Annotated in this window: 46 protein-coding genes, 1 rRNA gene and 1 riboswitch (1 of these 48 running past the window's edge); of the genes, 11 read left to right on the top strand and 36 right to left on the bottom strand. The window is 72.2% G+C overall.

Annotated features, from left to right (window positions below; translation table 11 throughout):
• The 18 genes from ABZ490_RS25405 to ABZ490_RS25320 all read right to left on the bottom strand — a co-directional run.
• Positions 1-2,577, bottom strand: the 5' portion of a protein-coding gene (locus ABZ490_RS25405; protein ID WP_358994070.1) for a putative baseplate assembly protein. 1,191 nt of this gene lie to the left of the window's left edge; only the first 2,577 of its 3,768 coding nucleotides appear in the window; it begins with the start codon at positions 2,575-2,577; its stop codon lies beyond the left edge, outside the window.
• Between the two features lie 74 nt (positions 2,578-2,651).
• Positions 2,652-5,696 carry a putative baseplate assembly protein gene (locus ABZ490_RS25400; RefSeq protein ID WP_358994067.1) on the bottom strand — a complete coding sequence of 1,015 codons (3,045 nt, stop codon included), beginning with the start codon at positions 5,694-5,696 and terminating at the stop codon, positions 2,652-2,654.
• Positions 5,693-6,064 carry a GPW/gp25 family protein gene (locus tag ABZ490_RS25395; protein WP_358994064.1) on the bottom strand — a complete coding sequence of 124 codons (372 nt, stop codon included), beginning with the start codon at positions 6,062-6,064 and terminating at the stop codon, positions 5,693-5,695. The genes ABZ490_RS25400 and ABZ490_RS25395 overlap by 4 nt, the downstream gene beginning before the upstream one ends.
• 4 nt (positions 6,065-6,068) lie before the next feature.
• A complete protein-coding gene (locus ABZ490_RS25390) occupies positions 6,069-6,398 on the bottom strand; it encodes a hypothetical protein (RefSeq protein ID WP_358994062.1) in 330 nt (109 codons plus the stop codon).
• A gap of 2 nt (positions 6,399-6,400) precedes the next feature.
• The gene (locus ABZ490_RS25385) at positions 6,401-6,916 is read right to left on the bottom strand and encodes a phage baseplate assembly protein V (protein WP_358994059.1); all 516 of its coding nucleotides are present in this window, start codon (positions 6,914-6,916) and stop codon (positions 6,401-6,403) included.
• A gap of 9 nt (positions 6,917-6,925) precedes the next feature.
• Positions 6,926-8,053, bottom strand: coding sequence for a hypothetical protein (locus tag ABZ490_RS25380; RefSeq protein ID WP_358994056.1), 1,128 nt, complete (start codon positions 8,051-8,053; stop codon positions 6,926-6,928).
• A gap of 41 nt (positions 8,054-8,094) precedes the next feature.
• Positions 8,095-8,427 (bottom strand): LysM domain-containing protein, encoded by a 333-nt coding sequence (locus ABZ490_RS25375; RefSeq protein ID WP_358994053.1) that lies wholly within the window; start codon positions 8,425-8,427, stop codon positions 8,095-8,097.
• A gap of 93 nt (positions 8,428-8,520) precedes the next feature.
• Positions 8,521-9,162, bottom strand: a complete 642-nt coding sequence (locus tag ABZ490_RS25370; RefSeq protein WP_358994050.1) for a hypothetical protein — start codon at positions 9,160-9,162, stop codon at positions 8,521-8,523.
• Complete coding sequence (locus ABZ490_RS25365; RefSeq protein ID WP_358994047.1) at positions 9,159-9,779, bottom strand: hypothetical protein; 621 nt, start codon at positions 9,777-9,779, stop codon at positions 9,159-9,161. Before ABZ490_RS25365 ends, ABZ490_RS25370 begins: the two co-directional genes overlap by 4 nt.
• A gap of 1 nt (position 9,780) precedes the next feature.
• Positions 9,781-16,038: a DUF4157 domain-containing protein gene (locus ABZ490_RS25360; RefSeq protein ID WP_358994044.1), complete on the bottom strand. Its 6,258-nt coding sequence runs from the start codon at positions 16,036-16,038 to the stop codon at positions 9,781-9,783.
• Positions 16,035-16,283, bottom strand: a complete 249-nt coding sequence (locus ABZ490_RS25355; RefSeq protein ID WP_358994041.1) for a hypothetical protein — start codon at positions 16,281-16,283, stop codon at positions 16,035-16,037. Before ABZ490_RS25355 ends, ABZ490_RS25360 begins: the two co-directional genes overlap by 4 nt.
• Positions 16,274-18,235 (bottom strand): ATP-binding protein, encoded by a 1,962-nt coding sequence (locus tag ABZ490_RS25350; protein WP_358994038.1) that lies wholly within the window; start codon positions 18,233-18,235, stop codon positions 16,274-16,276. The genes ABZ490_RS25355 and ABZ490_RS25350 overlap by 10 nt, the downstream gene beginning before the upstream one ends.
• Complete coding sequence (locus tag ABZ490_RS25345) at positions 18,235-19,422, bottom strand: DUF4255 domain-containing protein (protein ID WP_358994036.1); 1,188 nt, start codon at positions 19,420-19,422, stop codon at positions 18,235-18,237. The genes ABZ490_RS25350 and ABZ490_RS25345 overlap by 1 nt, the downstream gene beginning before the upstream one ends.
• Positions 19,419-20,141 carry a hypothetical protein gene (locus tag ABZ490_RS25340; RefSeq protein ID WP_358994033.1) on the bottom strand — a complete coding sequence of 241 codons (723 nt, stop codon included), beginning with the start codon at positions 20,139-20,141 and terminating at the stop codon, positions 19,419-19,421. The genes ABZ490_RS25345 and ABZ490_RS25340 overlap by 4 nt, the downstream gene beginning before the upstream one ends.
• Positions 20,134-20,862 (bottom strand): hypothetical protein, encoded by a 729-nt coding sequence (locus ABZ490_RS25335; protein WP_358994030.1) that lies wholly within the window; start codon positions 20,860-20,862, stop codon positions 20,134-20,136. Before ABZ490_RS25335 ends, ABZ490_RS25340 begins: the two co-directional genes overlap by 8 nt.
• Positions 20,863-20,872: 10 nt before the next feature.
• Positions 20,873-21,394 carry a phage tail protein gene (locus tag ABZ490_RS25330; RefSeq protein ID WP_055632216.1) on the bottom strand — a complete coding sequence of 174 codons (522 nt, stop codon included), beginning with the start codon at positions 21,392-21,394 and terminating at the stop codon, positions 20,873-20,875.
• A 10-nt stretch (positions 21,395-21,404) separates the two neighbouring features.
• Positions 21,405-23,207, bottom strand: coding sequence for a phage tail sheath subtilisin-like domain-containing protein (locus ABZ490_RS25325; protein WP_358994026.1), 1,803 nt, complete (start codon positions 23,205-23,207; stop codon positions 21,405-21,407).
• A gap of 318 nt (positions 23,208-23,525) precedes the next feature.
• Positions 23,526-26,288, bottom strand: coding sequence for a LuxR C-terminal-related transcriptional regulator (locus tag ABZ490_RS25320; protein ID WP_358994023.1), 2,763 nt, complete (start codon positions 26,286-26,288; stop codon positions 23,526-23,528).
• A gap of 227 nt (positions 26,289-26,515) precedes the next feature.
• Here ABZ490_RS25320 and ABZ490_RS25315 point away from each other — a divergent pair, with 227 nt between their 5' ends.
• Positions 26,516-27,328: a PhzF family phenazine biosynthesis protein gene (locus tag ABZ490_RS25315; RefSeq protein ID WP_358994021.1), complete on the top strand. Its 813-nt coding sequence runs from the start codon at positions 26,516-26,518 to the stop codon at positions 27,326-27,328.
• 12 nt (positions 27,329-27,340) lie between these two features.
• Here the strand turns inward: ABZ490_RS25315 and ABZ490_RS25310 are convergent, their stop codons facing one another.
• Both ABZ490_RS25310 and ABZ490_RS25305 read right to left on the bottom strand, forming a co-directional pair.
• Positions 27,341-28,120 (bottom strand): CPBP family intramembrane glutamic endopeptidase, encoded by a 780-nt coding sequence (locus ABZ490_RS25310; RefSeq protein ID WP_358994365.1) that lies wholly within the window; start codon positions 28,118-28,120, stop codon positions 27,341-27,343.
• A 178-nt stretch (positions 28,121-28,298) separates the two neighbouring features.
• A complete protein-coding gene (locus ABZ490_RS25305) occupies positions 28,299-29,816 on the bottom strand; it encodes a glutamate--cysteine ligase (RefSeq protein WP_358994018.1) in 1,518 nt (505 codons plus the stop codon).
• Between the two features lie 581 nt (positions 29,817-30,397).
• Here ABZ490_RS25305 and ABZ490_RS25300 point away from each other — a divergent pair.
• The 3 genes from ABZ490_RS25300 to ABZ490_RS25290 all read left to right on the top strand — a co-directional run bounded on the left by ABZ490_RS25300 (position 30,398) and on the right by ABZ490_RS25290 (position 32,793).
• Complete coding sequence (locus ABZ490_RS25300; protein ID WP_358994015.1) at positions 30,398-30,991, top strand: hypothetical protein; 594 nt, start codon at positions 30,398-30,400, stop codon at positions 30,989-30,991.
• 368 nt (positions 30,992-31,359) lie between these two features.
• Complete coding sequence (locus ABZ490_RS25295; RefSeq protein WP_358994012.1) at positions 31,360-31,548, top strand: DUF5999 family protein; 189 nt, start codon at positions 31,360-31,362, stop codon at positions 31,546-31,548.
• Positions 31,549-31,749: 201 nt separating this feature from the next.
• Complete coding sequence (locus ABZ490_RS25290) at positions 31,750-32,793, top strand: LacI family DNA-binding transcriptional regulator (RefSeq protein WP_358994009.1); 1,044 nt, start codon at positions 31,750-31,752, stop codon at positions 32,791-32,793.
• Here the strand turns inward: ABZ490_RS25290 and ABZ490_RS25285 are convergent.
• Genes ABZ490_RS25285 through ABZ490_RS25270 form a run of 4 tightly spaced genes read right to left on the bottom strand, consistent with a single transcriptional unit; the run spans position 32,786 to position 37,019 of the window.
• The gene (locus ABZ490_RS25285; RefSeq protein ID WP_358994007.1) at positions 32,786-33,841 is read right to left on the bottom strand and encodes an endo-1,4-beta-xylanase; all 1,056 of its coding nucleotides are present in this window, start codon (positions 33,839-33,841) and stop codon (positions 32,786-32,788) included. The two genes, ABZ490_RS25290 and ABZ490_RS25285, sit on opposite strands and share 8 nt — an antisense overlap.
• A 58-nt stretch (positions 33,842-33,899) precedes the next feature.
• Complete coding sequence (locus ABZ490_RS25280) at positions 33,900-34,730, bottom strand: carbohydrate ABC transporter permease (protein WP_358994005.1); 831 nt, start codon at positions 34,728-34,730, stop codon at positions 33,900-33,902.
• Entirely contained in the window at positions 34,727-35,722 is a 996-nt protein-coding gene (locus ABZ490_RS25275) for a sugar ABC transporter permease (RefSeq protein ID WP_358994002.1), read from the bottom strand. Before ABZ490_RS25275 ends, ABZ490_RS25280 begins: the two co-directional genes overlap by 4 nt.
• A 4-nt stretch (positions 35,723-35,726) precedes the next feature.
• Entirely contained in the window at positions 35,727-37,019 is a 1,293-nt protein-coding gene (locus tag ABZ490_RS25270; protein WP_358994000.1) for an extracellular solute-binding protein, read from the bottom strand.
• A gap of 338 nt (positions 37,020-37,357) precedes the next feature.
• On the opposite strand from ABZ490_RS25270, the gene ABZ490_RS25265 reads away from it, so the two are divergent.
• From ABZ490_RS25265 to ABZ490_RS25240, 6 genes are all read left to right on the top strand, one after another.
• Complete coding sequence (locus tag ABZ490_RS25265; protein WP_358993997.1) at positions 37,358-39,310, top strand: amino acid transporter; 1,953 nt, start codon at positions 37,358-37,360, stop codon at positions 39,308-39,310.
• Between the two features lie 35 nt (positions 39,311-39,345).
• A complete protein-coding gene (locus ABZ490_RS25260; RefSeq protein WP_358993994.1) occupies positions 39,346-39,741 on the top strand; it encodes a helix-turn-helix transcriptional regulator in 396 nt (131 codons plus the stop codon).
• Between the two features lie 160 nt (positions 39,742-39,901).
• Entirely contained in the window at positions 39,902-40,732 is an 831-nt protein-coding gene (gene modA, locus ABZ490_RS25255; protein WP_358993991.1) for a molybdate ABC transporter substrate-binding protein, read from the top strand.
• Positions 40,729-41,574, top strand: coding sequence for a molybdate ABC transporter permease subunit (gene modB, locus ABZ490_RS25250; protein ID WP_358993988.1), 846 nt, complete (start codon positions 40,729-40,731; stop codon positions 41,572-41,574). The genes modA and modB overlap by 4 nt, the downstream gene beginning before the upstream one ends.
• On the top strand, positions 41,571-42,656 hold the full coding sequence (locus tag ABZ490_RS25245) for an ABC transporter ATP-binding protein (protein ID WP_358993985.1): 1,086 nt from the start codon (positions 41,571-41,573) through the stop codon (positions 42,654-42,656). The genes modB and ABZ490_RS25245 overlap by 4 nt, the downstream gene beginning before the upstream one ends.
• A gap of 28 nt (positions 42,657-42,684) precedes the next feature.
• Positions 42,685-43,104 (top strand): TOBE domain-containing protein, encoded by a 420-nt coding sequence (locus ABZ490_RS25240; RefSeq protein WP_358993982.1) that lies wholly within the window; start codon positions 42,685-42,687, stop codon positions 43,102-43,104.
• Positions 43,105-43,163: 59 nt separating this feature from the next.
• On the opposite strand, the gene gcvP is transcribed toward ABZ490_RS25240, so the two are convergent.
• The gene (gene gcvP, locus ABZ490_RS25235; protein WP_358993979.1) at positions 43,164-46,049 is read right to left on the bottom strand and encodes an aminomethyl-transferring glycine dehydrogenase; all 2,886 of its coding nucleotides are present in this window, start codon (positions 46,047-46,049) and stop codon (positions 43,164-43,166) included.
• A gap of 184 nt (positions 46,050-46,233) precedes the next feature.
• A riboswitch (glycine riboswitch) is annotated at positions 46,234-46,329 on the bottom strand.
• Between the two features lie 112 nt (positions 46,330-46,441).
• Between gcvP and ABZ490_RS25230 the strand changes: the two genes are divergently transcribed.
• Positions 46,442-46,813 (top strand): PRC-barrel domain-containing protein, encoded by a 372-nt coding sequence (locus ABZ490_RS25230; RefSeq protein WP_358993976.1) that lies wholly within the window; start codon positions 46,442-46,444, stop codon positions 46,811-46,813.
• A 518-nt stretch (positions 46,814-47,331) separates the two neighbouring features.
• Here ABZ490_RS25230 and ABZ490_RS25225 read toward each other — a convergent pair.
• From ABZ490_RS25225 to rrf, 11 genes are all read right to left on the bottom strand, one after another.
• On the bottom strand, positions 47,332-48,780 hold the full coding sequence (locus ABZ490_RS25225; protein WP_358993973.1) for a DNA polymerase IV: 1,449 nt from the start codon (positions 48,778-48,780) through the stop codon (positions 47,332-47,334).
• 56 nt (positions 48,781-48,836) lie between these two features.
• Positions 48,837-49,523, bottom strand: a complete 687-nt coding sequence (locus ABZ490_RS25220; protein WP_358993971.1) for a MerR family transcriptional regulator — start codon at positions 49,521-49,523, stop codon at positions 48,837-48,839.
• A gap of 244 nt (positions 49,524-49,767) precedes the next feature.
• Entirely contained in the window at positions 49,768-50,241 is a 474-nt protein-coding gene (locus ABZ490_RS25215; protein ID WP_055634823.1) for a bifunctional nuclease family protein, read from the bottom strand.
• A gap of 84 nt (positions 50,242-50,325) precedes the next feature.
• Positions 50,326-51,063 carry a MerR family transcriptional regulator gene (locus ABZ490_RS25210; protein ID WP_358993967.1) on the bottom strand — a complete coding sequence of 246 codons (738 nt, stop codon included), beginning with the start codon at positions 51,061-51,063 and terminating at the stop codon, positions 50,326-50,328.
• Between the two features lie 42 nt (positions 51,064-51,105).
• Positions 51,106-51,990 carry an FHA domain-containing protein gene (locus tag ABZ490_RS25205; RefSeq protein ID WP_358994362.1) on the bottom strand — a complete coding sequence of 295 codons (885 nt, stop codon included), beginning with the start codon at positions 51,988-51,990 and terminating at the stop codon, positions 51,106-51,108.
• A gap of 82 nt (positions 51,991-52,072) precedes the next feature.
• A complete protein-coding gene (locus ABZ490_RS25200) occupies positions 52,073-52,906 on the bottom strand; it encodes a DUF881 domain-containing protein (protein ID WP_358993964.1) in 834 nt (277 codons plus the stop codon).
• A 5-nt stretch (positions 52,907-52,911) separates the two neighbouring features.
• Positions 52,912-53,244, bottom strand: a complete 333-nt coding sequence (locus ABZ490_RS25195; protein ID WP_003988855.1) for a small basic family protein — start codon at positions 53,242-53,244, stop codon at positions 52,912-52,914.
• Positions 53,241-54,146 (bottom strand): DUF881 domain-containing protein, encoded by a 906-nt coding sequence (locus ABZ490_RS25190; RefSeq protein ID WP_358993962.1) that lies wholly within the window; start codon positions 54,144-54,146, stop codon positions 53,241-53,243. The genes ABZ490_RS25195 and ABZ490_RS25190 overlap by 4 nt, the downstream gene beginning before the upstream one ends.
• A gap of 98 nt (positions 54,147-54,244) precedes the next feature.
• A complete protein-coding gene (locus tag ABZ490_RS25185) occupies positions 54,245-56,740 on the bottom strand; it encodes a mannose-1-phosphate guanyltransferase (protein WP_358993959.1) in 2,496 nt (831 codons plus the stop codon).
• A gap of 116 nt (positions 56,741-56,856) precedes the next feature.
• On the bottom strand, positions 56,857-57,465 hold the full coding sequence (locus ABZ490_RS25180) for a CDP-alcohol phosphatidyltransferase family protein (protein ID WP_358993956.1): 609 nt from the start codon (positions 57,463-57,465) through the stop codon (positions 56,857-56,859).
• 111 nt (positions 57,466-57,576) lie between these two features.
• A 5S ribosomal RNA gene (rrf, locus tag ABZ490_RS25175) occupies positions 57,577-57,671 on the bottom strand; the annotation flags it as partial.

Below are 57,671 nucleotides of genomic sequence, written 5' to 3'. Positions count from 1 at the left end.
CAAGGTGAACGTCTGCCCCGCCCGGCCCGCGTCGCCGCTGCCGATCGGCTCGTCCCGGGTGGCGCCGGCGTCGGCCCGTACGACGTTGCCGTGGATCGTCACCGTCGTACGGCGGTAGGTGTACGCCAGCGGCCCGGCGAGGGTGATCGTGGTGTGCACCGGCTCCCCCGGCTTGGCCGGGTCGACCGCGTGCGAGACACCGGCGACCATCGCGAGCTCGGCGGCCCGCACGCCGGGGGTGCCCGGGATGTCGGTGCGCTCGCCGGACACGATCACCCAGCGGCCCGGCTCCAGTTCGTCGTACAGCTCGGCCAGCTCGACGGTCGGGCCGGCCACGTCCTCCGGGATCGGCTCGGTGGCGACGGTGAGCGGCTCGCCGCCCGCGTACACCGTGGTCCTGCGGATCTGGGACAGCTGGGTGTCCTCGGGGCCGAGCCACGCGTCCGCCAGGGTCAGCTCGGTGACCTTGCCGGTGATGCCGAAGTCGGCCTGGGAGATGACCCGGGCGGTCTCGACCCGGGTGATCAGCTTCTGCAGCGACGGTACGGCGCCGGGCCGCTCGATCACGACCCAGCTCTCCGGTCCGATGCCCGGGTACACGGCGTCCAGCACGAGCACCTTCGTGGACACCGTGCTGGTGGTGGTCAGCGCGACCGTGGCCCGGTCCGGGTCGTCGGTCCGCTCGGCCCGGCCGAGTACGACGTTGACGCCGCCGTGGGTGGTGGTCTCCTCGTCGCCGGGTTCGAGGTCCTTGGCGACGGGTTCCGGGTCGGTCCCGAACGGCGGGGCGACCTCGACGGTGATCTTGCCGTGGGGTGTGCCGCTGTCCGGCTTCGGTCCGGTGAACGTGACCGTGCGTGCGACCTCGTTGCCCCAGCACTGCAGGGTCACGGTGGCCGGTGCGCCGGCCGGGGTCGTGGTGGTGACCCAGACGCCCAGCGGCCCCACCTGGAGGAGACCGCCGAACGGCAGCGACTGTGAGTCGCCGACCGGGCTGCCGGACTCGATCCACCGTGAAATGAGCGTCTTCGGCCTGCCGTCCTCGTACTCGACGGTGAAGGTCAGCGACTTCGACCCGGTCAGCGGCCACTCGAGGTACCCGACGATCCGCCCGTTCCTGTCGTACTGCGGCTGCTGCGGCGCGGTCGCGCCGAACGGGGTCGCCACCGTGCGCATCGCCTGGAGCCCGGCGAGCGGCAGCGGCCTGGTGAGGTTGACATGGCGCCAGGCCTCGTACAGAGAGGCGAGCCGCGGGTCGAGCGCGGTCAGCAGCCGGACACCGGCGTCGGAGCCGGAGCCGAACACGCTCGCCGGGTCCAGCCGCAGCGCGCGGGCGGACGACGGCTGCGGGGTCGGCGGCTTGCGCAGCGAGCCGAGCAGCGCGGCCAGTCCGAGCAGGGCCGGGTCCTCGGCCGGCGGCGCACCGTCCGGCCCGTCGCCGGGGCCGACGAAGCGGGCGAGGGCGAGCGCGTCGAACAGGTTCCCGTCGTCCGCCGGGGGCCGGTCCTGCTCGGGTTCCAGCCGGCCGGCCTGGGCGCGGATCCCGGTCAGGTCCTTGCTCAGCGTGTCGAGGAAAGCGTGCACCCCCGGGTAGGGGGTCGCCGCCGCCAGCGACTCCTCCAGCAGCTGGAGCGCGGTGTCGAGGGCCCGTGCGAACGCGGTCGGGGTCGTGATCGCGTCCGGGTCCCCGCCGTCCCCGCCGTCCCCGCCGTCCCCGTCGCGGCCCGGCGTGCCGTCCGGGACGGCTCCGATGACGACGGGCTCCGACGGCAGCCGGTCGCGCAGCGGCACGAGCACGGTGTCGACATAGCGTCTGACGATCCTGCTGTCGCGGTACCGGGCACTCCCCAGCAGCGCGGCGACCTTGTCCCGGAACCCGTCCTCCAGCGCGGCGAGCGTCGGCGGTCGCGCGCCCGGCATCAGCACCGAGGTGATCCCCTCGGCCTCGTCGACGCTGCTCGTCTGCACCACGTCGAGCGCCTGGCGCCCCGGTTCGGTGCCGAACACGAACAGCAGCCGGTCACCGGTCTGCAGCCGCGCCCCCGCGCCGGCCAGGTGCACCTCGCGCCGGTCGATCGTACGGTCCGCCCGGAGTCGCACCGGGTAGGGCCGCCGCTGCCGCACCTTCAGGTCGTTCCACGCCGCCCGTGCCTCGAGGTCCTCGACGGTCTCGAACGACTGCGGTTCCTGGCCCGTGCCCGGCACGCTCTGCGCCCGCGATCCGGCCGGGATCGTGACCGCCCGGTCCCGGTCCACCTGGTAGGCGAGATACACACCCGCGCCGACGCCCGGCCGCGGTGTGTGCCCCAGCAGCCGGCCGAAGAGCAGCAGCGAGTCCGCCCGGGTCGCGGTGCGCAGGTACCCCTCGTTCGCCACCCGCTCGGTGTGGAACCCGAGCAGATCGCCCAGTACGGCCCACGCGTCCAGCCATGACAGCGCCGGGTCGTCCGGGGTGCGCACCAGCAGGTCGCGCAGCTCCGGGTGGGCCGGGCCGGACAGCCGCGCCAGCATCGACGACCAGAACGCGTGGTGGTCACCGGTCCGGTACGCGATCTGCGGCAGCCCCGGCGGGTTCACGCGGCGGAACGGAGTCTCCCGTTCGGTTCCGGTGCAGCAGCCCCCGCCGCCCGCACCGCACCGGCAGTCCGCGGTCATCGGCCTCCCCCGATCTCGATGTGCAGCCGGCCGTGCTCCGGCCGGTCGCGGTCGTCGTCGAGCTGGGCGACCTCCAGCGGCCCGATCCGCAGCAGCCCGTCGTCCAGTTCGCCGGCGTCCGGCGCGAACAGCCTCCGCAACCGGGTCACCAGCACGCTCGTCACGCCCGGTACGGCGGCCGCCGCGGCGACCACCCGGCTGATCCGCACGGGATCGCCGAACGTCACCGCGTCCGGCGCGAACAGCGCCAGCACCGTCCGCCGCACCGCGTCGCGCACATGGCCGCGCTGGTGGCCGGCGGCGGCACAGACCCGTAGCTCCAGGTCCACGGGCACCGCCGTCGCGGGCTGCACGACCACGTCGTGCCCGATGCGCCGTACGCCGTCCAGCGTGTGGGCGACCCGGGCCAGCAGCTTGGCGCCCGGCGCCCCGGTGCCGAGGGCGTCGACCGCGACGTGCACCTCCTGGCCGGTGCCGGTCCAGCGCAGGTCGGCCGCCGCCCGCTGGACCCCCGGCACCGCCGAGGCCAGCTCGGCGTAGTCGTCGGCGGTCACCGCCCGGAGCTTGACCCGGTGCGGCTGGAGCGGTGCCAGCCGCCGTACCTCGTCGAGGGCCTCCGGCTCGGTCCCGCCGCGCGCGGGCAGCGGGTTGCGCACCAGTGTGACGGCGTCGTCGTGGCCGTCGCAGAGCACCAGGTGCCCGATCGCCTCGGCGCCCACGTTGCCCGCGGTGCCGTTGCCCACCCGGTGGCGGACCGCGATCCGCCCGCCCGCCGGTGGCGGCTCGCCGTGCACGCCGTCGCCGAACCGCAGGGTGAGCCGGCCGTCCTGCTCGGCCTCGCCGACGAACGCCTTCGTGTCCGGGGTCGCGGTCAGCAGGTCGCGGCGCGGTGTCCACTCCCCCGCCGGGGTGCCGGCCGGGGTGCGGGTCGTGACGGTGACCGCGGGCAGTGCGGCGCGGGGGTCCTGGGCGAGCGCGGCCGAGGCGGGTCCGGCCAGCCTCGGGTCGTCGGCCCGCAGGCCGTCGGCGTACGACGGTCCCCAGGTCTGCGCGAGCTCCTCCACCAGCCAGTCGCCCAGCACCTCGCCGTCGCGGGCCCGGCGGGACAGCCGCGCCAGCCGCCCGGTCTTCGCCCCGAGCAGTGCGTCGTACCGCAGCAGCAGGTCGCGCAGCGCCCGTGCCGCGTCGTGGGGGAGGCCGAGCCGGTCCAGCACGGCCTGCCCGAACAGGAGCCGCAGCTCGGCGAGCTCCTCCTCGGTCAGCGGCCGGGCCGCCCGCCACAGCGCGGTGACGCGTGCCCTGGCCCGCGCCGCGATGCCGTCGAGCAGGTCCGCCTGCCCGGAGGACACCAGCGCCGGGTCCGGGTACACCGTGCGCTGCGTGACCGGCCCGTCGGCCGGCTCCGGGCGGAACGGCTCCCCCGTGCCCGGGTAGGTGAGCTGTGCCAGCAGCGTGTCCAGGCTCGCCGCCTGGTCGGCCGCGGGCGCCGCGGCGTCCAGCCCGGCCCGGTCCAGCGCGGCCTGCCCGACCAGGGCGCGCAGCGTCGCGATCTGCTCCTCGGTGAGCTGCTCCCCGCGCCGCGCCACGGTCATCAGCCCCACGACGGCCTCTCCGGCGGGCCCCTGCTCGGGACGGTCCGGGCAGCAGCCGGGCGCGCACACCAGCGGGGGCACGGGCGCGGAGGGGACGTCGTACTCCTCCGGCGGGCCCCCGCAGAACGTGAGGTCGCGCCCGTGGTCGACCAGGACGACGTTGCCCCGCGCGACGGTCACGTCGACGAGGCGCTCGCACGCGGGGCCGCCCGTCGTGGTCAGACAGGCCCCGAAGGCCAGCGCGTCCTCGTCCGCCCAGGTGACCTCCAGGACCGCCCGGTCGTAGAGCGCGTCGCACGCCGGTGTCACCGACGTGAGCCGCACCACCTGCCGGTGCGTCGGGTCGGCGTCGGCCGCCGCGCCGGTGCGCGGGCCGAGCACCTCCTCGATCACCAGCAGGTCACCGGGCACGAGGTACAGCCCCTCGTCGACGAGCGTCGCCGAGGTCGCGCCCTGCGGCAGACAGCACTCCTCGTCGCCCCAGGTGTGGAACCGGATCCGGTTGTGCGTGGGCCGCAGCTCGGTCTCCCCGGCCGCGAGGGGCTCGAAGACATCGGTGCGCACGGCCGGCGGCAGCGCGGCCAGCGCCGCCTCGGTCAGGACCGGCCCCACCTCCGGCCGCTCCACCGGGTCCACCTGGCTGACGTCGATCGCCGCGAACCGGAACGTGCCCGGCCGCAGCGTCACCTCGTCGTCCACGCTCAGCGTCACCGCGGCGCGCGCGTTGCACCCGTCGTGCATCGGGTAGTCGATCAGCCGGACGTGCCGGCGCACCGAGGTCCGCCGCCGCGCGGTGTGCAGGTACGCCTCGGTCGCCACCGCGTCCAGCTGGTACTCCAGCTGGTCACCGACGTACGCGAGCAGCTCGACCACGGTCGTCCCGAGGTCCGGCACATGGCGCTCCACCCAGGAGGGCGCGACCAGCGTCATACGGTCCAGCAGCTGGCGGCGCAGCGTCGCGTAGTCCCGCGCCGCGTAGTCGATCACCGGTGCCGGCCGGGCGTCGTGCGCGCCGTCGCAGCCGCACACGCAGTCGGACCGGGCCGGGCACTGCGGGTGGAACACGAACTCGGCGCGGGAGTAGCGCGGGTCGAACCCGGCCCGCGGCTCGGTCCCCGGCCGCCCGTGGGCGTCCGGCTCCACCACGGACAGCGTGTACGGCGAGGTGTCACCGGTGCGGTCGACCACGACGACGGCCCGGTCGTCGAGGTCCGCGTCGTCGGCGCGCTCGATGGTCACCTCGGTGACGTGCACTCCGGTGATCCGGCGGCCGCCGTCGATCCGGATGTTGCCCGGGGTGAGCCGCCTCGGCGCCTTGCCGAGGAAGGTCACCACCAGGGTCAGCCCGTCGTCGTGGGCCTCCACGGCATCGACGCCGTTGAGCCGCGCGGCCCTGACGTCCCGGCGCCGGTGCCCGGTCCCGCACGCCGCCGTCGCCCCGGTGTTCATGGCGCCCTCCCCTCGAAGGTCTCGGTACGGCGGTCGCCGGTCGCCCTGACGACGTACGCCACCCGGACCCGCAGGACGTTGTCGTCGCTCTCGACCACCACCGCGTCGATCTGGATCGCGTCCCCCAGCCAGCGCTCCAGCTGTGCGTGGACGGCCAGTTGGAGGGTGGCCGCCAGCTCCGGGCTGTTCGGTTCGAAGACCAGGTCCAGCAGGCCGCAGCCGAAGTCCGGCCGCATCACGCGTTCGCCCGGGCTGGTGAACAGCACCAGCTCGATCAGGTCCGCGATGTGGCCGTCGTAGCCGACGTCGGCCGTCCGCCCCCGTCTGTCCACCCGGAACGGGAAGTCGATGTCGATCCGCTCGGTCACTTGCTCAGACCCCCTTGGTTCGTTGCTGTACGACCGTCACGAGCGGCGGCCCCTGCGGGACCTGCTCGGCGCTCAGGCACAGCCCGGTCGACGCCTGTGTCACCACTGGTGCCCCGGCCACCGTGACCCGCGCGGCCGGTGTCACCCAGCGGATCGTCACGCAGGGCTGGGGCTTGGGCCCGACGGTGAACGGGCAGCCCGCGATCAGCCAGGTGCCGGCCACGGTGGCGGCGGGCTGGCCGGACAGGTTCACCCGTGGGGCGGCGGGCAGGTACGACGCCCGCCCGCCGTGCGGGCAGTTCACGGTCGCGTTGACGTGCAGGATGTTCGTCATGGTCAAGTCACCGTGAGCCCACCGGTGTTGACGTCCACCACAGTGCCGACCAGCGAGATCGTCGCGCCCTTGCCGTTGCTGATCAGGATCCCGGTGTCGTTGACCGTGATGATCGCCCCGCCCGGCGAGCGCAGGGTGATGCCGGGGCCGCCGGGCAGGTCGGACATGAGGACGCTGTACTGGCCGCGGGTCTGCAGAAGGATGTTCGGCTGCCCCGGCGGGCCGGCCAGCGCGGCCGGCGGCACCTCGGCCACCGAGCCGTACCAGCAGCCCGTCCAGATCGGAAAGCCGGGGTCGCCCTGCTCGAACTCGATCCACACCCCGGTCCCGACCACCGGGACGGCGTACATCCCGGTCTGCGGACCGGCCACCGGGAAGCACGGCATCGCGAAGGTGCACGGGGTGTCGCCGAGCACGTCCGGCACCGTGGCCTGGATCCGGCCCTGCTGCAACGGGTCGACGTTGTTCACCACGGTGCCGCGGTACTTGCCGAGGTACTTCGTCGTCGCTTCTGGCATCTGTCGTCCTCACGGGAGCACGGCCGGGGTCAGGGACACCAGGCCCTCGCGGGCCAGGGTGAAGTTCTGGGTGTACGAGCCGCGCTGAAGGTTGTGCGTCACGGACTTCACGTAGTAGAGGCCGTCGTACGTCAGCCCCGCCCCGCGCACCCCGACCAGCTCGCGCGGCCGCAGCACGTGCCCGTACCGGGTGACGTCCAGCTGGCCGGAGCCGCTCACCGCGTCGGACGACTCGACCGCCTTGGCGAGCGCCTCGGCGACCGCCTGCGCCGGCTCCTTCTTGGCGGTGTCCGCGATCACCTTCTTCTTCAGGGCCGGCGCCGGCCGGGCCGCGAGCGGCGGCCGCAGCACGCTCACCTCGGGCACCGGCAGCAGCAGGGCCACCTTGGTGGCGGGGATCTGGATGCGGGCGACCGGCTGCTCCCGGGCCGAGCCGTCGAAGCCGAAGGTCATCTGGTCCACGTTGGAGAGATGGTCGGAGTTCACGGTCAGCGCGTGCTGCGGGACGCCGAGCCGCACCTCGGGTCCCCAGTAGCCCTTGCTGATCCCCGGCACCGGCCCGGGATCGAGGTAGAAGACGTACGCGTTCGCCTTGGCCAGCTCGTTGAGGTATTCGAGATCGGTGCCCGTCTGGACGTCCACCCGCTGCGTCGGCAGTGGTGTCTGCGGCAGCAGCTCGGGGACGATCAGCGGCACGATCCCGTACTGCGCGTACCGCGCGATGATCGTCGCCACCCGGATCGCCGGACCCATCGCCGGATACGTCAGACCCTGGCGAGGTTCGAGGTCCATCAACACCGTCAGGTCCTCGCCGGTCAGCGTCAGCGTCGACTGCCCCGGCACCCCGCTCACACCGACCTCGTGCCGCAGGACGACCCCGTCCATCAGCACCGTCGGCGTCCCCCGCACGATCGCCGTCAGCACCACCCGGGTCGGGGGGTCGAAGAAGCCGGACGGCAGCAGGGTCCGCCCGATGAGCCCGCTCTTCGACAGGTCGAACGCGAGCTGGAACCCGCTGCGCTGCCCCGCGCTGACCGTGATCTGCGCCGACAGCAGCGCCTCGGTCACCGCCTCGGGCGCCGGCACCGCGATCTGCCGCCCCATCATCAGCAACAACCGGACGGGCGCCTCAGCCATCGCTCGCTCCCCCTCCCTCTCCGTGCACCGCCGTCGTCCCGTCAGCCGGTCCGGTCCGGCAGCGTGATCCGCAGGACCCGGCCCGGGGTCCGGGTCAGGTCGGCCGGGTCCATGACGGGGTTCGCGTCCGCGATCCGCCACCACTGCTCGGCGTCGCCCAGGTACCGGTTCGCCAGGTTGTCGGCGCGGTCCCCCTCGGCCACCACGTGCTCGTCGATCTGCACCAGCCGCTCCGGCGGCGGCAGGATCCGCCGTGGTGTGTACGGGATCTCGCGCCCGTCCGCGGTCGTGTGCACCGACTGCCCGAGGCCGTGGTACCTGCTGGTCCGCGGATACGGGTCCGGCGCGGGAATGTCGTCGAGCACGCCTGCCATGCACTTCCCCCTGGTCGTTGGTCATTGGTCGTCTAGTCGTCGGTCGGTCGTCGGTCGTCGGTCGTCGGTCGTCGGTCGTCGGTCGTACGAGGCTCAGATGCCGGTCAGTCCGAGTTGGGCGAGCCGGCCCGCGGCGAGCTGCCCCGCCAGGCGTTCCTTCTGTGAGAGGTGCGCGAGATACAGCTCCGCGCCGCGGTGCCCGGCGGGCAGGTCACTGACCGTCAGCAGCCGCAGCCCGACCGCGAGCGTGGCCCGGATCGGCTGCAACTGCTGGTCGAACGCCTCCTCGGTGACCGAGAGCTCGGTCAGCCTGACCGGTACGACGCGTCGCGGGCCCCAGACGAACAGCGTCAGCGGCTGCTCGACGGGAGTGATCTCGAGCATGCCCAGACCGGCCAGCCGGGTGTTCGCCCGCACCTGCGCGGCCGGCGGTTGGATCAGCATCTCCAGGGCCGCCAGCTGCGGATGGATGCCGAGCGGCGACGGCACGGTGAGCTGGTCGGTGGCGTCCAGCTCGGCGGTGAACTTCCACGACTCGACCGCCGGCCCCTTGAGCCGCAACGCCTCGGTCCGATCCCCCTGCTGCTCCCCACCGCCCACCTGCGGCGCGATGCTCCGCTCCAGCGAGTCCGGGTTGAACTGCAACACGACGACCCGCTGCGGCGTCCCCCGCTCGGGGTCGACGATCACGATCCCGGCCTGCACCGGTTTGGGGAGATCCGCGTACCTTGTCATGCGTCCTCCTCTCCTTCGATCCGGACGTCGGGCGTGTCGAATCGCGCCTCGAGTGCCGCACTCGCGTCCTCGCGCAGCTCCGGGTCCTCGTCGAACTCGGCCATCGCTGCCAGCGGTTCGTGATACTGCGGCCAGAACGCATACGACGAAGCCGCCAGACCGGCCGCGCGGACCTCCCGGTCCTCGTCGAACATCGCGGCGGTGATCTGCTCGAAGTACCGGGCGTCGAACGCGAACGGCGATCCCAGTCCGGACGCCAGGACCGCCCGGGCGCGCTCCGCCCCCGTACGCGCGGACGTGATCGTGGCCAGCAACTCGTCGTCGGTGAGCGGCTGCACGAACCGCTCGACCAGATCGGCATATCTGGCCAACTGCTTCTGGTCGTCCCCGACCAGCACGACCGCGGTGGCATCGGCCCGCTCGTCGGTGAGGGCCTGGAAGAAGACGCTCGGCGACAACTGCCAGGACCGCTGCAGGAGAGCCGCCGTCGGCCGCTCCTCACCGAGGGAGACCATCCGCAACTCGTCGACGAGCCGTTGCACCTTGCGCTCGTCGCCGCGTGAGCGCAGCACCATCCGCCGGCTCAGCACATGGCGTTCCACGCCGTCTCCGCTCATGTCACGTACCACCGAAAAGCCTCCGTCGGATCCCGGCATCGCGCAGCATCCTGCGCACTTGGTTGAGGAACTGCTGCTGCGTTTCCGGCTTGTTGGACTCGAGGGTGACGATTCCCTCGACGAGCAGCAGAGCGCGCAGCGTGTTGACGATCCTGGTCCGCAACATCTCCGGCGACTCGCCGCCCGGGCGCCGCACATGCCACGGCTCACGTGGACGCACCCCCTCGCCGGCCGCCTTCCGCTCCCGGTACGCCATGACTCCTGACGCGCCTACCGATCCGGGCTGTGAGTAGGGCATCGTCTTCAGCGCTTCCGAGGCCGGGATGCCTCCGGGCCGGCCGGCGATGGCCGCCGCAGAGATCCGCATCGACGCCGGGCTCGTCACACCGGGATACGGTGCCCGCATCGCCTCCGCGCCCAGCGGTACGACTGCCCCGATCTGCGCCTGCGCCGGCAGTTTCCCGAGCGCATCGAAGTTGCCGGCGTGCGCATGCTGCAAGGCCTGGACGGTGGTGGCCGGGTCGGCGGCGGCTGCGGCGCTGAAGCCCGGGTAGTCCAGACTGACCGAGGTGTCCGGCCGCCAGACGCCGCCGGGGCCTTGAACCATCGGGCGCCAGCGACCGGCCGGGTCGCTCCCGGTCACCCGCATCGAGGCGATCACGACCGGTGTCCTCTCGCCGAGCGTGATCAACCGTGCACGCGCGATCTTGCGGTCGGAGATCAACTGGTTCACGCCGTGCGCCAGCGCGAGTGGCGACACCCCCGACGGCGCGGTGATGGATGTCATGCGCGACGGCACCGCCGGGTCGGTCTTCACGCTGCGGCGCCAGGCCTCTGGATCGACTTGCGTGGGATCCGTCTTCTCGGCCTTCACCTCGCCGGCCATCTCCTGGAACCGCGCCGTCTTCGTCTCGGCATCGACCTCCTCGCGCAGAATGCGGAGCAGTTCGTTCTCGCCGACCTCGTCCAGCGGCAGGAAGGGGTCGCCGGGACTGAGACCGGCGAGGACATTGCCGACGGGCCGACCGGTCAGGTAGAGGCGCTTCAGGCGGTACCAGGCGCGCAGCGGGATCAGCGCGGCTCGGAGGATGTGCTCCCGCACGCCGCGCCGTACCGGTTTCTGCAGCACCGGCCGCAGCCTGGCGATGATGCGGGCGAGCCGCTGCTCCTTGGACTCCTGGGGCTTGTTCTTCCTGTTCCGGCGGTTCTGCTTGCGGCGGTCGGCGACCTTCTTCCTCCAGGCCCTGAACTTCTCCTTGCCCTTGCTCACCAGGTTCTTCAGCTTGCGGGCGCCCGCCCGCAGCGCGCGGCCCAGCCTGCTGTTCGCGAGCTTGGCGCCCAGGCGTCTCATCGTCCGGTTGACCGCCTTCAGCGCGGGCCCGACCACGCGGCCGATCGCGCCCGCCGCACGCCGTACCCCGTCCGCGGCCCGGCGCAGCCCGCTCTTGGCCGCGGCGCCCACCCGGCTAGCGCCCGAACGCACCGCCCGTGCCCCCGCGGTGACGCCGCGCCTGACCGCCTGCGCGGTGGCGACGGCACCGCGTTTGACGGCTGTCACCCCGCGCCGTACGGCGTCACGGGCGGCGTTCACCCCGCGGCCCGCGGCCTGCTTGACGGAGCGGGCGCCGCGGCCCAGGCCTTTCATGATCTTCTCGGCGATGCCCTTGAGCTTCGTGCCGACGCCCTTCAGCGCCTTCCCGATCCGCGCCATCAGGAAGTTCGCGATGAACTCCAGGAGGGCCACCGCACCGGCCGCCAGAGCCCGCGCGAACAGGCACGCCGCCGCCACCCCACCGGCCTTCACGGCCTTCAGGAAGGTCAGGAACGCGCTGAAGACGGCGATGACCTTGCTGACGCTCTGATAGGCCGCCACCACGCCCTGGGCGATCGCGATGATGCCGCCCGCGGCCGGGACGATCAGGCCGATCAGCTTCTCGACGACGAGCGAGACGATCATCGCGGGCAGCGACTTCACGATCGCCCGCCAGGCCATCCTGCCGATCTGCGCGACCGACATACAGCCCTTCACCAGCACGTTCCACAGCATCTTGCCGATGCCGACGACGGACTCGACCTTCTCGTTGAACCACGCCTTGACCGCGGTCTTGACGGCGCCCCAGAGGAAGGTGCGGACCCCCTCCTTGGCCGCGCCGCCGAGCTTGCGGATCCAGCCGATCGGGTCCGGCGCGATGTCCTTGACCAGCGCCGCCAGCTCACCGAGCAGCTTGATCGCGGAATCGACGAACGCGATCGCCTTCATCACCGCGCCGCGGACCACCTCGACGGCCGCGAGCAGCACCTTCTCGTACAGCCGCAGGACCGCGACCAGCGCGCCGGCCAGTGCGTCGACGAGCGCGTGGACCGCCTTCTTCAGCCGGTCGGCGAGCTGCTGCACCTTGGCGACGGCGGCGTCGCGCATCGAGACGATCGCCCTGCGCATCCTCTCCGCGATGCCGGGGAAGACCGTGCCGATCACGCCCACCACGGCCAGCAGCACGTTCGCGAGGCCCTTGATGATCCCGGTGATCGCCTTCGCGGCCAGGTCGATCAGCCCGTCGACCGCCTTCTTGAAGCCTTCCTTGATCGCGTCGATCGCCTTGACGGCCAGGTCGAAGACACCCTTGATCACCGAGACGAGCGCGTCGAAGGCGGCCTTGACCTTGGACTTGACCCAGCCCCACCAGCCGGCGGACTCCTCCCGCTTGGCCTCGCGTTCCTTGCGGGCCTTCTCCTCGGCGGCCCGGCGCTCCTTGCCGATCCGGTCGTTGTCCTCGGTCCTGCGCCGGCCGATGTCGGCGTCGGCCTCGGTCTTCTTCGCGCCGGTGTCCTCGCGGGCCTTCGAGTGCGCGTCGGTCGCGGTCCTGGTGTTGTCCTCGACCGCCCGGTCCTGCTCGTCACGCCATGCGCCGCGCCGCCCCGCGGCGTCCTCGCGCGCCTCCTGGCGTACGGCGGCCTGCTGGTCGCTGTTCTCCGCGACCGCCCGCTGGACCTGGGCGCGGTGGTCGGCCTTCGCCTCGTCGGACCGGTTCCGCTTGTCCTGCCGGGCCTGGCCCATCCGGCCCTGACCGTCGGCGAAGCCCGCCTGGATCTGCGGACCGCGTTCCTGTACGGCGACCGCCGAGACCGTGTCCGGGTCCGTCCCGCCGGTGCCCGGACCACCCGCCGCGGCGGGTGCGACGGCTGCGGGTGCGCCACCGGCGGGCGTGCGGCCGGGCACCGCCGCGGTGAGCGTCTCGCCGGGCGCGTCCGGGTAGATCCGGTCCTCGCCGAGCCCGACCGCCGCGTCCTGCCGGCCGAGCGCGTGCGTCCGGTGGATCCGGTCCTCGGTCTGCCGGTGCTGCTCGTCGGCGAGCGCCGGGTCGGTCTCGCCCTCCAGCCGCACCCTGGGCGCGGCCCCGACCGTGGTGTACAGCCGGTCGTCACGGGTGGGGACGCCGTCGACCGCCCCCTGGAGCTGTTGGATCTCGGCGTCGCCGGCCTTCTCCTCACCGCCCCCGGCGACGACCGGGTCCTTGACCCGGGTCGCGGGGTTCGGGGTGTTCGCGGTCGGGGGCGGGGCGGCCTCGCGCTGCCGGGCGAGCGTCTGCGGGGTCACCTCCGTCATCGGCTCGACGGCGGTGGACACCGGCTCCTCGGTCGGCGGGACACCGGCCTGGGTCCGGGGGGCGCCGCTCGGGCGTTCGAGTGCCGGCGGGGCGTCGCGGAGGTCCTGGTGCTCCTTGCCGACGGTGGTGCCGACGGCCCGGTCGACGCCGCCGAGTGCCTGCGGCATCCGGGCCGCCGGCTGGGACGAGATCGTCGCGAGCGCGGCCGTCGGCTCCTGACCGGAGACGTCCGGCGGCTGTTCCTGCGGCTTCCTCTCGGCCGGGGCCGGTGCGCCGCCCCCGCCGCCGCAGCCGCCTCCGCCCCCGTCCTGGGCGTCGGCCTCCGTGGTGGCGGCCGGTGCCCCGGCGCATCCGCCGCCGCCGGTCTCCAGCGAGCCCTCGGGTCCGGCGCCGGGAGCGGCGCCGTCGGGCCCCGGCTGCCCGGGCGCCGCCGACGGAGCCGCCGTCGCTCCTGCGCCGGGCGCGTCCTCCGCCAGCTGCGGATCGCCCGGCATCGGTTCGGTCTCGCGGGGTTCACCGGGTACGCGCCCGCCCGGCCCGAGCGCCGTACCACCCGATACGGCCGAGGAGCCGGTGGAGCCAGGGCCGGCGCCGTCCGCTTCCCGGCCCGACGGGTCGGACCCGGTCGCCGGGGCTACGGAGTCCCCGGAGGGTGCGGGCCCGGCCGGGGCGGGTGCGGCGGTGGTCGCCGCGGGGGGCTCCGCGGGGTCGGCCGTGGTGACCGAGGTGCCTTCGGCCGACCCGGCGGGCGCACCGGCGGGCGAGGGGGCGTCGGTCTCCTCGTCCGCCCCGGGCGTGTCGGACGCGGCCCGCTCGCCCTCGGCCTCGACGGCCCTGTCCTGCGGGCCCTCCGCGTCCGCGCGCTCCAGCTCCGGCTCGGCGGCCCGCTCGGCCTGCTCGGCGCGGTCCAGATCGCGCGGCTCGGCCTCGACCGGCGGTGGCGCGGGCATGCTCGGCAGCTCGCGCGGCTTCGGCGGTGTGCTGCCCTGCGCGGCCTTCAGTTCGTCGTCGGCGGTCGGCACCGCGGACAGGTCCGGGTCGGTCTTCGGTACCGGGTCCGGTGCCGGCCGGTCCGCCCCGGCCTCCCGCTCGGCCCGGTCGGCGGCCTGCTGCGGCGGTTCGGGCTCGGCGGCCGCCTCCGGCGCCGGTACCTCGGACTCGGCACCGGCCTCGGTGTGGAGCGGCTTCTCCTGCTCCGGCGGTTCGTCCTGCCCGCCCTGCTCCTTCTTCGCCAGCCCGTGCCGGGCCAGCGGGCCCTGCGGGTCGTCGGCGACTTCCTCGGCACGGTCCTCGCGCACCGGGTCCGTGCCTCCGCCGCCGACCGGGGCGGCCGTCGCGACCTGGGCCCCGACGACCGGTACCCGGCCGATCGGCTCCGGCCCTGCCGAGCCCTCCCCGGCCCCGGGCGCGGCCACCTCCGGCGGCGCGGCCGCACCCCCCGCCGCCGGCTCCGCCCGAGCCGGCCGGTCCTCGGGGGCGGGCCGCTCCTCGCCCTCCGTCTCCGGCCGCTCCCCCTTCCCGGTGGCCTTGCGGTGCTCCTCGTCCTCGCGCTTCTGCCGGTCCTCCTGTGCGGAGTCCTCGCGGCGCTGGTCGTCGAGCGCCCCGCCCTTCTCACGTTCGGCGTCCTGCCGGTCCTGCTCCTCCTCGCCGGCCCGCTCCCCCTCCCGGCTCCGCTCCCGCGCCCCCTCCCACTCCCCTTCCCGCTCCTCCTCGCGCCCGTCCCGCTCCAGGTCCGCGCGTTCCCGCTCGTCGCCCGCCGTCCGCTCGGCCCGCTCCCGCCGTTCGGTCCGCTCCCGCTCGGCCGGCTCCACCACGGGCTCCGGTACGACGGCGGTGTCCACCGGCGGGCCCGCGGCCGTCTCGGCCGCGAGCACCAACTGCTCGACCCGCACGTATTCGGCCGAGGGCAACCGCTGCCGCAGCCGGTCCAGGACGTCGGACCGCAGCTCCGGGGCCAGCCGGACGAGCTGCTGCCGCACGCGCCCCGCCGCGTCCGCCGGGTCGCCGCGCAGCGTGCGCACCACACCGGCGACGATCCGGTCCACGAGAGCCGCGGGGTCCAGCTGCTCGGCGCGCAGCTGGGACACGTCGACGCTGATGAACCGCAGCCAGGACACAGGCTGCGCGCCCCGCCGCGCCACCTCTTGCTGGGCGCCGCCCCCGGCCGCGGGGCCTCGGTCATCGACGGCACGGTCCACCCGCTGCTCGGCCTCGCGCTCCACCCCGTCCAGCGGCCGGCTCAGCGTGCCGTCCTGCCGGCCGAGCCGCAGCCGGCCGGGGGCGTCCGGCCGCTGCACGGTGTGCAGGAGCTCGTGCGCGAGCAGCCGTAGCCCCTGGGCGGTCTCCGGACGGTACGCGCCCGAGGCGAAGAAGATGTCCCGGCCGACGGCGACGGCGTCCGCCCCGACCAGCGCGGCCAGCGCGGCGGCGTCCCGGTCGCTGTGGATCCGGACGCCGCTGAAGTCGTGGCCGAGCCACTCCTCCATCACGCGCCCGACGCCGGGCTCCAGCGGCTTCCCGGCCTGCGCGAGCACCGCGTCCGGCGCCGGCGGCGTGCGGCGCGCCCCCTGCTGCCGCAGCGGCGTGGACCGTTTCGGGCGCTTGCGGCGCGGCGGCTCCGGCTGCTGCTGCCGTACCGGCGTGACGGCGCTCATCGCACCAGCTCCCGGTGGACGGCCCGCGCCAGCTCGCGCCCGAGCCGGCGCGGGGACGTGGTGGCGGGCAGTGGACGCAGGCCGCTCAGCACGTCGTACGACACGGCCTCGGCGGTCGGCGGCCGCTCGGTCAGCAGCCGGGTGAGCTCCCGGGTGAAGGCGCGCGCGATCCGGTCGGCGTCGGCGCGGCGCACGCCGTCGACGCCGCGGATCACCAGCTCGTCCACGTGCAGGCTCACACCCATCCGGCCACCTCCGTGGAGGTCACCGAGCGCTCCAGCTTGGCGTATTCGGTGTGCGCGGCGGCGAGCAGATGCCGCATCCGCAGCTCGGTACCCTCGTCGGCGGCCAGGAAGGCGGCCGACAGCGCGATGTTCCGGATGCTGCCGCCGGCCACCGTCAGCTGCGCCAGCCGCTCGACCGCGACCCCGTCGACCGGGACCCGGGGCGGGATCACCCGCCGCCAGATCGCGGCCCGTTCGGTCATGTCGGGGAACGGGAAGTCCACCACGAACCGCAGCCGTCGCAGGAACGCGTGGTCCAGGGCCTTCTTCTGGTTCGTGGTCAGGACCGCCAGGCCGCGGTACGACTCCATCCGCATCAGCAGATAGCTGACCTCGAGGTTGGCGTACCGGTCGTGCGAGTCCTTCACCTCGCTGCGCTTGCCGAACAGCGCGTCCGCCTCGTCGAAGAGCAGCACCGCGCCGCCCCGCTCGGCCGCGTCGAAGACCCGGCGCAGGTTCTTCTCGGTCTCGCCGATGTACTTGCTGACCACCTGGGAGAGGTCGATGACGAACAGGTCCAGCCCGAGCGCGCCCGCCACCACCTCGGCGGCCAGTGTCTTGCCGGTGCCGCTGCCGCCCGCGAACAGCGCGGTGACGCCGAGTCCGCGCCGCAGCACGTCCTCGAACCCCCAGTCCTGGTAGACGGTGGCGCGCTGCCGGACGTGCGCGACGATCTCGCGCAGGATCCCGCGCTGCCGCTCCGGCACCACCAGGTCGTCCCAGCCGGCGCGCGGCTCCACGCGGCGGCCGAGCTCGTCGAGCGCGATCCGCGCGTGCGCCAGGCCGGCCCGCCAGGCCGCCTCCCGCACATCGCCGCCCGCCTTGCGGGCGACCGCGCCGGCGGACCGGATCACATGCCCGGGCAGGCTGAACTGCGCCACGAGTCCCGCCACGTCGACGTCACCGCCGCGGCCGTCCAGCTCGGCGCGCCACAGCTCGCGCTGCTCGGCCTGCTCCAGCGGCTCGACGACGAGCTGGGTGCGGTGCGTCGCGGCGGCGGCGAGCGGATCCTGGCCGGACAGCACCACCGGCACGCCGAGCATCGCCACGAACGCCTCCGCGGCCGCGGCCTGCGCCGTCCCGGCGACCTCGATCAGCAGCACGGCGGGCAGCAGCACGCCCTCGCGCTCCCAGAGCCGGGCCAGCACCGCGCGGTCCGCGGGCTCGGCCGGCAGATCGGCCGCCGACAGCGTGAACGTCGCGAAGCCGGCCGCCAGCGCCGCGCTGACCGTCACCTCGCGCCGGGTCTGCAGGTCGCCGCCGGACAGCGCCGCCACCCGGTCGGTGCTCACGGCCGCCGCCAGCGCGGCCGCCAGCCGCGCCTGGGACTTCGGCAGGCGGCCGGGTACGGCGGTGCGCGCGACCAGTCCCTGGAGGCGCGGCTCGACCTGGGAGACCCCCAGCAGGAAGTGCAGCACCCGCTCGTCGATGCGCAGCCGCGCGGTGGTCAGGACCCCCTCGTCGGCGACCTCGACGAGCCGGTAGCGGCGCAGCGGCGCGTCCGGGGTCAGCGCGCTCCAGTGCGGCTCGGTCAGCGCGGCCAGGGCCAGTGAGAAGGTCGGGAACTCGCGCCCGCCCGCCGCCGCGCAGCGGGCCGCCGCCTTCGGCCCCAGTTCCATCGCCGCGCACAGCACCAGCAGGTCCCGCTCGAACGGGGTCAGCCCGAAGCAGGCGACCACCGTCGCCAGCGCGCCTTCGTCGTACGACACCTCGTCGGGGCCGTCCTCCGGGGTCCCGTCGTCGCCGGTGTCCGCCGCGGCGTGCCGGGACCGGCGCCGCAGCCGTCCGGGAGCGCCGCCGTCGGCCGCGTGGCCGGCGGCGGTCCGGGCGTGCGCGTCGAGGCGCGCCAGGACGTCGGCCACGGCCTGGGCCATGACCGCCGCGTCGGCCTCGCGCCCGTCGTCGTCGTGCATCAGAACTCCACCGCCGGTGTGCGCAGGTCCTCGCCGACCGCCGTGTCGACGCCGTCGATCCGCACACGCAGCAGATGGCCGCCGGCGGGGACGCCCGTCGTGGCGACGGCGACCGTCCTGGGGTCCCGGGGACCGGGCAGCGGGTAGGCCGCGTCGAAGCGGTGGCTGCCGGGCCCGTCGAGCTCGTCGAGGAGCACCGACACCCGCTGCCGGTCGCCGACGGCGAGGTCCAGGGTGACGAGGAGCCGGCCGGCGGTGGCCTCGGCCGCGGTCACGGTGGCCTGCCGCGCGAGCGCGATCTCGTTCGAGTCGAGGATCCGGACCGTGTCGCCGAGCGCGATCCCGTGCCGTACCCGTACGGGGTGCACGCCCGCGGCCAGGTCGGCGGGCGGGGTGAACACCACCCGGCCGTCGTCGACGGCTGAGGGGTCGACCGGCTCGCCGCCGATGTCGACGGTGACGTTCTCGCCGTTCAGGTCGTGCCCGGTCAGGACCACTTCGTGGCCCGACGGCACCGGGCCGGGCCGTGGTGCGGCGGTCGAGCCGGCCGGGCGGCTGCGCAGTTCCTCCAGCACCGGGCGCCGGCCCGGCACGACCCGGACCCGGTGCTCCCGGACGGGGCGGCCCGCGGCCGGCGTCTGCCGGCTCTCTAGCAGCAGCAGGGACGCCTCGAACGCGATGGACGGGGTGTACGGCGTCTGGATCAGCATCGACCACAGCTTCGACAGGTCCTCGAGATCCATCTTCGAGGGCGTCAGCCGGACCGCCTGCGGCGATGCCGCGAGGTCGGCGCCGGCCAGGAAGGCCTGCCCGGCGGCCGACTCCAGGTCCTGCGCGGACAGCGCGGGTTGTTCGTGCAGGGTGCGGGCCACCGAGCCCAGCAGGGCCTGCGGCACGAGCTGGGTCTCGTTGCCGTAGCAGCTGATCAGGTAGTGCGCGTCGTAGGCCGCGGTGGGCGTCCGCAGCAGCCGCCCGGTCCCGTCCCGGGTGGGCGTGTCGGCGTTGCGCCGGGACGCGTTCGGGGTGATCCGGTAGCAGAACACCGTGATGGTCGGCTCCGTGACCGGCTCGCTGGGCGGTTTGCGCGCCTCTACCTGGACGGCGTAGGGCACGTCGGACTGCACCGAGCGGGCCAGCAGGCCGCGCAGCGCCTCCGTGGCCTGGGCGATCGCCAGGTAGTTGCTCATGTCGCCTCCCGCCGGTCGAGGAAGGCCGCGAGACCGACGGCCGGCTCGGGCCGTGCGGTCCGTCCGGGGCGTTCGCGCTTCGGTTCGGGTGCTGCCGTCGTCACCTCGAGCCGGCCGATGGTGATCTGGACCGACGGCTCGGCCGGTACGGCCTGCGCCTCGCGCCGCCGGACCTCACCGGCGGTCCGCGGCACGGGGGGAAGGGCCGCGGACCTCGTCCGGGCGGCGGGCGCGGGCCGGGCGGACGGGGCCCGTTCCGGGGTGTCCGCGAGGGGTCGTGACGACACCGGCCGTGCCACGATCTCCGCCACCGCGTCCGCCGGGGGCACCAGCCGCTCCACGACGCTCCACGGGACGGGCGGCGCGACGGCCCGCTCACCGCCGGGCGACTCCGGCGACACGGTGCGCACCGTCTCGATCGACCGCACGGTCCGCTCGATCCGGCCGAGCAGCGACGGGCGTGGCGCGGGAGCCTCACGCGGACCGGCCGGCGTGGTCGCCGGGAGTGCCGCCGAGGCTTCCGGCCCCGGCCGCGACGGGGCGGCCTCCGCGTCGCTCTCGGCCTCGGTCTCGGTCTCGGCCGGTGCCGCCGCGGGCAGCCGCTCGAACGGCATCGCCGGCCGCGGCCGGGCCAGCGCCACCACGGCGTCCGGCCGGTGCACCGCCCCCGTGCGGGCGAGCAGCCGGTCGAACAGGTCCGGTGTCCGTGTCTCAGCCATGTCCGGCCAGCTCCAGGTAGTAGCGGCGGCGCAGCGGTGAGAGCGCCAGTACGTCGGATTCGGTCCACCCGTAGCTGGAAGCCAGCGCGTGGACGTCCGCGAGCGTCGTACGGGCCCAGGAGTCGAGCTCGTCCCACAGGTAGGTGGCGATGTCGAGCTGTGCCCGCACCGGCCCGCCGCAGTCCGGGCAGGTCATCGCGAACGAGATGTCGGCCGCGGGATCGGCCGCCGCCACCGCCTCGGCGAGCAGCCGGACGACGCGCTCGGGCAGTCCGTCGGCGGGTACCGCCCGGTCACCCTGCCGTGCCTCGATCACCAGCCGGGCCGCCAGCCCGTGCCGTGGATCCGCTACGGCCCGGTCGCGCACCGCGAGCAGATCGGCGGGCGTCGGCAGCCGGAATCGCACGGTCCAGTCGCCGTCGGTGAGCGGCTCCGGGTCGGCCGCGGGCGCGGCGGCCGCCAGTCCGGTCGCGTCGACGTCGAACTCCAGGTCGGCGCCGCATGCCGGGCAGCCGATCCGGACCGAGAGGACGTCGCCGAACAGCGCGGCGCGCAGGCCGAGCAGGTCGGCGTCCCGGGTCCCGACCGGGACGCCGAGCAGGTCGTCGGCCGCCCGCCCGGGCCGGGCCAGTGCGTGCAGGAGGACCGCCCGCTGGGCCGAGGAGGCGGGCAGCGCGAGCCCGATCTCCCAGGCGGCGAGCAGCTCCGTCGGGGCAGCCACCTCGTGCCCCTTACGGAATCTGGTACGACGGCTCGGCCGGCTCGGCGACCTCCAGGTCCCGCTCCCAGCCCTCGCACTCCAGCTTCAGGTGCTGGATCGCGACGGCGTTCGCGTTCGCGTCCATCTCGCCGAGCACCTGGTACTCCGACGGGAACGCCCGGTACACCTTGTAGGCGAGCGCCACCTGCCCGGCCTCGTTGAGGACCTGGATCACGATGTCCTTGCGGAAGTCCTTCAGCGAGGACTCGCTGCCGAGGCCCTGGCCCACCATCCAGACCTTGTTCGCCCAGCGGTCGAACTCCGGGTCGTGCGTGACACCGCGCTCGATCGTGATCGCCTCGAACTCGGTCCGGCCGGCGGATTTCCTGGGTGAACTGGGATCACCGCCGTTACGGTGCTTGATCACCTCGGTGGTCCTTTTCAGCGGGCTGATCTTGCTGCATCCGGCGACGGTCTTTCCGTCCCAGAGCACCAGGAACTTGAAGTTCTTGTAAGGGTCGAACCGCTGCGCGTTGACAGTGAACTCTGCCATTTTGAATTCCTCACACCTCGATCCGGCCGGCCATCTGCTCGATCTTCACCACGACGAACTCGGCCGGTTTCAGCGGCGCGAAACCGACGATCACATTGACGATGCCGCGGTTGATGTCGTCCTGGGTCGTGGTGTCCTTGTCGCACTTCACGAAGTAGGCCTCGCGCGAGGCCGTGCCCTGGAACGCGCCCTGGGTGAACAGGGTGTGCAGGAAGGCGCCGACGTTGAGCCGGATCTGGCCCCAGAGCGGCTCGTCGTTGGGCTCGAAGACCACCCATTTCAGGCCGCGGTACAGACTCTCCTCGATCATGAACGCCAGCCGCCGGACGGGGACGTACTTCCATTCCGACGCGAGCGCGTCGGCGCCGAGGAGGGTGCGCGCGCCCCAGACGACCGGGCCGACGATCGGGAAGCTCCGCAGGCAGTTCACCCCGAGCGGGTTGAGCAGGCCGTTCTCGGCGTCGGACATCCCGACGCTCATCGAGCGCACCCCGGTCAGCCGCACATCGGTGCCGGCCGGTGCCTTCCACACGCCGCGTTCGGCGTCGGTCCTGGCCATCAGTCCCGCGACCGCTCCCGACGGCGGGAAGGCGCGCAGCCGTCCGGTCAGCGGGTCGGTCATCGTGATGTGCGGGAAGTACAGGGCCGCGTGGTCGCTGCGGACCGCGTCGTACGCCGGCAGTCCGGCGCGGGCCTGCTCGATCGCGGTCCACTCCGGAGGGCTGTCGACGATCAGCAGCATCCGCTTGTCCTCGCAGAGCTCCACGGCGGTGGCGATCACGCCGATCGCGTCACCCGCGTAGTCCGGCCCGGCCAGATCGGGCAGGCAGAGCAGGTTGATGTCGGGCTCCTGCCGCAGTGCCTGCATGCCGGTCCTGTCGGCCTCGCTGCCGCGGAACTCGGCGTCGGTCGGCGGCTCGCCGTCGCCGCCGTCCTTCAGGACGTACGCGGTCGCGTGGGCGGTGGTCAGGCCGAGTGCGTTCGCCACCTCGCCGGTGAGCGTCATCGTCGCGCCCGGAGTCCCGGCCAGCACCTGGAGCCGTTTGCCGGCCACGTCGACGTCCGCCCTGGTGAAGGCCTTGTCGGGCGACGCCGCCCGCAGTTTCCGCTCGAGCAGCAGGCCGAGCGCGGTCAGTGACGCGGGCGGGGTGTCGGTGGCGGTGTAGAGCGTGATCTCGACGGGCTGGACGCCCTGGACGGTCGCGGTGAGCTTCTTGCCCGCCAGGTCCGGCAGCCGGTCGACGGGTCCCGAGACCGTGCCGGAGAAGTCGGGCACCGCGTCACCGGTCGCCTTGGTGTCGATGTACGACGACTCGTTGACGACCGCCTCGACGAAGCGCGGCGCGTCGGCGCTCATCGACAGGTTGCGGTACCGCTCGAGCACCGCTCCGGAGGCGTCCAGCACGCGCAGGCCGAAGGTGTCGTCGGTGGTGCCCGGGTCGATCGCGACCCGCAGTCCGTTGCCCCAGTCGCTGGCGTCCCGCGAGGTCACGGTCAGCGCCTTCGGCTCGCCGCCGGCCGCGATGTCCTTCGACGCCGGCCGGGCCCCCTTCGCGACCCGGACGACGACCGCGACCGAGCCGCCCGCCAGGAAGAACTGCTGCACCGCGTAGCTGAGCAGGCTCTTCGTGTCCAGGCCGCCGTACTGCCGCTCGAAGTCGGCGAAGCTGGTGAGCGTCACCGCCTCGTCGATCGGTCCGCGCCGGGTCGCTCCCACGAACGCCGTCACCGAGGTGGTCACCGCGGTGATCGTGCGGATCCCGCTCGACAACTCCTCGATGTACACCCCGGGATACGAGACAGACGTCGCCATACCCTCCCCATTCCCCTAGAGACTGCCGGAAGCAATGAAAAAATCGCACGCGAATAAGCGAATGGAAGCAGCGATCAAAGTAACGATCAGAAAGAAATGATCAGAAAGCGACGATCAGAAAGAGTTTCCCCTGCCCCGTACCCCTCCCCCGAGAGATTTGGGCCGACCTATATCGACCGACACCATAAGTAACATGCACACAGCGTCAGGGTCAACCACTCATCGTAATTCCATGATGAGCGGAGGTCATTCGCACAACAAGCCGACAACCCGACTTTATAATCAATGGCGATCTTTCCCTTGCCGCGCGGAGGGCCGTCAGAGCAGACCGAGTTCCCGTGCCCGGCGCACCGCGTCGTGGCGGCGGTTGACCCCGAGCTTGCGGTAGGCGCTCTTGAGGTGGGTCTTGACCGTGTTCACCGACACATAGAGATCGGCCCCGATCTCCTCGGTGGACATCATCATCGCCAGCCGTCGCAGCACATCGCGCTCGCGTCCGCTGAGCTCCTCCACGACCACCGCGGGCGCCTCCTCGGCGGGCGGCGGGGGCGCGCCGGGGGTGAGCCAGCCGCCGGCCAGCTCCTGGAGGGGGCCGGTGCGCAGGAGGGGCCGGAGCCAGGAGCCGGTCTCCAGGAACGGCCGGCGCAGCCGGTCGCGGCGCGCCTCGCGCAGGGCCCGGGCGACGAGCCGGCGCGCGGCGGCGGGATCGCCGGTCCGCTCGGCGGCCCGGGCCCGCACCAGCGTGGCCCGGACGGTCACCGCGGGCCCGCAGTGCTCCTCGGGGCGCGTCCGGTCGAGCAGGTCGACGGCCTCGCCGGGCTCCCCCGCGGCCAGCCGGGCCCGCGCCTCCTCCACCGCGCAGGCGACCTGGTCCTCGGGCACCTCGCGCAGCAGGCGTACGGCGGCCTCGGGCCGGCCCTCCGCGAGATGGGCGGCGGAGGCGACCAGCGCCGACTGGCCCGCCGCCCAGGGCGAGACGACCTCGGCGGTGACGGCCGGCTCCACCGCGTCGAGCGCGCCCCGGGTGTCGCCGCGGGCCAGGTGCAGCCGGGCGGTGGCGAGGGCGCGGCCGGCCTCCCTCACCGGGTCGCGCAGGGCCGGGTGCGACTCGGCCGCCGCGTCGAGGAGGGCCTGCGCCTCGTTCAGCTCGTTGCGGTCGACGGCCACCGCGGCCAGGACGAGCAGCCCGATGCCGGAGCCGGCCGACCGGGGCAGTCCGAACCGTTCCGTCTCGGCCATCGCCGCTCGGGCCTTGCGTTCGGCGCGGCCGGCCCAGCCGTCCAGGCAGTCGATCAGGGCCAGCCGGCCGAGGGCGTCCTCGCGCAGCAGCGCCGTCGAGGCCCCGCCGGGGCAGTCGGCGGCAGGGGTGAGGGCGGCCCGCGCCTCCTCGAACCGCCCGGCCCACAGCCGGGTCGAGCCCAGGTGGGTCAGCAGCAGCGCGGTGAGTTCGGGGTGTTTGTCCAGCAGATGGGCGGGGACCCGGCCGCGGACCTTCTCGGCCTCCGCCGCGGCCGCCTCCGCCCGCGCGGGCGAGCCGGTCAGGCGGGCGGCGGAGGCCTCCAGCAGGGCGCAGCTGAGCCGGGCGGCGGCCTCGTCGGGGACGGCGGCACCTCCCGGAGCATCGGCGTCCGTGGCCGTATCCGTGGGCACGGAATCCGCATGCAGGGAATCCGTACGCACGGAGTCCGCATCCGCCGGGCTCGCCGCCCCCCTCTCCGCCAACCCCCGCTGCGCCTCCCGCAGATGAGCCAGGCCGTGTTCCAGATCGCAGCGGGACAGGTCCCGGGCGGCCCGGACGAGTTCCGTCGCCGGGCTGCCGGCCTCGGGGCCCATGTGGGAGAACAGCTCGACGAGATCGTCGGAGCGCAGACCGGTGAAGAGCTGGCCGATCGCGAGGTCGTCGACGAGGGCGCTCGCGGTGAACTCCCAGTCGCCCGCCGCGGCCCCGTGCCCGAGGGTCTCGGTGAGCAGCCCGGACCGCCCGAACCAGTGGGCGGCCCGCAGATGGAGCTCGGGCTCCAGGCCGGGCTCGCGCACCCGCAGATGGGCCCGCAGGATCTCCCCGAACAGCGGGTGCAGGCGGTACCAGGCGTGTCCGAGGTCCTCGACGAACGCGTTCTCCCGGTGCAGCCCGGCCAGGATCGGCTCGGAGTCGCCCCGCTCGGTCAGGGCGTTGGCGAGCTCGGGACAGAGCCGTTCGAGGACGCTGACCCGCAGCAGCAGGTCCTGGACCTCCGGGCTCTGCTGCTTGAGCACCTCCGCGAGCAGGAAGTCGGCGACGGTGCTGCGGTCGGCCTCGAACTCCTTCAGATACGTCTCCGGGTCCGGGCTCTCCTGCGCGGCGAGGGCGCACAGGCGCAGCCCGGCGGCCCAGCCCCGGGTCCGTTCCACGAGGGCGCCCGCCGCGGGCAGGGGCAGGCTCAGCCCGTGCAGCGCGAGCAGTTCGGCCGTCTCCTGCGGGGTGAAGGCCAGCTCCGCGCCCCGGATCTCGGTGAGCTGTCCGGCGGCGCGGTAGCGGTGCAGCGGCAGCAGGGGTTCCGTGCGGGTGACGAGGATCAGGCGCAGACCGCCGCCCGCGTGGTGCAGGACGAACTCCAGCTGCTGGGCGATGTCGGGGTCGCGGACCTGGTCGTACTCGTCGAGGACGAGGGTGACGGGCCGCTCGCGGGCGCTGAGGTCGGCGGCGAGCCGTGCCAGCAGGGTGTGGGTGACCCGGCTGGCGTCCGCGGGGCTGCCCACCCCGGAGGGCGGCGGCACCCCGGCGGCCCGCAGCGCCTGGAGCAGATAGGCCCAGAACATGCCGGGGCCCTGGTCGGCGGCCTCGGTGGTGAACCAGGCGACGCCCGGCTCCTGCTCGGCGGCCCAGTCGGCGACCAGCAGCGTCTTCCCGGCACCGGCGGAGCCGTTCACCATGGTGAGCGGGGTGGCCAGGGCCCGGTCGAGATGCCCCAGCAGCCGCTTGCGGCGCAGGAACGTCGCGGGCCGCGCGGGGATCGCGAACCGTGTCCGCAGGTAGGGATCCCCTTGCGGATCGGCCCCCGCGGCCTTGGGTTCCGCACCGTCTTCCTCGAAACCTGCCATGCGCTCACCGCCCGGTGTCGATCGTGGGTAGCGCTCGCCTCCTCCAGCATCGCAGGGACCGCGCTCCCGCGCAGCGGGAGGAAACCGCAGGTCAGCTGTGCGCCGCGGGGAGCCTGCCGGCGCCGGGCCCGACAGGGGCGGTCCCGGGCGGCCCGGAGGAGGAATCGGTCCAGCCGTCGTGGATTGGCCTTGGCCGACGGCTCCGCCGACCCCCTACCGTCACGGCCATGCGGATGCGAATCGTCGACGCCTTCACCGACCGTCCCTTCGCCGGGAACCCGGCCGGGGTCCTGCTCCTCGACGCCTTCCCGGGCGACGACCGGCTCCAGAACGTGGCCCTGGAGGTCAACCACGCCGAGACGGCCTTCGCCCACCCCCTCCCGCCGGGCGGCGAGGCGGACTGGGCGCTGCGCTGGTTCACCCCCGTCGCCGAGGTCGACCAGTGCGGCCACGCCACCCTGGCCACGGCCCACGTCCTGTTCGGGACGGGCGCCCACAGCGGCCCGGTGCGGTTCGCCACCCGCAGCGGCGTCCTCGTCGCGACCCCGGCCGAGGACGGGGCGATCACCCTGGACTTCCCGACCGCTCCGCTCACCCCGGCCGCCCTGCCGGACGGGGTGGCCGAGGCCCTGGGCGCCGAGCCGCTCACCGCCCTCGACACCGGCCCCCACCTGGGCGATCTGCTGGTCGAGCTGGCCGACGAGAAGACCGTGCACGCCCTGCGGCCGGACCTCAGGGCGCTCGGCGCCCACTCCCGGCGCGGCATCATCGCCACGGCCCGCGCCGAGAACCCCGCCCTCGGCTACGACTTCGTCTCCCGCTGCTTCTTCCCGAACGTCGGCATCGACGAGGACCCGGTCACCGGCAGCGCCCACACCGCGCTGGCCCCGTACTGGAGCGAGCGGCTGGGCCGCACCGCGCTCACCGGTCTCCAGGCCTCGCCCCGCTCCGGCCGGGTCCGCACCGAGCTGCGCGGTGAGCGGACCCTGCTGACCGGCCGCGCGGTGACGGTCATCGAGGGCGAGCTGCTGGCCTGGTGAGCGGCCGGCGGCTCAGGCCGTGGGCAGCCAGGACACCTTCCCGGCCAGCAGCGCGTACCCCACGAACGCGCCGATGTCGAGCAGCGCATGGGCCGCCACCAGCGGCCCCACCCGCCCCCAGCGCCGGTAGAGCAGGACGAACACCACGCCCATCACCATGTTGCCGATGAACCCGCCGATGCCCTGGTAGAGGTGGTACGACCCGCGCAGCACGGCACTGGCCACCAGTGCGGTGCCCGGTGTCCAGCCGAGCTGTCCGAGGCGGCGCAGCAGATAGCCGACCACGATGACCTCTTCGAGGATCGCGTTCTGGAGCGCCGACATGATCAGGACGGGGTACTTCCACCACACGTCCGGCAGCGCCTCGGGGACGACGGTGAGGTTGAAGCCGAGCCCGCGGGCCAGCAGGTAGAAGGCGATGCCGGTGCTGCCGATGACGGCCGCGACGCCGGCGCCGCGCGCCAGGTCCCACCAGGGCCGGGTGCGGTCGAAGCCGAGGGTCCGCAGCCCGCTCTGTCCCTCGCGCACCAGCAGATGCGCGACGAGCGCGACCGGGACCAGCGCCGAGGCGATCCCGAAGAGCTGCCAGGCCAGGTCCAGCCAGGGCCGCCCCGGCGCGGCCGAGGCGTTGAGCGTCGCCGCCTGGTCCTTGAGCCCGCCCGGCTTGGTGACCGAGCCGATGAAACTGATCAGCGCGGACACTCCGCTGGCGCCGAGCGAAAGCCCCAGCACAAGCAGCGTCTCGTCCCGGAAGATCCGCCGAGACGGCCGCTCGTCGTACACCTCGCCCACCCGCACACCCGCTTCCGTTCAAGGGACACCACAGCTTGCCCGATGACTCGGAAGCACGTGGCACCACCCCTGACGTAAGCGCGGGCGGGGCGCATGCCGACCTGAGGGGCGCGGGGAACTGCGCGACCAGCCCCCACCACCCCGCACCCGGCACAGCACCGCGATCAGACCCCCCAGCTCACCCGACCGAAACGACCTCCGGCACCCCCACAGGCCACGTATGCACAGCCTCCCCCGCGTGCATCAGCTCCGCGTAGCGCCGCGTCATCGCGGCCAGCGCCGCGTCCCGCGACAGCCCGGCGTCCACGGCCCGCCGGAACGTCGCCACCTGCCAGGTCGCCCCGTTCACCCGCCGCCGGCACCGCTCCTCGATCACCCCGAGGTAGTAGTCCCGGTCGGCCGCCTCCACCCCCCACGCGTCCAGCCCGGCCTCCGCGAGCGGCAGCAGCTCCTCCCGTACGAGACTGACCGCGTCCACCTCGCCCACTCCCCCGAGCCGCCCGCGCCGCGGCCACTGCAGCCGGGCGTCGATGCCGTACCGGCAGGCGGCGTCGAAGTTGGCCTCGGCCGCCTCGAAGGGCAGCCGGGACCACACCGGCCGCGCGTCCTCGGCGAGGGCGCGGACGACGCCGTAGTAGAAGGCCGCGTTGGCGATCACGTCGGTCACGGTGGGCCCGGCGGGCAGCACCCGGTTCTCCACCCTGAGGTGGGGGACGCCGTCGGCGATGCCGTACACGGGCCGGTTCCAGCGGTAGACGGTCCCGTTGTGCAGGACCAGTTCGGCCAGCGACGGAACCCCGCCCGCCTCCAGCACCTCCAGCGGGTCCTCCGCGTCGCACAGGGGCAGCAGCGCGGGGAAGTAGCGCAGGTTCTCCTCGAACAGCTCGTACGCCGAGCTGATCCACCGTTCCCCGAACCAGGTCCGCGGCCGTACGCCCTGGGCCTGGAGTTCGGGCGGCCGGGTGTCGGTGGCCTGGGTGAACAGCGGGGGCCGGGACTCGCGCCACAGCTCGCGGCCGAACAGGAACGGCGAGTTGGCGCCCACGGCGATCTGCGCGGCGGTGACGGCCTGCGCCGCGTTCCACACGTCGGCGAAGCGGGCCGGGGTGACCTGGAGGTGCAGTTGGACGGAGGTGCAGGCGGCCTCGGGGACGATCGACTTCGAGGTGCACGACAGGTGCTCCACGCCGTCGATGTCGAGGGCGAAGTCCTCGCCCCGGGCGGCCACGATCTGGTCGTTGAGCAGGGTGTAGCGGTCGACGTCGGAAAGATTGGTGGAGACCAGATCGTCACGGTCGAGAGTCGGCAGAATACCGATCATCACGATTCCCGCGTCGACCTCGCCCGCCTTTCGATGGGCATATGCCAGTGACGTACGGAGTTCCTCGGCGAGCCGGTCGAATACCCGCCCGCCCAATCGGTGTGGGGCTATGTTGACTTCCAGGTTGAACATGGCGAGTTCTGTTTGGAAGTCACGGCTCGCGATCCGTTCGAGCACTTCGCCATTCAGCATTTTCGGCAGGCCGTCGGCGCCCGCGAGATTCAGCTCGATCTCGAGCCCCATGAGGTTCTTCGGCCGGTCGAAGCGCTTCTGGGCCAGAAGCCGCTCCAGCCCCGTCAGGCACCTTCGGAGCTTGTCGCGGTACTGCTGCCGATCGGACAGGTCGAACGCGCCCGCCACGACCTTCTCCCCCATGGAAGCGTCCCTCCTCGCGTGGGCGGGCCGGTGCTCCGGCCGCCGGTCTCCCGGGTCAGGTGGGATGATGCCCAGCCCGACCGATCGATAACGTCCCCACCGGCTCCCGCCACCCGCTACTCTGACCGGAAGCGTCCGGACTGACCGGAGGCACATTCACGGGGCAAGCGGCAGGCCGCTCTTTCACTATCTCCCGGAACTCGAACTCGGGAACTCGTGAAAAAATCCGATGAGAATGGGCCGACCATAGCGTGCGCATAACCCGAGGTCATCGCGGCGCCCACCGCTCTGAATCGGGATGATTCACACGTATCGCCGACCGAATGGACTCTTGCCGAGTGTCCCGGGATCGGCTAGACGAAACACAGTCTGAACACGTGTCGTATAAACTCCTCGCACAAGGCGGAGAAGGTGGGCCCCGCGGTCGGAGGAGCCTGTCGTCCAGGTGACGGCGGGCCGCTCGCGCACCCCGGCTGTCCGAAGGCCCCGGCCCCTGCCTCTCCGACCTTCACGAGAGCTAGCTGACAGCGCCGTCCGCCCCCGCCCTCGCGCCACCGCCTGTGAATGAGAGGCGACCCATCATGCCGCTGCACGTCCCTCCGGCTCCCGCGCCCGCCCTGCGCTCCGTCCTCACGGCCCTCGGTTCCCCCACCGCGGTCCGTGAAGCCCGCACTCCGTCCATGCGCTCCGCCCAGGACGAGGCCACCCCCGAACTCCCGCTGCCGCTGCATGTCCTGGACCGGATCACCCCCGAGGGCGTGTCCGCGACGCGACTGGCCGGCTGGCGCTTCCTGATCCGTTGCGGCGACCGGGCCGTGGCAGCGGCCGAGACCCGGCTCACGCCGGACGGCTGGGCGTTCTCCCATTTCTTCGAGGGCCCCTACATCGCCTCCACCGAACGCGCCCTGCGGCAGGCCGAGTCGGCGGCCCAGCCGTACCAGGCGCGACTGCTGTCGGTCCCCGGTCTCTACATGCTCACGCTCTGGCTGCACGGCGACACCGACTCCGACGGCACCACCGGCCATCCCGAGGCGACCGATCTGCTGGTGCCACTGGCCCCGGCGCCGCCCGGCATCGCCGCCCATCGCGCCCACCGCGTCGCCGAGTTGCTCCCCGTGCTGACCCTCCGGGTGACGCCGTCGGCGCCGCCGCCGCTGCTGGGCTCGCCCGCCTGACGCCGTACCGCCCACCCGCGGACCCCGGTCCCCCGTACCCCGGCACCACGGCCCCCGTGCCGGGGTACGGTGCCGTCCGCGGTGTTCGTCCCCGCGTCCCCGTCCGGACTAGCCCTATCCGGCCACTGGAAACCACCCGAAGTGACAGTGCAGTTGAGATGAACCGCCCGCGCGGGTGATGCGTCATGAACCTGTGAGAGGCGGTGCCGCGAAATCCCTGCGGAACGACGTCCGTAGGGCAACACTGGGTTCCGACCGACTTATCACAACGGGGGGCGGCCATGAACGACGTACACGACGCTTCACGCCGCGGGACAGACTCGACCACACTCACCACACACATCACGCCAGAGCGGAAGAACCCACCCATGTGCCAGCACCAGCCGCCGTGCCCGACAGCAACCTCCGCCGACCGGGAGTCCGCCCGGCTCGTGGCGGCCCACCCGGAACAGGGCTGGAGCCTGCTGTGCAACGGCGTCCTGCTCTTCGAGGACACCGGTGAGCTCCTGCCGGACGGCCGGGTCATCGCCCCGCACCGGGTCACGACCGCAGCCTGAGCAGGACCGGACGGCGCGGGACCGCCGTCCGGGGACTTCGAGGGGCCGGACCGCGGCAGGCCGCTGCGAACCGGCCCCGACGCGTGTCCCGGCCCGCTCACTCCTCGTGACGCCCACCTTCCCTTCCGTACGCACGCGTTTTCCGGAAGACTCCTGGAAGTTTCGGCACGGCGCCCGGAACGAGGCGACGGAGGTGGGGGAATGACGGCGGACGGCACGGCATCCGCGGGCCGCGGCAAGGTCACCATCACCGAGATCGCCCGCCGGGCCGGTGTCTCGGTGCCGACCGTCTCCCGGGTCGTCAACGGCCGCTCCGACGTCTCCCCGCGCACCCGGGCCCGCGTCGAGGAACTGCTGCGCGAGCACGGCTACCGCAAGCGTCCCGCCGCCCCCTCCGCGTCCCGCGCGGCCCTGCTCGACCTGGTCTTCAACGACCTCGACAGCCCCTGGGCGGTGGAGATCATCCGGGGGGTCGAGGAGGTCGCCCACGCGGCCGGGGTGGGCACCGTCGTCTCGGCGATCCACGGCCGTTCCGGGGACGCCCGCGAGTGGATGCGCAATCTGCGCGCCCGCGCCTCCGACGGCGTCATCCTGGTCACCTCGGCCCTGGAACCCACACTGCACGAGCAGTTGCGCATCCTGAACGTCCCGCTGGTGATCGTCGACCCGATGGGCTCCCCTGCCCTCGACACCCCGACGATCGGCGCCGCCAACTGGTCCGGCGGGCTCGTCGCCACCCAGCATCTGCTGGCCCTGGGCCACCGCCGTATCGGCCTGATCGCGGGCCCGCCCCGGCTGCTGTGCTCCCGCGCCCGCCACGACGGCTACCGCGCCGCCCTGGAGGCGGCCGGCCTCTCCGTCGACGAAACCCTCGTCGTCCCCGGCGACTTCCACCCCGAGTCGGGCTTCACCGGCTGTACGGCCCTCCTCGACCTGCCCGAGCCGCCCACCGCGCTCTTCGCCGCCAGTGACCAGATGGCCCTCGGCGCGATCGAGGCGCTGCGCCGGCGCGGACTGCGCGTCCCGGAGGACATGAGCGTGGTCGGTTTCGACGACCTCCCCGAGGTCCGCTGGTCGGCACCGCCGCTGACCACCGTCCGCCAGCCCCTCGCCGACATGGGCAAGCTGGCCGTCCGCACGGTCCTGCGGCTGGCCCGCGGCGAGCACCCCGACTCGCCGCGGGTGGAACTGGGCACCGAACTGGTGGTCCGGTCGAGCACCGCACCACCCCGGAGCGCTAGCTGAGCGCCTCACGGATCGCGGTGTACGCCGGCTTCGGCGCGAGCTGCTCGTCCCAGGGCAGGGCGGCCCCCTGGCCGGGGAAGAAGGCCGGGATCCAGGAGTACTTGTCGGTGTAGTCCCAGATGGTGATGCCGACGCACCGCCGCACCGCGAGGCAGGCCTCGGTCAGATCGGCGTACCACTCGGCCTGCTGGGCCAGCTTCTCCTCGGTCGCGGGCAGCAGCATGCGGATGTCGACCTCGGTGAGCGCGGTGTCGAGGCGGAGGCGGGCGAAGCGGCGGAGGTTGTCCTCCAGGGTGGCCGGATAGCCGTACTGGAGCGCGAGATGGGCCTGGAGGCCGATGCCGTGCAGCGGGACGCCCTGGGCCTTCAGCTCCTGGGCCAGGCGGTAGTAGGCGTCGCTCTTCGGGCCGACGGCCTCGATGTTGTAGTCGTTGAGGTACAGCTTGGCCCTGGGGTCGGCCTGGTGGGCCCAGCGCAGGGCGTCGGCGATGTAGCCGGGGCCGAGGGTCTTGTAGAAGACGGTCTCGCGGTAGGTGCCGTCCTCGTTGAACGCCTCGTTGACGACGTCCCAGGCGTAGACCTTGCCCCGGTAGTGGCGCACCTCGGTCTGGATGTGGTTCTTCAGGACGGCGCGCAGCTCGTCGGCCGTCCACTCCCGGCTCGTGAGCCAGCCGGGCAGCTGGCTGTGCCAGACGAGGGTGTGGGCCCGTACCTTCTGGTGGTTCGCGCGGGCGAGGTTCACGATCTCGTCGCCGTTGGTCCAGTCGAAGACGCCCTGCTGCGGCTCGGTGGCGTACCACTTCATGCCGTTGCCGGGGGTGATCATGTCGAACTCGTCGCCGAGGATCCGGGTGTAGGCGGTGTCGGTGAGTTCGGGGTTGTCGGTGGCGCTGCCGAAGTAGCGGCCGTGGCGCTGGGCCAGGTCCGCGAGGGTGGTCCGGGGCTTGTCGTGGGCCTGGGCGGCGGGCCCGCCGGCGATCCCGGCGGCGACCAGGACGGCGGCGAGCGCTCCGGCGAGTCTCAGCCGGGTGCGGACGGTGCGGGACATGGTGCGACTCCTCACGGTCGGTGGGGCGTGGGCAGGCGCGGGCAGGGCCGGGCGCGGGTCATCCCTTCGTCGCGCCGGCGGTGAGACCGCCGACGAGCTGCCGCTCGGCGACGGAGTAGAAGGCCAGGGCGGGAACCATGGCGAGGACGAGATAGGCGAAGATCCGGGCGTACTCGGACGAGTACTGGCCCTGGAACTGCTGCACACCGACCGGGAGCGTCCACCAGGACGGCTCGTTGAAGACCAGCAGCGGCAGCAGGAAGTTGTTCCAGCTGGCGACGACGGCGAGCACGGAGACCGTGCCCAGCGCGGGCCGGGCCATCGGCAGCAGGATCCGCCAGAAGAAGCCGAGCGGCCCGCAGCCGTCGAGGGTCGCCGCCTCCTCCAGCTCGGCCGGTATCGCGCGGAAGAAGCCGCGCAGGATGACGATCGTCATCGGCACCCCGAAGGCGGCCTGGGGCAGGATCACCCCGAGCGGGTTGTCCAGCAGGTCCAGCGAGCGCAGCAGCAGGAACAGCGGCAGGACCGCCACCGCGAACGGGAACATCAGCCCCATCGTGAACAGCGTGAACAGCAGTTCGCGGCCGCGGAAGGCGAACCGGGCGAAGGAGAACGCGGCGAGCGCGGACACCGCGACCACCACCACCGTCGTCCCGACCGCGATCACCGTGCTGGAGCCGAGCAGTTGCCAGAAGGAGCCCGAGCCGAGGATGTCGGTGTAGTTGGAGGTGACCCACGGGTCGGGCAGTCCGAAGGGGTTGCGGGAGAGCTGGTCGGTCGACTTGAAGCCGGACAGCACGGCGTACAGCAGCGGTACGGCCATCACGGCGCCGACGACCACCAGCGCCGCGTGCACGGGAAGGGTCCGGCCTCGTCTGCGGACGCTCACGAGCCGCCTCCTCGCATGGTCGTGGTGGCGCCCTCCAGGTCACGGCGGAGCACGAACCGCTGGTAGGCCAGGGCGAAAACGAGGCTGATGCCGAAGATGACCACGCTGATCGCGCTGGCGTAGCCGACCTGGTAGCGCTTGAAGCCGTACTGGAACATGGTCACGGCCATCGTCTCGGAGTGGTGGTCGGGGCCGCCGGCGGTGACGATCCACACGAGGTCGAAGAGCTGGATGGAGCCGATCACCGACAGGAAGACGCTGATCCTCAGGGTGGGGGCGAGCAGCGGCAGGGTGACACTGCGGAACCGCTGCCACGGCCCGGCCCCGTCGATCAGCGCGGCCTCGGTCAACTCGGCCGGGATGGACTGGAGTCCGGCGAGGTAGAGCATCATGTGGAAGCCGAAGTACTTCCAGGTCATGACCAGGAACAGGGTGGCCATCACGGTGGAGGGGTCGGCGAACCACTGCCCTCCGATCCCGTCCAGGCCGACCGCGCCCAGCAGATGGTCGGCCAGTCCGTCGTCCGGGGCGAAGATCATGCTGAACAGCACGCCGGTGATCGCCTCGGAGAGGATGTACGGCGCGAAGAACAGCATGCGGTAGACGGCCCGCCCGCGGATGCGCTGGTTGAGGGCGACGGCGAGGGCGAGCGCGAACGGCAGCTGGAGCAGCAGCGAGAGCCCGACCAGGACGAGGCAGCGCCACAGGTCGCCGAGGAACACCGGGTCCTGGAAGAGGCGGGTGAAGTTGTCGCCGCCGATGAAGTCCTCGGGCATCCCGAAGCCGCCCCACCGGAAGAACGCGGCGTACAGCGCGAACAGCATCGGCAGCAGCACGAGGGTGCCGAACAGCACCAGGGCGGGCACCTGGAAGCCGACGGCGGTGAGCCAGTGCAGCACCCGGCGCCGGGTCCGGCCGGCGGCCGCGGGGAGGGGCGGCGGCCGGCCGGTGTCCGGGGCGCTGCGCTTGTCCGGGAGGTAGGTCGAGGCCATCCGGCTACTGCTCTTCCTTGGCGACCTTGGTGATCGACTCGGTGACCTGCTGGGGGGACTTGGATCCGGCGATGAGTCCGGCGACGCTGTCGTTGACCTCCTGGCCGACGGCGGGCGCGTACGCTTGGTCGAGATAGAGCTGGAAGCCGGTGGCGGCCTTCAGCTGGGCCTGTACGGCGGACAGGTTGGGGTCGGTGAGGGCGCTCTCGGCGGCCGGTACGACGGGCAGCACACCGGTCTTCCTGACCAGCTCGGTGTCGGTGGTGGCCGAGGCGAAGAACTTCAGGAAGTCGACGGCCGCCTGCGGGGCGCCCTTGCGCAGGGCGTGTCCGCCGCCGCCGCCGAAGACCTCGGTGATCGCGCCCTGGCCGCCGTCGACCGCGGGGAACGGGAAGAAGCCGAGGTCGGCGCCGAGCCCCTTGCCCGCGTCGGCCTCGACCACCGGCGCCCACTGGCCCATCAGCTCCATGGCCGCCTTGCCGTTGCCCATGGTGGCGGCCTGGCCGGTGGGGGTGCTGTAGGCGGCGCCGAGGAAGCCCTTCTGGAACGGCTGGAGGTCGACCAGGTCCTGGAGATGCTGACCCGCCTGGACGAATCCGTCGCCGGTGAAGTCCTTGTCGTCGTTCGCCTTGCGCAGGGCGTCGATCCCGGCGGTGCGCATGGCGAGGTAGGCCCAGTAGTACATGCCCGGCCACTTCTCCTTGCCGGCCAGGGCGAGGGGGGTGGTCCCGGCGGCCTTCAGCTTCCTCACGGCGTCGAGGAAGCCGCTCCAGGTGGTGGGGGGAGCGGTGAGGCCGGCCTGCTTGAAGAGCGCCTTGTTGTACCAGAAGCCGATCATGCCGATGTCGAAGGGGATGCCGTAGACCTTCTTGTCGAAGAGGTACGGCTCGCGGGCGACGGAGAGCAGTCCGTCGCCCCACCCCTTGCTCTTGTCGGTGAGGTCCTCGACGAGCCCGGCGTCGATCTGCTGCCGGAGGACGCCGCCGCCCCAGGTGTGGAAGATGTCGGGGAGCTTCCCGGAGGCGGTCAGCGCGGTCATCTTCGATTTGTAGGGGTCGTTCTCCAGCTGGACGATCTTGATCTTCACCTTGGGGTTCTGTGCCTCGAACCGCTTGGCGAGTCCGGCCCAGACGTCCTTGGTGGGCTGGGTGGTGGAGATGTTCCACCACTCGATCGTGGTCGTCCCCGACGACCCCCCGTCCGAGTCGCCGCCGCAGCCGCTCAGTGCCGTCATGCTCACCCCGGCCGCGGCGGAGGCCGCCAGGAAGCCGCGGCGGGACAGTGCCGGGTCGCCCATCATGCGCTCCTTCGGTAGATCTTTGGAGAGATCGAAAGTTTCGAACCAGATCCAGAAAGCTTCGCTGCTGCCGCACCCTAGAGACACCCTCCGACAGGTGGCAACCCCCTGAACACAGGGAATCCTGGCATCTGTTCACGCACCGAAGACCGATGCGGGCCACGAGGCCTCCGAAACATTCGGACCTGGCAGCGAACCTTACGGAGAGGTCTTAACGGAAGCTTGACGCCATCCGGCCCATGATCCGCGGGCCTGTGCGTCACTCTCCGCTTACGCTGAAGCCGCCGTCCGCGCGATGGCCGAAACCCCACGCCGGACCCGCCCCCAGGAGCACACGTATGGCCACCACCGAGCAGCCTCCCCCCGGTCGCCTGCGCGCCTGGATGCTGGAGGGCCTCTCCGACATGGGCAAGGGCCATGCGCAGCAGGGCCGGGAGGCCGAGGCCGAGCCCCAGCACAAGGGCCAGCCCTGGTACCGGGTGATGTGCCTGACGGGCGTCGACTACTTCTCGACCCTGGGCTACCAGCCCGGCATCGCCGCGCTCGCGGCCGGTCTGCTGTCACCCATCGCGACCATCGTGCTGGTGATCGTCACCCTGGCCGGCGCGCTGCCGGTCTACCGGCGCGTGGCCGACGAGAGCCCCCACGGCGAGGGCTCGATCGCGATGCTGGAGCGGCTGCTGTCCTTCTGGCAGGGCAAGTTGTTCGTGCTGACGCTGCTGGGCTTCGCCGCCACCGACTTCCTGATCACCATCACCCTGTCGGCCGCCGACGCCGCCACCCACCTGGTGGAGAACCCCCATCTGACCAGCGCCCTGCACGACAAGCAGATGATCATCACCCTGGCGCTCGTCGCATTGCTCGGCGCGGTGTTCCTGAAGGGCTTCCTGGAGGCCATCGGCGTCGCGGTGGCCCTGGTCGGCGTCTATCTCGCGCTGAACGTCGTGGTCGTGATCGTCGGCTTCTGGCACGTGGTGACCGCGGGCCATGTCGTCACCGACTGGGCCGACGCCCTGACGGCCGAGCACGGCAATGTCGTCGCGATGGTCGGGGTGGCCCTGATCGTCTTCCCCAAGCTCGCGCTCGGCCTGTCCGGCTTCGAGACCGGAGTCGCGGTCATGCCGCATGTGAAGGGCGACGCCGCCGACACGGAGGAGACCCCCACCGGCCGGATCCGGGACACCAAGAAGCTGCTCACCATCGCCGCCCTGATCATGAGCGTCTTCCTGATCGCGACCAGCTTCATCACCACACTGCTGATCCCGGAGAAGGAGTTCGAACCCGGCGGCCAGGCCAACGGCCGCGCCCTCGCCTATCTCGCCCACGAGTACCTGGGCAGCGCCTTCGGCACGGTCTACGACATCTCGACCATCGCGATCCTCTGGTTCGCCGGGGCCTCCGCGATGGCCGGGCTGCTCAACCTGATGCCCCGCTACCTGCCGCGCTACGGCATGGCCCCGCACTGGGCGCGCGCGGTCCGCCCGATGGTCATCGTCTTCATCCTGGTCGCCTTCCTGGTCACCTGGATCTTCGACGCCGACGTCGACGCCCAGGGCGGCGCCTACGCCACGGGCGTCCTGGTGCTCATCAGCTCCGCCGCCATCGCCGTGACCATCGCCGCCCACAAGGCCGGACAGCGCCGGTGGACCGTCGGCTTCGCGGTCATCTCGGCCGTGTTCCTGTACACCACGGTCGTCAATGTCATCGAGCGTCCCGACGGTGTGAAGATCGGCGCCTGCTTCATCGCCGGCATCATCCTCGTCTCCCTCCTCTCCCGGCTGGCCCGCGCCTTCGAGCTGCGCGTGACGAGCGTGACCCTCGACCCGATGGCGGAACGTTTCATCCGGGACATGGCCAGCCGGAAACTGCGGTTCATCGCCAACGAGCCCGACCAGCGCGACAAGGCCGAGTACCGCGACAAGATCGAGCAGATCCGCGAGGACAACGACCTGCCCGGCGAGGACTTCGTCTTCGTCGAGGTGACGGTCCTCGACCCCTCCGAGTTCGAGGCGGGCCTGACGGTCCGCGGCGAGGTGCTGCACAACCGCTACCGGGTGCTCACCCTGGAGTCCTCCTCCATCCCGAACGCCCTGGCCGCCCTGCTGCTGCACACCCGCGACACCACCGGCTGCATCCCGCACATCTACTTCGAGTGGACCGAGGGCAACCCGTTCGCCAACTTCCTGCGCTTCTTCCTGTTCGGCCAGGGCGAGGTCGCCCCCGTCACCCGTGAGGTCCTGCGCGAGGCCGAGCCGGACCGCTCGCGCCGGCCCCGGGTCCACACCGGCTGAGACCCCCGGGGAACCGCGGCCCTATCGTGACCCCCATGCAGAGCTACACCATCGGACAGGCAGCCCGGCTGCTCGGAGTGAGCCCCGACACCGCGCGCCGCTGGGCGGACGCCGGCCGGGTGGCGACCCACCGGGACGAGGGCGGACGGCGCCTCATCGACGGCAAGGACCTCGCCGCGTTCTCGGTCTCCCTCGCCCGCACGGACACCGCCGACGAGGACGCCCCGTACACCTCGGTCCGCAACGCCTTCCCCGGCATCGTCACCGCGATCAAGCTCGGCGACGTCGCCGCCCAGGTGGAGATCCAGGCCGGCCCGCACCGGCTGGTCTCCCTGCTGACCCGGGAAGCCGTCGAGGAGCTGGGCCTGGAGGTCGGCATGGAGGCCACCGCCCGCGTGAAGTCCACGAACGTGCACATCGACCGCGTCTGAACCGCGGCGGGACGGCACCTCCGTACGAACGCACATGCGTGCCACTCACGGCGATCACCCCGGATTATGCGAAGCCCCAGAAGACGCATGCCTTGCACATGCGGCATCATCATGATGTTGGGCCGTTCGAGGGAACGCCGAAACCGAGGAGTACACCGTGATGACCCGTACCGAGCGCCGTACCCGCCGCGCCGCGCAGGTGACCGGCGTGGGAGTCGCCGCGCTGCTGGCCCTGAGCGCCTGCTCCTCCGACGACTCCGGCGACGCGTCGGCCACGTCCGGCGCCTCGACGTCCGCCTCCGCCTCCGCGAAGCTCTCCGGCACGGTCACGGTCTTCGCGGCCGCCTCGCTGAAGGAGAGCTTCACCTCGCTCGGCCAGGAGTTCGAGAAGGCGCACCCGGGCACGAAGGTCACCTTCAACTTCGGCGGCAGCGACACCCTGGCCGCGAGCATCACGGGCGGCGCCCCGGCCGATGTGTTCGCCTCCGCCAGCCCCAAGACCATGGCGATCGTGACCGACGCCAAGGACAACGCCACCGAGCCTGTCACCTTCGTGCGCAACCAGCTGGAGATCGCGACCCTGCCGGGCAACCCCGACAAGGTCTCCTCCCTCAAGGACCTCACCAAGTCCGGGCTCAAGGTCGTGCTGTGCGACAAGGAGGTGCCCTGCGGCGCCGCCGCCCAGAAGGCGCTGGAGGCCAGCAGCCTCAAGCTCACCCCGGTCTCCTACGAGCAGGACGTCAAGGCCGCCCTGACGAAGGTCGAGCTGAAGGAGGCGGACGCGGCCGTCGTCTACAAGACCGATGTGCACGCCGCGGGTGACAAGGTGGAGGGCGTGGAGTTCCCCGAGTCCGCCGACGCCATCAACGACTACCCGATCGCCCTGCTGAAGGACGCCCCCAACGCCGAGGCCGCCAAGGCCTTCATCGCACTGGTCCGCTCCGCCGACGGACAGAAGGTCCTCACCGAGGCCGGGTTCCTCCAGCCGTGACCCCACCCGTGAAGCAGGCCGCCGCGGACGCCCTGGAGGGCGGCCCGCGGCGCGCCCGCGTCCGCACGGGCGTCCCGCTCGCCCTGCTGCTGCCCGCCCTGCTCGGCCTCGCCTTCCTGCTCCTGCCGCTGGTCGCGCTCCTCGTCCGGGCGCCCTGGCACACCCTGCCCGAGCAGCTCACCAGCGCCGAGGTCTGGCAGGCCCTGCGGCTGTCGCTGGTCTGCGCCACGGCGGCGACCGCGGTGAGCCTGGTGATCGGGGTGCCACTGGCCTGGCTGCTGGCGCGCACCGACTTCCCCGGCCGCGGCCTGGTCCGCGCCCTGGTGACCCTGCCGCTGGTCCTGCCCCCGGTGGTGGGCGGTGTGGCCCTGCTGCTGGCCCTCGGCCGCAACGGCGTGATCGGCCAGTGGCTGGACTCCTGGTTCGGCGTCACGCTCCCCTTCACCACGGCCGGGGTGGTCGTCGCGGAGACGTTCGTGGCGATGCCGTTCCTGGTCATCAGCGTCGAGGGCACGCTCCGGGCGGCCGACCCGAGCTACGAGGAGGCCGCCACCACCCTCGGCGCCTCCCGCTTCACCGCCTTCCGCCGGGTCACGCTCCCCCTGATCGCGCCGGGCATCGCGGCCGGCGCCGTGCTCGCCTGGGCCCGCGCCCTCGGCGAGTTCGGGGCGACCATCACCTTCGCGGGCAACTTCCCGGGGCGCACCCAGACCATGCCGCTCGCCGTCTATCTGGCCCTGCAGAGCGATCCGGAGGCGGCCATCGCCCTCAGTCTGGTGCTGCTCGCCGTGTCGATCGCCGTCCTCGCCGGGCTGCGCGACCGCTGGATGACCGCGTCATGACCACGCTCGGCAAGGACACCGCCGTGTCACCGGCCCTGTCCGGCGAGGGCCTCGACGCCCGCCTCGTCGTCGACCGCGGCTCCTTCCGTCTCGACGTCGCCCTGACCGCCGCCCCCGGCGACGTCGTGGCGCTGCTCGGGCCCAACGGCGCCGGCAAGACCACCGCCCTGCGCGCCCTCGCCGGTCTCGTCCCGCTCACCGGCGGGCACCTCCGCCTGGACGGCACGGCCCTGGAGCGCACCCCGCCCGAGGCCCGCCCGGTCGGCGTGGTCTTCCAGGACTATCTGCTGTTCCCGCACCTCAGCGCCCTGGACAATGTCGCGTTCGGACCGCGCTGCCAAGGCGCCACCAAGGCGGAGGCGCGCGCCCAGGCCACCGCGTGGCTGGACCGCATGGGGCTGGCCGCGCACGCCGGCGCCAGGCCCCGCCGGCTCTCCGGCGGCCAGGCCCAGCGTGTCGCCCTGGCCCGCGCCCTCGCCGTCCACCCCCGTCTGCTGCTCCTGGACGAGCCGCTCGCCGCCCTGGACGCCCGCACCCGGCTGGAGGTGCGGGCCCAGCTCCGCCGCCATCTGGCCGAGTTCGAGGCGGTAGCCGTGCTCGTCACGCACGACCCGCTGGACGCCATGGTCCTCGCGGACCGCCTGGTCGTCGTCGAGGAGGGCCTGGTCGTCCAGGAGGGCACCCCGGCGGACATCGCCCGCCGTCCGCGCACGGACTACATCGCCCAGCTGGTCGGTCTGAACCTCTACCGCGGCCACGCCGACGGCCATGCCGTGCGCCTGGACACCGGCCCGGCCATCACCACCACGGAGATCCTCTCCGGGCCGGTGTTCGTCGCGTTCCCGCCGAGCGCGGTCACCCTCCACCGCGACCGCCCCACGGGCTCCAGCGCCCGCAACCTCTGGCGGTGCGAGGTCGCGGGCCTGGAGACCCACGGCGACCAGATCCGGGCCGCCCTCACGGGCGAACTCCCGCTCGCCGCCGACCTCACGACCGTCGCCGCGGCCGAGCTGGATCTGCACCCGGGCACGGCGGTCTGGGCGACAGTCAAAGCGGCACAGACTCACGCATACCCGGCATGAGGGACTCGGGGCCCTACCGTGGGTTCCCATGACCCTGAGCATCCGCAACCAGCTCCCCGGCACCGTCACCGCCGTCCACCCCGGCGAGGCCATGGCCACCGTCCAGGTCCGTCTGGACGGCGGACAGGACCTCACGGCAGCCATCACCCTGGACGCCGTACAGGACCTCGGCCTCACCCCCGGCACCGCCGTCCGCGCCCTGGTGAAGTCGACGGAGGTCTCCCTCGCCACGCACCACGTCGAGGGCCTCTCGATCCGCAACCAGGTCCCGGGTGCCATCACCGGCCTGACGACCGGCACGGTCATGGCCGTCGTCAGGGTCTCCGTGGCCGGCGGTGAGCTCACGGCGGCGATCACCAAGGACGCGGCCACCGACCTCGGGCTCTTCGTGGGCTCCGACGTCGTCGCCCTGATCAAGGCCACCGAGGTCTCCCTGGCGACGGCCTGAGCCGGAGAACGGGCGCAGGGCCCGTCCGGCACCCGGACGGGCCCTGCGCCTCCTGCCGATCAGTCCTCGTACGCGTCCAGCGGCGGGCACGAGCAGACCAGGTTCCGGTCACCGAAGGCCTGGTCGATCCGGCGCACCGGCGGCCAGTACTTGTCCGCGACCGACACCCCGGCCGGGAAGACGGCCTCCTCACGGGTGTACGCGTGCTCCCACTCCCCGCCGAGCGCCCGGGCGGTGTGCGGCGCCTGGCGCAGCGGGTTGTCCTCCGCCGGCCACGCCCCCGAGCCCACCTTCTCGATCTCCGCGCGGATGGCGATCATCGCCTCGCAGAACCGGTCCAGCTCGACGATGTCCTCGGACTCGGTCGGCTCGATCATCAGCGTCCCCGCCACCGGGAACGACATGGTCGGCGCGTGGAAGCCGTAGTCGATCAGCCGCTTCGCCACGTCGTCCACGCTCACCCCGGTCGCCTTGGTCAGCGGCCGCAGATCGATGATGCACTCGTGCGCGACCAGCCCGCCCGGGCCGGTGTACAGCACCGGGTAGTGCGGCTCGAGCCGCTTGGCGATGTAGTTGGCGCTGAGCACCGCCACCTGGGTGGCCCGCTTCAGCCCCTCGCCGCCCATGAGCCGCACGTACGCCCACGAGATCGGCAGGATCCCCGCGGAGCCCCAGGGCGCGGCCGAGATCGGCCCCACACCCGTCTCGGGCCCGGCGGCGGGCTGGAGCGGGTGGTTCGGCAGATACGGCGCGAGGTGCGAGCGCACGGCCACGGGGCCGACGCCGGGACCGCCGCCGCCGTGCGGGATGCAGAAGGTCTTGTGCAGGTTCAGGTGGGAGACGTCACCGCCGAAGTGGCCCGGCTTGGCCAGCCCGACGAGCGCGTTGAGGTTGGCGCCGTCGACGTAGACCTGTCCGCCCGCCTCGTGGACCTGGGCGCAGATGTCGGCGACGTGCTCCTCGAACACACCGTGCGTCGACGGGTACGTGATCATCAGCACGGCCAGCTCGTCGCGGTGCAGTTCGATCTTCGCCCGCAGGTCCTCGACGTCGATCTCGCCGTCCTCGGCGGTCTTCACGACGACGACCTTCATCCCGGCCATCACGGCGCTCGCCGCGTTGGTGCCGTGCGCGGAGGACGGGATGAGACACACGGTCCGCTGCTCGTCCCCGTTGGCCCGGTGGTAACCACGCACGGCCAGCAGGCCCGCAAGCTCGCCCTGCGACCCGGCGTTGGGCTGGAGCGACACCTTGTCGTACCCGGTGACCTCGGCGAGCCGGTCCTCCAGCTCCCGGATGAGCGTGAGGTAGCCCTCCGCCTGCTCGGCGGGCGCGAAGGGGTGCAGCTGGCCGAACTCGGGCCAGGTGACCGGCTCCATCTCGGTGGTCGCGTTGAGCTTCATGGTGCAGGAGCCCAGCGGGATCATGCCCCGGTCGAGCGCGTAGTCCCGGTCGGCGAGCCGGCGCAGATAGCGCAGCATCGCGGTCTCGGAGCGGTGCTGGTGGAACACGGGGTGGGTGAGGATCGCGTCGGAGCGCAGCAGCGCCTCGGGCAGCGCGTCCCCGGCGGCCGCGTCGAGCGCCTCGACGTCCCCGTCCACGCCGAAGGCTGCCCATACGGCGGCCAGCTGGGCCCGTGCCGTGGTCTCGTCGCAGGCGATCGAGACGTGGTCCGCGTCGACGAGGTGCAGATTGACCCCGCGTCCGCGGGCGTCGGCGACGATCTCTCCGGCCCGGCCCGGCACCCGCACGGTGAGCGTGTCGAAGTAGGAGCCGTGCACGACCTCGAACCCGCCGGCCGTGAGGCCCCCGGCGAGGATCGCGGCGTAGCGGTGGGTGCGCGCGGCGATGGTCCGCAGCCCGTCGGGCCCGTGGTACACGGCGTACATGCCGGCCATGACCGCGAGCAGCACCTGGGCGGTGCAGATGTTGCTGGTCGCCTTCTCCCGGCGGATGTGCTGCTCGCGCGTCTGGAGCGCGAGCCGGTAGGCCTTGTGCCCGTCCGCGTCCACGGACACCCCGACGAGCCGTCCGGGCAGGCTGCGGGCGAACTTCTCCTGCACCGCCAGGTATCCGGCGTGCGGTCCGCCGAAGCCCATCGGCACACCGAAGCGCTGGGTCGTGCCGACCGCGATGTCCGCGCCCAGCTCACCGGGCGACTTCAGCAGGGTCAGCACGAGCAGATCGGCGGCGACGGTGACGAGCGCGCCGAGCCCGTGCGCCTGGTCGATCACGGCCTTGATGTCGCGCACGGCCCCGGAGGCACCCGGGTACTGGAGCAGCACACCGTTGATCTCACGTTCGGCGATCCCGGCGGGGATGCCCTCACCGAGATCGGCGACCACGATCTCCACGCCGGTCGGCTCGGCACGGGTCTGCAGCACGGCCACGGTCTGGGGCAGCACGTCGGCGTCGACCAGGAAGAGGCCCTTCTTGTTCTTCCCCATGCGGCGGGACAGGGCCATCGCCTCGGCGGCGGCCGTGCCCTCGTCGAGCAGCGAGGCACCGGAGGTGGGCAGCCCGGTGAGGTCGGCGACCATGGTCTGGAAGTTCAGCAGCGCCTCGAGCCGGCCCTGCGAGATCTCCGGCTGGTAGGGCGTGTAGGCCGTGTACCAGGCCGGGTTCTCCATGACGTTGCGCAGGATCACCGGCGGCGTGAAGGTGCCGTAGTAGCCGAGGCCGATCATGGAGTCGAGGACCTGGTTGCGGTCGGCCAGCGAGCGCAGCTCCGCCAGGACCTCCGCCTCGGTGCGCGCGTCCGGCAGGTCCAGGGCGTCGGCGTTCTTGATCACGTCGGGGACGGCGGCGGCGGTCAGCTCGTCGAGGGAGCCGTAGCCGACGTGCGCGAGCATCTTGGCCCGCGCTTCCTGGTCGGGCCCGATGTGACGCTGCTCGAAGGGGATGCCCTGTTCGAGCCGGGAGAGCGGAATGCGATCGGCGGTCATGTCTGAGGCCTCCTGGTCTGACGCGACCTTCGAGGACACCACGGCGCGGGTGCCCGGACGGCCTCCCCCTCTGTCATCTCAACCTGAGAGCTTCACCGGCCGCCACCGGGGCAGCCGGCTTTCACCGTCGGTGAGGACGGAGGCCGTCGACGCCGTCGACATCCGTCCTGCTTTCCAGAGTGACCTCGTCCGCGCGGTACGTGTGCCTGAGAGATTCCGGGGAGGAGTTGCTCCTTCGGCGCCTCCGGTGATCTCCGGAGGACTCTCCCGCACGGGGTCAGCAGCCGTTGTCAGAGTACCAGCGAGGTCCAAGAGGCCTGCTCGAGTGGCCGCTCGTCCCGATGTGTTCTTTTGTAGTGCTTACGGATGAGTTGCGACCAAGAGGAGGGCCCGTGCAGACCGACATCGATCCGCGCAACCTGATCGGCCGCAAGGCGTTCGACCGCAACGGCACCAAGATCGGCACCGTCGACGAGGTCTACCTCGACGACGCGACCGGTGTGCCCGAGTGGGCCGCGATACGCACCGGGCTGTTCTCCCGGGACGCCTTCGTCCCCCTGGAGCCCAGCGAGCTGGTCGAGGGCACGCTCCACGTCCCCTTCGACCGGGCCCTGATCAAGGACGCGCCCGACTTCGGCGTCGGCCGGCACCTCTCCCCGGAACAGGAACTCCAGCTCTACCACCACTACGGCCTGGACATCGCCGCTCCTCCACCCCTCCCGGACCACAACTTCGGCCACCTGGCGGGCACGGACGAGAGCTGACTTCCTCGCGGGACGCCGGAGGCGGGAGGCGGGACGCGGGACTCAGGAAGCCGGGCACAGGAAGCCGAAAGCCGGAGGCCGGGCGGCGGGAGGCCGGGCGGCGGGAGTCGCCGACGCGACTGAGGGGTCCGCGGCAGCGAAGATCCCGGCGGAGGCTTCCGACGTGGTGGAGGTAGACGGCCGGGGCTGCACGGCGTGGCTCTGGGGGACCTGCCGCCCGCTGAACTGCCCGAGGGGGTCTGAGCGGTACTCGTTCACCGGCGGAAGTTTCGGCTCTGCGCGTCAAGTCCCCCAAGATCCCGGCGGTGACGCCGGAGGCCGGAGGGCGGCGGAACGCCGGGCGCCGGGACGCCGGAGGGCGGCGGAACGCCGGAGGGCGGCGGAACGCCGGAGGGCAGAGGGCCAGCGCCGGACGGGCCGCGCGCCGCACGCCGGACGGCCGCGCGCGGTCGAGCAGCGGGCGGCCGTGCTCGACGCGGGCCGGATGCGGGTCGGAGACCGCCCGGCGGATCAGCCGGTCATCCGGTGTCGCCGAGTCCGCCTCCATGCTCCGGAAGTGCGGTACCGGGGGCAGGGCGGCTCCGCTCGGCCTGGCCGTCCCCGCCATCCTCACCGTCTCCACCGTCCCCGTCCGGTCTTCGCCGCACCAGTGGCAACGGCTCCGCCGGCGCCAGGTCCGGGTCCTCCACCCGGAAGGTCCGCACCCGCCCCGGCTCCGACTCCGGGGTCTCGAACCGCACGGTGACCCGGCCCAGCCCGCTCCCCTGCACCCAGCCGTGCCCCAGCTCCGCGTGGACCACGTCGCACCCGGGACTCCACCGGTGCCCGACCCGGGCCTCCGGCACGGCAGACTCCTCGGGAACCTCCTCCGCGGCCCCCTCGCCCCCCTCCTCCCCCGCCGCCTGGGCGAACAGGTCCTCCTGGGTGAAGTCCGCCAGACCGCTGACACCCACCCCGAGCAGCCGCACCCCGCCCGTGGTGTCGACGGAGTCCAGCAGACGCCCGGCGGCCTCCCGCACCACCGCCGGATCGTCCGTGGGCCCGCGCAGGGTCTCCGACCGGGTCAGCGTGGAGAAGTCGTAGCGCCGCACCTTCAGCACGATCGTCCGCCCCGACAGACCGGAGCCCCGCAGTCTGCGCACACAGCGCTCCGCCAGCCGCTTCACCTCCAGCTCCACCCGCAGCCGGTCATGGATGTCGACGTCGTAGGTGTCCTCGACCGACACCGACTTGGCCTCCCGCTCCGCGACCACGGGCCGGTCGTCGCGCGCCAGCGCCATCGCGTACAGCCCGTGCCCGTGCGCCTTGCCCACGAGGCGCACCAGCTCGTCCTCGCCGGCCTCGGCCAACTCGTCGACCGTGGTGATCCCGGCCCGGCGCAGATGGTCCCCGGTGGCCGGGCCCACCCCGGGCAGCGTCCGCACCGGCATGGGCCCGAGCATGGCCCGCTCGGTGCCGGGCTCGATGAGGATCAGGCCGTCCGGCTTGGCCTGCTCGGAGGCGATCTTCGCAAGCATCTTCGAGGCGGCCAGGCCCACCGACCCGGTGAGGCCCGTGACCGCCCGGATGTCCGCCCGCAGCCGGATGCCGGCCAGCCGGGCCGACTCGCCGTCCCAGGCCGCTCCCCCGGCCTCCAGATCCACGAACGCCTCGTCCAGGCTCAGCGGCTCCACGAGGGGCGACAGCGTCCGCAGGAGCCCCATGACCTGGTCGCTGATCCCGCGGTAGAAACCGAAGCGCGGGACGAGATAGGCGGCGTTCGGAGCCAGCCGGCGCGCCTGGGCCGTGGGCATCGCGGAGTGCACCCCGAAGGCCCGGGCCTCGTAGGAGGCCGTGGCCACCACCCCGCGCGGCCCGATGCCGCCCACGATCACGGCTTTCCCCCGCAGGCTCGGCTTGGACGCCTGCTCCGCCTGGGCGTAGAAGGCATCCATGTCGAGATGGAGGATCGTGGGCGCGTTTCTCACATCTCCGATGCTGCACCACGCCACTGACAATGCGGCCGCCCGGCGGGGGCGGGGCTTCAGACCGCCCGGTTGCGCCGGCGCGCCAGCTCGTCCGCCGGGTTGGGCCCGACGAGCGTCTCCCCGGTGTCGACCCGCTCGCCGTGCAGCTGCGACAGCGCGCCCTCCACGTCCCGCCAGACCACGCCGACGGCGATCCCGAAGATGCCCTGACCGCCCTGGAGCAGGGCGTGGACCTCGTCGGGCGAGCTGCACTCGTAGACCGTCGCGCCGTCGCTCATCAGCGTCATCCGCTCCAGATCGCGGAAGCCGCGCTCCCGCAGATGCTGGACGGCCGTACGGATGTTCTGCAGCGACACCCCGGTGTCCAGGAACCGCTTGACGATCTTCAGGACGACGACGTCCCGGAAGCTGTAGAGCCGCTGCGTCCCGGACCCGTACGCGGGCCGTACGCTCGGCTCGACGAGCCCGGTGCGGGCCCAGTAGTCGAGTTGCCGGTAGGTGATGCCGGCGGCCGCGCAGGCCGTCGGTCCGCGGTAGCCGATCTGCTCGGACGCCATGGACGCCGCCCCTCCGCTGCTCGGCACGGCAGCGGGTCGCTGCGGAGCCGCGTGCTCGGCCGCGCCGCCCTGGTGGGGGTATCCCCTGCCCGGGCGCAGCCGAGAGCTCTGGGGAGGGTACGGACCGCTTCCCCCGACACCGAGTCCGGGGGCACCCCCAGCCGTACCGTCGCCGCTGCTTCTCACGCCGACCTCCGTCCTTGACCTGCCTTCTCGACGGTAGGCAGTCACCAGGGGTGCGTCAACGATCGCCACACTCGCCACGCCGAGTGATAATCACCCTAGGAGTGGTTTCCCGCACCCCGCCGCGGGGAAAGGCTAGCCGAATGCGTGGAGCAGGAGCCGTAGGACGCTCACACGCGCCGCTGGCAAGTGCCTGAAACAGGTCGGCCGACCTGCGGCCCTCCTCGTGCCGCGGGCCGGGCTCCGGCTACTGGTTGCTGGTGCCGAAGTCCTCGGGCGAGATCTGGTCGAGGAACTCGCGGAACTTCTCCACCTCGTCCTCCTGCTCGTCCGGAATCGCGATGCCCGCGTCGTCGAGCACCGTGTCGCTGCCGAAGATCGGCGTCCCGGTGCGCAGCGCCAGCGCTATGGCGTCGGACGGGCGCGCGCTCACCTCGACGCCGCTGGCGAACACCAGCTCCGCGTAGAAGACACCCTCGCGCAGATCCGTGATGCGCACCTCGGTGAGCTCCTGGCCGACGGCTTCCAGCACGTCCTTGAACAGATCGTGGGTCAGCGGTCGTGCGGGGGCCATGCCCTGCTGGGCGAAGGCGATCGCCGTCGCCTCCCCCGGTCCGATCCAGATGGGGAGGTAACGGTCGCCTCCCACTTCACGCAGCAGCACGATCGGTTGGTTGGAGGGCATTTCGACCCGGACACCTACGACATCGAGCTCGTTCACACAGCAACCCTAGGCCGTGCCCGGGACGTTTGGGTAGTCGGGCCGGGAACGGGTGACCGATCCGCCCAGGGCGAAACCGGTGGCTCAGGGCAACCGGACGCCGAGAGCGGTCTGCACCAGCGCCGCGTGCAGCCGGACCGTGAGGTCGGCCAGCTCCTTCGTACGGGCCTCGGCGTGCGCCCTGGTCTGCGGGTTGCGGTGGCGCTTCAGGGGGGCGACCACCTGGTCCACCAGCCCCGCCTCACGGTCCGCCGCGGCCTTCATCACCCGCAGGTGACGGGGTTCGATCCCGAACCGCCCCAGCTCGGCGACGAGCGCGGCGACGGTGGCGGCCTCGGCGTCGTAGACCCCGTTCTCCAGCGGGACGAGCAGCCCGTAGGACTCCCACTCCACCAGCGCCGACTCGTCGATCCCGGCGGCCGCGAGCAGCTCGGCCCGCCCGATCCGGGCCGCGGTGGGCCCCTCCACGGCCTCCGTGAGGGCCTCTCCGTCCCGCTGCCGCCCCACGGTCGGCAATGGCACGGCCTCGCCGCGCTCCATGGCGTCCAGATGCTCCCGGATCACCTTGAGCGGCAGATAGTGGTCCCGCTGCATCCTCAGTACGTGACCCAGGCGCTCGACGTCCTGCGGGCTGAACTTGCGATACCCCGAGGGGGTCCGCTGGGGCTCGATCAGCCCCTCCGCCTCCAGGAAACGGATCTTGGAGATGGTGACCTCGGGAAACTCGTCCCGCAGCGCGTTCAGTACGGTGCCGATGCTCATCGGGCCGGCGTCCGCGGCGGCGGTGCCGTGTCCGGCACCGCCCCTCGGTGTTTGAAGCATGGACCTTCCCTTGGTTCCCCCCGGATGGACTCCGGGGGAGGGTCAGTAACCCTGCTGGCTCGCGTAGAAGACCAGCCGGTACTTGCCGATCTGCACCTCGTCACCGTTCGACAGAGGGACCTCGTCGATCCGCTCCCGGTTGACGTAGGTACCGTTCAGGCTGCCGACGTCCGCGACCTTGAAGGTGCCGTCCGGGTTGCGACGGAACTCCACATGGCGACGCGAGACCGTCACGTCGTCCAGGAAGATGTCGCTCTGCGGATGACGCCCGGCCGTCGTCAGGTCGCCGTCCAGCAGGAAGCGGCTGCCCGAGTTCGGACCACGACGGACCACCAGCAGCGCGGAACCCGACGGCAGCGCGTCGACCGCGGCCTGCGCCTCCGGGGAGAGCGCCGGCAGCTGGGTCTGGCCGGTGGCCTCGGAGTCGTAGGCCTCGAGACCGGAAATCGAGATGGTGGAGGTCGTCTCCGACGCACGCTCCGGCGTCAGACCGGGACGCAGCGGCGCGCCACAGTTGGAGCAGAAGCGGCTGTTCTCCGCGTTGCGGTTACCGCACCTCGTACACACCAGGGCCGACATGGGAGAAAACCCTCCACCCGTACTTGAGGTTGACGGTTGGCCGAAACCTATGCCGCCGGACTGTGCGGGGTCAACAGACGCCGCGCCCTGACCTCCGGGAATGTCATCACCCGAACCGGACACCTGGTCCCGGAACAGCGGCCGCTGGCCCTCTGCGTCGGGCTGTGCGCGATGCCGGGCAGTCGCGTTGTCGCTGCCCTCTCGCGCGCTCTTGCCGAACAACTTCGCAAACAACTTCACGGGCGATTCCCCTTGACCGAAACAGACCCGCCCGTGGGGCAGGACGAACCCTGAATGAATACACCGGCCGACCCGGACACCTTCACAACGTCCGTATCCACCAGACAGTTTCCACCACGCACCACCCGATCGGTGCGTCGACCCCCCGCAACCTCATGCCCCTGCCGGACCGCCCCCATGCACCCCCGGTTCACGGGGAGGACGACCGAGCGTAGTCAGGCTGCTTCGCCGCTCGCAAGGCGTCCACGACGATCTTGTCCGACCGCTCGACGGTCACGGTGGCCTGCTCCTTCTCAAGAGTCTGCACCACGCCTCCAGGGATGTTCAGCGCCGGCTCGAGGTCCTGCGGGTTGCCGATGACCTTGAAACGAAACGGCGCGTTGATCTTGTTCCCGTCGACGCTCACGCTGTTGTCCGAATCCGTCAGGTACGTGCCGGCGACCACCCGCACGTCGTTGACCTGGATCGCCTCGGCTCCCGCGGCGCGCAGCTCCTGGATCGCGTCGAGCAGCATGTCCGCCTCGACCGTCCCCTTCGTGTCCTCGATCGTCATCGTGATGCCCGGCCCCTGCGCGGCCACCGTGCCCGCCAGGATGCCGAGTTGCTTCTCCTTCTCCACCGTCTGCTTACGGGCCTCCTCGGCCTGGTCGGAGCTGTTCTCCAGCTCCGCCCGCTGCTTCTCGAGTCCCTGCTTCTCGTCCTCAAGACGCTGACTGCGGTCATCCAGTTCATCGAGGATGCGCACAAGATCCTCCTGGCGCGCGCCGCGCAGGGCGTTCCCGCTGTCGCTGTTGGAGGCGACCTGGACGGCCAGACCGAAGCCGAGCCCGAACAGCAGCAGGGCGACGATGAGTTGGGCCCGGGTCACCCGCGGCGGCCACAGCCCCTTCGCCAGCCGCTGCCGGCCGGTCAGCACGGGCTCGGCGGCCTCCGGCTCCTCCTCGGCCACCACAGGGGGCGCCGGAACCTCCGCCGGCAGCTCCTTGCGCAGTGTGTTCTCAGCCACCTCGTCCTGGTTGCTCATCGGCCTCACGCCCGGAAGACGTGCCGGCGGATCGCCGCGGCGTTGGAGAAGATCCGGATGCCGAGCACGACCACGACACCGGTCGACAGCTGGGCGCCCACACCCAACTTGTCGCCCAGGAAGACGATCAGCGCGGCCACGACCACGTTCGACAGGAACGAGACCACGAAGACCTTGTCGTCGAAGATCCCGTCGAGCATGGCCCGCAGACCGCCGAACACGGCGTCCAGGGCCGCCACGACGGCGATCGGCAGATAAGGCTCGACGACCGCCGGAACCTCAGGCCGGACCAACAGGCCGGCCACGACTCCCACGACGAGGCCCAGTACGGCGATCACGATGTGCCCTTCTCAGTTCTCGGCTCGGCTGTACGTACGATCACACTCGGTGCGGCGGGCAGCCGGACGTCGTCCTGCACGGAAATCGACGTCCTGATGCCGTAGTTCTCCTGCAACACGCTCAGATAGACGCCGTCCGCGCTGTTCTGGAACTTGGCGCTGAGGTTCTTCCCGTCCCCCACCGCGAGCACCGTGTACGGCGGCACCAGCGGCTTGTTGTCGACCAGTATCGCGTCACCCGCGGCCCTGATCGCCGACAGCGCCGTCAGCCGCTGTCCGTTGATCGAGACGCCCTCGGCCCCGGACGCCCACAGTCCGTTGACCACCTTCTGCATGTCACGGTCACGGACGCGCCCGGTGTCGGAGAACCCGGAGGTCTCCCGCGGGTCGCCGTCACCCCCGGTGGTGGCTTCCTTGGCGTCGTTGACGACGAGCTTGATCCCCGGCCCGTGCACCTCCACGGCCCCCGACAGCACGCTCACCAGATCCGCCCGGTCTCCGCCGCCGCTCTGCTTCAGCGCCTCGCGCTGCCGGGCGCTCACGTCGTCGCGCAGCCGGTCCACGGTGCGCTCCAGCTCGTCGGCCGCCTTGGTCTCGGCGTCGACGCGGTCGACCAGCTCCTCGCGCTCCTTGGCGACGACCGGGGCCGAGATCCGCGCCTGGGCCGCCCCGACGGTCACCACGAGGGCCGCGAGCACCAGCCCGCCCGCGAGGCCGAGCTTCGCCCGCAGCGTCTTCGGCAGCCCGCCGGCGCCCTCGGACTCCTTCCGGGCGGCGGCCTCGGCATACCCGTCGTCGAGGCTGTGGTCCATGACGTTGGTGAGCAGCGACATGGACGCGTCCGGACGCGACACGCGCGCGGGTGTGCTCCGAACGGGGGGCTGCTGCGGCATGCCGCACATCGTCGCACGTCGCGACCACTACCTCCGAATGGCCCCACCGGCGAACCGGACAGGCCCCCTTGAGGACGCCTGTCCGGCACGCGCGTGTGCTGCGCGGATCAGCGCCCGGCGCTGTCCACGACCGACGACCACTCGTCGAGCAGGGCCTGCGCGGAGGCGTCGTCGGGCCCCTCCGCCCACAGATGGGTGACGGCCTCGGCCGGGTCGGGCAGGACCATCACCCAGCGCCCGTCCGTCTCGACCACCCGCACGCCGTCCGTGGTGTCCACGAAGCGGTCTCCGGCCGCCTCGACGACCCGCCGCATCACCAGCCCCTTGACGGCCCACGGGGTCGCCAGATCCCGCTTCAGGACGTGCGCCCGCGGAATCCGCGCGTCGATCTGGCTGAGGGTGAGCTGCGTCCGCGCCACCAGCCCGATCAACCGCACGAAGGCGGCCGTGCCGTCGAAGACACTGCTGAACTCAGGGACGATGAAGCCGCCCTTGCCGTCCCCGCCGAAGATCGTCGTCTCGTCCCGGCCGACCCGGGTCAGGTCGTCGGGCGAGGTCGTCGTCCACTCGACCTGCGTCCCGTGGTAGGCCGCCACCTGCTCGGCGATCCGCGTCGTGGTCACCGGCAGCGCCACCCGCCCGCTGCGCCGCTCCGCGGCCACCAGGTCGAGCAGCACCAGCAGGGCCCGGTCGTCCTCGATGATCCGGCCCTTCTCGTCGACGAGCGACAGCCGCTCGCCCACGGGGTCGAACCGCACCCCGAAGGCCGCCCTGGACGAGGCCACGATCTCCCCGAGCCGTACGAGCCCCGAGCGCCGCTGGTCACCCGTCTCCGTGGGCCTGGCCTCGTTCAGTCCGGGGTTGATGGTCAGCGAGTCCACACCCAGTTTCCCGAGCAGACTCGGCAGCACCAGCCCGGCACTGCCGTTCGACGCGTCGACCACGACCTTCAGCCCGGACTCCGAGATCCCGGTCGTGTCCACGTTCCGCAGCAGCGATCCGGTGTACGAGTCGAACACGCTGGCCGGGAAGTGCAGATCCCCGATCTCGCCCGGGAACGCCCGCCGGTACTCCTGCCGGGCGAACACCCGGTCCAGCTTGCGCTGACTGCCCTGCGACAGATCGGCACCCTGCCCGTCGAAGAACATGATGTCCACGGAGTCCGGCACCCCGGGCGAGGTCCGGATCATGATCCCGCCGGCGGATCCCCGCGCCGTCTGCTGCCGCGCCACGGGCAGCGGTACGTTCTCCAGGTCCCGTACGTCAATGGCGCTGGCCTGCAACGCGGAGATGACCGCCCGTTTCAGGGCCCGGGCGCCACGGGAGTGGTCGCGGGCCGTGGTGACGGTGGAGCCCTTCTTCAGCGTCGTCGCGTAGGCACCGGCGAGCCGGACCGCGAGCTCCGGTGTGATTTCGACGTTCAGGATGCCGGACACCCCGCGGGCGCCGAAGAGATGCGCCTGGCCCCGGGACTCCCAGATCACCGAGGTGTTGACGAACGCACCGGCCTCGATGGTCTTGAACGGATACACCCGCACATTGCCCTGCACGATCGATTCTTCACCGATCAGGCATTCGTCGCCGATGACGGCGCCGTCCTCGATCCGGGCGGCCCGCATGATGTCGGTGTTCTTTCCGACGACACAGCCGCGCAGGTTGCTGTGCTGCCCGACGTACACGTTGTCGTGCACGACGGCCTTGTGCAGGAACGCGCCGCTCTTGACCACCACGTTGGAGCCGACGACGGTGTGCTCGCGTATTTCCGCGCCGGCCTCGACCTTGGCGTAGTCGCCGATGTACAGCGGGCCGCGCAGTTCGGCGTCGGGGTGCACTTCGGCGCCTTCCGCCACCCACACTCCGGGGGAGATCTCGAACCCGTCGAGCTCGACGTCGACCTTGCCTTCCAGCACGTCGGCCTGGGCCTTCACATAGCTCTCGTGGGTGCCCACGTCCTCCCAGTAGCCCTCGGCGATGAAGCCGTAGATCGGCTTGCCTTCCTTCATCAGCTGCGGGAAGACATCGCCGGACCAGTCGACGGGCACATCGGCCTCGACGTACTCGAAGACCTCGGGCTCCATGACGTAGATACCCGTGTTCACCGTGTCCGAGAAGACCTGGCCCCAGGTCGGTTTCTCGAGGAAACGCTCGACCTTGCCCTCTTCGTCGACGATGGTGATGCCGAATTCCAGCGGATTGGGCACACGCGTCAGACAGACGGTGACGAGGGCGCCCTTTTCCTTGTGGAAGTTGATCAGCTCGGTGAGGTCGAAGTCGGTGAGAGCGTCGCCGGAGATGACGAGGAAGGCGTCGTCCTTCAACGCTTCTTCCGCGTTCTTGACGCTTCCGGCGGTTCCGAGTGGCTTCTCCTCGTTGGCATAGCTGAGCTCCATTCCGAGCTCTTCTCCGTCACCGAAGTAGTTCTTGACCAATGAGGCCAGGAACTGCACGGTGACGACGGTCTCGTTGAGCCCATGCCTTTTGAGCAGCCTCAGGACATGCTCCATGATCGGCCGGTTGGCCACCGGCAGGAGCGGCTTGGGCATGCTCGAGGTCATAGGGCGAAGGCGTGTGCCTTCGCCTCCGGCCATCACGACGGCCTTCATGTCGGAAGCGTCCTCCTAGAAGAGACGACGGTCTAGCCGACTTCACCCATCCAGATTGTCCCGCACTTTTCCGAAGCGGGCCATCGAGCCACTACTGCCCCCGCCCGACGACGGGCTCAGCCGGCCATGGCGTCCGCACGAACGAGGCGGCGGACCTGCACCACGTAGAGGACTCCTGCCCACCAGTAGAGGGTTGTACCCCACCCTGCGAACGCCCATCCGAAAATAGCAGCGAGTGACGCGAGCCACCCGCTTCCGTCACTGAGCAGGAGCAACGGGAAGGCGTACATCAGGTTGAACGTGGCCGCCTTACCCAGGTAGTTCACCTGCGGCGGCGGATAACCGTGGCGCCTGAGGATGCCCACCATCACCAGCAGGACCAGTTCCCTCGCAAGAAGTACAGCCGTCAACCAGAGGGGCAGAATCTCCCGCCAGGTGAGACCGACCAGGGTCGAGAGAATGTAGAGCCGGTCCGCGGCGGGATCGAGCAGCCGGCCGAGGCTGCTGATCTGGTTCCAGCGCCGTGCGAGCTTCCCGTCCAGGTAGTCGCTGACGCCGCTCAGAGCCAGCACCAGGAGCGCCCAGCCGTCGCTCTGCGGGCCCCCGAACTCAGGCCTGAGGATCAGCCAGAGGAAGAGAGGTACGCCGAGGAGACGCGCCATGCTCAGGATGTTCGGGATGGTGAGGACCCGGTCTGTCTGGACGCGGGTCTCCTGGACCTCCACCCGGGGGCCTCCATAGAAAACGTGCCAACGATGCCCCCTGACCCTACCTCAACGCAAAAAAGCTCTGGCTCTTGGGCCATAGTGGGCCCAAGAGCCAGAGCTCTAAAAGGAGTTCGGCGGTGTCCTACTCTCCCACAGGGTCCCCCCTGCAGTACCATCGGCGCTGTGAGGCTTAGCTTCCGGGTTCGGAATGTAACCGGGCGTTT

This window comes from Streptomyces sp. NPDC005811 (assembly GCF_040630405.1).
Taxonomy (GTDB): domain Bacteria; phylum Actinomycetota; class Actinomycetes; order Streptomycetales; family Streptomycetaceae; genus Streptomyces.
This window is presented reverse-complemented; position numbering and strand designations above follow the sequence as displayed.

Bases quoted from the DNA above. Each gene is read 5' to 3' on its own strand.
- ABZ490_RS25400 (WP_358994067.1), bottom strand. From the start codon at position 5,696: ATGAACACCGGGGCGACGGCGGCGTGCGGGACCGGGCACCGGCGCCGG.
- ABZ490_RS25390 (WP_358994062.1), bottom strand. From the start codon at position 6,398: ATGACGAACATCCTGCACGTCAACGCGACCGTGAACTGCCCGCACGGC.
- ABZ490_RS25385 (WP_358994059.1), bottom strand. From the start codon at position 6,916: ATGCCAGAAGCGACGACGAAGTACCTCGGCAAGTACCGCGGCACCGTG.
- ABZ490_RS25380 (WP_358994056.1), bottom strand. From the start codon at position 8,053: ATGGCTGAGGCGCCCGTCCGGTTGTTGCTGATGATGGGGCGGCAGATC.
- ABZ490_RS25375 (WP_358994053.1), bottom strand. From the start codon at position 8,427: ATGGCAGGCGTGCTCGACGACATTCCCGCGCCGGACCCGTATCCGCGG.
- ABZ490_RS25370 (WP_358994050.1), bottom strand. From the start codon at position 9,162: ATGACAAGGTACGCGGATCTCCCCAAACCGGTGCAGGCCGGGATCGTG.
- ABZ490_RS25365 (WP_358994047.1), bottom strand. From the start codon at position 9,779: ATGAGCGGAGACGGCGTGGAACGCCATGTGCTGAGCCGGCGGATGGTG.
- ABZ490_RS25360 (WP_358994044.1), bottom strand. From the start codon at position 16,038: ATGAGCGCCGTCACGCCGGTACGGCAGCAGCAGCCGGAGCCGCCGCGC.
- ABZ490_RS25355 (WP_358994041.1), bottom strand. From the start codon at position 16,283: ATGGGTGTGAGCCTGCACGTGGACGAGCTGGTGATCCGCGGCGTCGAC.
- ABZ490_RS25350 (WP_358994038.1), bottom strand. From the start codon at position 18,235: ATGCACGACGACGACGGGCGCGAGGCCGACGCGGCGGTCATGGCCCAG.
- ABZ490_RS25345 (WP_358994036.1), bottom strand. From the start codon at position 19,422: ATGAGCAACTACCTGGCGATCGCCCAGGCCACGGAGGCGCTGCGCGGC.
- ABZ490_RS25340 (WP_358994033.1), bottom strand. From the start codon at position 20,141: ATGGCTGAGACACGGACACCGGACCTGTTCGACCGGCTGCTCGCCCGC.
- ABZ490_RS25330 (WP_055632216.1), bottom strand. From the start codon at position 21,394: ATGGCAGAGTTCACTGTCAACGCGCAGCGGTTCGACCCTTACAAGAAC.
- ABZ490_RS25325 (WP_358994026.1), bottom strand. From the start codon at position 23,207: ATGGCGACGTCTGTCTCGTATCCCGGGGTGTACATCGAGGAGTTGTCG.
- ABZ490_RS25320 (WP_358994023.1), bottom strand. From the start codon at position 26,288: ATGGCAGGTTTCGAGGAAGACGGTGCGGAACCCAAGGCCGCGGGGGCC.
- ABZ490_RS25315 (WP_358994021.1), top strand. From the start codon at position 26,516: ATGCGGATGCGAATCGTCGACGCCTTCACCGACCGTCCCTTCGCCGGG.
- ABZ490_RS25305 (WP_358994018.1), bottom strand. From the start codon at position 29,816: ATGGGGGAGAAGGTCGTGGCGGGCGCGTTCGACCTGTCCGATCGGCAG.
- ABZ490_RS25300 (WP_358994015.1), top strand. From the start codon at position 30,398: ATGCCGCTGCACGTCCCTCCGGCTCCCGCGCCCGCCCTGCGCTCCGTC.
- ABZ490_RS25295 (WP_358994012.1), top strand. From the start codon at position 31,360: ATGTGCCAGCACCAGCCGCCGTGCCCGACAGCAACCTCCGCCGACCGG.
- ABZ490_RS25290 (WP_358994009.1), top strand. From the start codon at position 31,750: ATGACGGCGGACGGCACGGCATCCGCGGGCCGCGGCAAGGTCACCATC.
- ABZ490_RS25285 (WP_358994007.1), bottom strand. From the start codon at position 33,841: ATGTCCCGCACCGTCCGCACCCGGCTGAGACTCGCCGGAGCGCTCGCC.
- ABZ490_RS25275 (WP_358994002.1), bottom strand. From the start codon at position 35,722: ATGGCCTCGACCTACCTCCCGGACAAGCGCAGCGCCCCGGACACCGGC.
- ABZ490_RS25270 (WP_358994000.1), bottom strand. From the start codon at position 37,019: ATGGGCGACCCGGCACTGTCCCGCCGCGGCTTCCTGGCGGCCTCCGCC.
- ABZ490_RS25265 (WP_358993997.1), top strand. From the start codon at position 37,358: ATGGCCACCACCGAGCAGCCTCCCCCCGGTCGCCTGCGCGCCTGGATG.
- ABZ490_RS25260 (WP_358993994.1), top strand. From the start codon at position 39,346: ATGCAGAGCTACACCATCGGACAGGCAGCCCGGCTGCTCGGAGTGAGC.
- modA (WP_358993991.1), top strand. From the start codon at position 39,902: ATGACCCGTACCGAGCGCCGTACCCGCCGCGCCGCGCAGGTGACCGGC.
- ABZ490_RS25245 (WP_358993985.1), top strand. From the start codon at position 41,571: ATGACCACGCTCGGCAAGGACACCGCCGTGTCACCGGCCCTGTCCGGC.
- ABZ490_RS25240 (WP_358993982.1), top strand. From the start codon at position 42,685: ATGACCCTGAGCATCCGCAACCAGCTCCCCGGCACCGTCACCGCCGTC.
- gcvP (WP_358993979.1), bottom strand. From the start codon at position 46,049: ATGACCGCCGATCGCATTCCGCTCTCCCGGCTCGAACAGGGCATCCCC.
- ABZ490_RS25210 (WP_358993967.1), bottom strand. From the start codon at position 51,063: ATGCTTCAAACACCGAGGGGCGGTGCCGGACACGGCACCGCCGCCGCG.
- ABZ490_RS25200 (WP_358993964.1), bottom strand. From the start codon at position 52,906: ATGAGCAACCAGGACGAGGTGGCTGAGAACACACTGCGCAAGGAGCTG.
- ABZ490_RS25190 (WP_358993962.1), bottom strand. From the start codon at position 54,146: ATGTGCGGCATGCCGCAGCAGCCCCCCGTTCGGAGCACACCCGCGCGC.
- ABZ490_RS25185 (WP_358993959.1), bottom strand. From the start codon at position 56,740: ATGAAGGCCGTCGTGATGGCCGGAGGCGAAGGCACACGCCTTCGCCCT.